61 protein-coding genes and 1 pseudogene (1 of these 62 only partly in view) are annotated in these 57,300 nt (G+C 40.3%); 51 read left to right on the plus strand and 11 right to left on the minus strand.

Annotated features, from left to right (window positions below):
- Positions 1-167: 167 nt before the first annotated feature.
- The 12 genes from H5163_RS13980 to H5163_RS14040 all read left to right on the plus strand — a co-directional run bounded on the left by H5163_RS13980 (position 168) and on the right by H5163_RS14040 (position 7,149).
- Entirely contained in the window at positions 168-800 is a 633-nt protein-coding gene (locus tag H5163_RS13980; RefSeq protein WP_182735395.1) for a hypothetical protein, read from the plus strand.
- Positions 801-945: 145 nt separating this feature from the next.
- Positions 946-1,248 carry a hypothetical protein gene (locus H5163_RS13990; RefSeq protein WP_182735396.1) on the plus strand — a complete coding sequence of 101 codons (303 nt, stop codon included), beginning with the start codon at positions 946-948 and terminating at the stop codon, positions 1,246-1,248.
- 104 nt (positions 1,249-1,352) lie between these two features.
- Positions 1,353-1,601 carry a hypothetical protein gene (locus tag H5163_RS13995; protein ID WP_182735397.1) on the plus strand — a complete coding sequence of 83 codons (249 nt, stop codon included), beginning with the start codon at positions 1,353-1,355 and terminating at the stop codon, positions 1,599-1,601.
- Between the two features lie 98 nt (positions 1,602-1,699).
- Positions 1,700-2,002 carry a hypothetical protein gene (locus H5163_RS14000; protein WP_182735398.1) on the plus strand — a complete coding sequence of 101 codons (303 nt, stop codon included), beginning with the start codon at positions 1,700-1,702 and terminating at the stop codon, positions 2,000-2,002.
- A gap of 106 nt (positions 2,003-2,108) precedes the next feature.
- Complete coding sequence (locus H5163_RS14005; RefSeq protein WP_068381261.1) at positions 2,109-2,348, plus strand: hypothetical protein; 240 nt, start codon at positions 2,109-2,111, stop codon at positions 2,346-2,348.
- A gap of 107 nt (positions 2,349-2,455) precedes the next feature.
- Positions 2,456-4,264, plus strand: a complete 1,809-nt coding sequence (locus tag H5163_RS14010; protein WP_182735399.1) for a DUF4209 domain-containing protein — start codon at positions 2,456-2,458, stop codon at positions 4,262-4,264.
- 95 nt (positions 4,265-4,359) lie between these two features.
- Complete coding sequence (locus H5163_RS14015) at positions 4,360-4,635, plus strand: hypothetical protein (RefSeq protein ID WP_182735400.1); 276 nt, start codon at positions 4,360-4,362, stop codon at positions 4,633-4,635.
- A gap of 117 nt (positions 4,636-4,752) precedes the next feature.
- A complete protein-coding gene (locus H5163_RS14020) occupies positions 4,753-5,232 on the plus strand; it encodes a hypothetical protein (protein ID WP_182735401.1) in 480 nt (159 codons plus the stop codon).
- Between the two features lie 62 nt (positions 5,233-5,294).
- Positions 5,295-5,789 (plus strand): hypothetical protein, encoded by a 495-nt coding sequence (locus tag H5163_RS14025; protein ID WP_182735402.1) that lies wholly within the window; start codon positions 5,295-5,297, stop codon positions 5,787-5,789.
- Positions 5,790-5,865: 76 nt separating this feature from the next.
- A complete protein-coding gene (locus tag H5163_RS14030; protein ID WP_182735403.1) occupies positions 5,866-6,408 on the plus strand; it encodes a hypothetical protein in 543 nt (180 codons plus the stop codon).
- Between the two features lie 121 nt (positions 6,409-6,529).
- Positions 6,530-6,751 carry a hypothetical protein gene (locus tag H5163_RS14035; protein ID WP_041408593.1) on the plus strand — a complete coding sequence of 74 codons (222 nt, stop codon included), beginning with the start codon at positions 6,530-6,532 and terminating at the stop codon, positions 6,749-6,751.
- 86 nt (positions 6,752-6,837) lie between these two features.
- Complete coding sequence (locus H5163_RS14040) at positions 6,838-7,149, plus strand: hypothetical protein (protein WP_145242890.1); 312 nt, start codon at positions 6,838-6,840, stop codon at positions 7,147-7,149.
- A gap of 152 nt (positions 7,150-7,301) precedes the next feature.
- Here H5163_RS14040 and H5163_RS21365 read toward each other — a convergent pair whose 3' ends face one another.
- Complete coding sequence (locus H5163_RS21365; protein WP_259395715.1) at positions 7,302-7,430, minus strand: hypothetical protein; 129 nt, start codon at positions 7,428-7,430, stop codon at positions 7,302-7,304.
- 216 nt (positions 7,431-7,646) lie between these two features.
- On the opposite strand from H5163_RS21365, the gene H5163_RS14045 reads away from it, so the two are divergent.
- The 5 genes from H5163_RS14045 to H5163_RS14065 all read left to right on the plus strand — a co-directional run bounded on the left by H5163_RS14045 (position 7,647) and on the right by H5163_RS14065 (position 12,634).
- The gene (locus tag H5163_RS14045; protein WP_182735404.1) at positions 7,647-8,207 is read left to right on the plus strand and encodes a hypothetical protein; all 561 of its coding nucleotides are present in this window, start codon (positions 7,647-7,649) and stop codon (positions 8,205-8,207) included.
- An 81-nt stretch (positions 8,208-8,288) separates the two neighbouring features.
- Entirely contained in the window at positions 8,289-8,705 is a 417-nt protein-coding gene (locus H5163_RS14050) for a hypothetical protein (protein WP_145241528.1), read from the plus strand.
- 133 nt (positions 8,706-8,838) lie between these two features.
- The gene (locus tag H5163_RS14055; protein ID WP_149982881.1) at positions 8,839-9,219 is read left to right on the plus strand and encodes a hypothetical protein; all 381 of its coding nucleotides are present in this window, start codon (positions 8,839-8,841) and stop codon (positions 9,217-9,219) included.
- Positions 9,179-9,739: a hypothetical protein gene (locus H5163_RS14060; RefSeq protein WP_259399823.1), complete on the plus strand. Its 561-nt coding sequence runs from the start codon at positions 9,179-9,181 to the stop codon at positions 9,737-9,739. Before H5163_RS14055 ends, H5163_RS14060 begins: the two co-directional genes overlap by 41 nt.
- Positions 9,740-10,105: 366 nt before the next feature.
- Positions 10,106-12,634 (plus strand): excinuclease ABC subunit UvrA, encoded by a 2,529-nt coding sequence (locus H5163_RS14065; RefSeq protein ID WP_182735422.1) that lies wholly within the window; start codon positions 10,106-10,108, stop codon positions 12,632-12,634.
- 34 nt (positions 12,635-12,668) lie between these two features.
- Here H5163_RS14065 and H5163_RS14070 read toward each other — a convergent pair whose 3' ends face one another.
- Together H5163_RS14070 and H5163_RS14075 are read right to left on the minus strand one after the other, a co-directional pair.
- Positions 12,669-12,938 (minus strand): transglutaminase family protein, encoded by a 270-nt coding sequence (locus H5163_RS14070; RefSeq protein ID WP_145241534.1) that lies wholly within the window; start codon positions 12,936-12,938, stop codon positions 12,669-12,671.
- A gap of 432 nt (positions 12,939-13,370) precedes the next feature.
- A complete protein-coding gene (locus tag H5163_RS14075; protein ID WP_182735405.1) occupies positions 13,371-14,153 on the minus strand; it encodes a hypothetical protein in 783 nt (260 codons plus the stop codon).
- Between H5163_RS14075 and H5163_RS21370 the strand changes: the two are divergent.
- Positions 14,153-14,555, plus strand: a pseudogene (locus tag H5163_RS21370) (transposase); the annotation flags it as partial. The gene H5163_RS14075 and the pseudogene H5163_RS21370 overlap by 1 nt on opposite strands.
- A gap of 38 nt (positions 14,556-14,593) precedes the next feature.
- Here the strand turns inward: H5163_RS21370 and H5163_RS14080 are convergent.
- Positions 14,594-15,487 carry a LysR family transcriptional regulator gene (locus tag H5163_RS14080; protein WP_145241538.1) on the minus strand — a complete coding sequence of 298 codons (894 nt, stop codon included), beginning with the start codon at positions 15,485-15,487 and terminating at the stop codon, positions 14,594-14,596.
- Between the two features lie 117 nt (positions 15,488-15,604).
- Between H5163_RS14080 and H5163_RS14085 the strand changes: the two genes are divergently transcribed.
- The 3 genes from H5163_RS14085 (at position 15,605) to H5163_RS14095 (ending at position 17,796) form a co-directional block, all read left to right on the plus strand.
- Positions 15,605-16,252 carry a DsbA family protein gene (locus H5163_RS14085; RefSeq protein ID WP_182735406.1) on the plus strand — a complete coding sequence of 216 codons (648 nt, stop codon included), beginning with the start codon at positions 15,605-15,607 and terminating at the stop codon, positions 16,250-16,252.
- Positions 16,253-16,319: 67 nt separating this feature from the next.
- On the plus strand, positions 16,320-17,201 hold the full coding sequence (locus tag H5163_RS14090) for an MBL fold metallo-hydrolase (protein ID WP_182731891.1): 882 nt from the start codon (positions 16,320-16,322) through the stop codon (positions 17,199-17,201).
- Between the two features lie 85 nt (positions 17,202-17,286).
- Positions 17,287-17,796, plus strand: coding sequence for a nuclear transport factor 2 family protein (locus tag H5163_RS14095; protein WP_259399824.1), 510 nt, complete (start codon positions 17,287-17,289; stop codon positions 17,794-17,796).
- A gap of 126 nt (positions 17,797-17,922) precedes the next feature.
- On the opposite strand, the gene bcp is transcribed toward H5163_RS14095, so the two are convergent.
- Both bcp and H5163_RS14105 read right to left on the minus strand, forming a co-directional pair.
- A complete protein-coding gene (bcp, locus tag H5163_RS14100; RefSeq protein WP_145241547.1) occupies positions 17,923-18,399 on the minus strand; it encodes a thioredoxin-dependent thiol peroxidase in 477 nt (158 codons plus the stop codon).
- Positions 18,400-18,409: 10 nt separating this feature from the next.
- Entirely contained in the window at positions 18,410-18,943 is a 534-nt protein-coding gene (locus tag H5163_RS14105; RefSeq protein ID WP_145241549.1) for a glycine cleavage system protein R, read from the minus strand.
- 352 nt (positions 18,944-19,295) lie between these two features.
- Here H5163_RS14105 and bamC point away from each other — a divergent pair, with 352 nt between their 5' ends.
- Positions 19,296-20,357 (plus strand): outer membrane protein assembly factor BamC, encoded by a 1,062-nt coding sequence (gene bamC, locus H5163_RS14110; RefSeq protein ID WP_145241551.1) that lies wholly within the window; start codon positions 19,296-19,298, stop codon positions 20,355-20,357.
- A gap of 67 nt (positions 20,358-20,424) precedes the next feature.
- Positions 20,425-21,843 carry a YjiH family protein gene (locus tag H5163_RS14115; RefSeq protein ID WP_182735407.1) on the plus strand — a complete coding sequence of 473 codons (1,419 nt, stop codon included), beginning with the start codon at positions 20,425-20,427 and terminating at the stop codon, positions 21,841-21,843.
- 59 nt (positions 21,844-21,902) lie between these two features.
- Here H5163_RS14115 and H5163_RS14120 read toward each other — a convergent pair whose 3' ends face one another.
- Positions 21,903-24,272 (minus strand): EAL domain-containing protein, encoded by a 2,370-nt coding sequence (locus H5163_RS14120; protein ID WP_145241554.1) that lies wholly within the window; start codon positions 24,270-24,272, stop codon positions 21,903-21,905.
- Positions 24,273-24,521: 249 nt separating this feature from the next.
- On the opposite strand from H5163_RS14120, the gene pyrC reads away from it, so the two are divergent.
- From pyrC to H5163_RS14165, 9 genes are all read left to right on the plus strand, one after another.
- Positions 24,522-25,574, plus strand: a complete 1,053-nt coding sequence (gene pyrC / locus H5163_RS14125) for a dihydroorotase (RefSeq protein WP_182735408.1) — start codon at positions 24,522-24,524, stop codon at positions 25,572-25,574.
- 322 nt (positions 25,575-25,896) lie between these two features.
- Complete coding sequence (locus tag H5163_RS14130; protein WP_145241558.1) at positions 25,897-26,106, plus strand: cold-shock protein; 210 nt, start codon at positions 25,897-25,899, stop codon at positions 26,104-26,106.
- Positions 26,107-27,167: 1,061 nt separating this feature from the next.
- A complete protein-coding gene (locus H5163_RS14135) occupies positions 27,168-27,938 on the plus strand; it encodes a DUF3450 domain-containing protein (protein ID WP_145241560.1) in 771 nt (256 codons plus the stop codon).
- A 6-nt stretch (positions 27,939-27,944) separates the two neighbouring features.
- Positions 27,945-29,309, plus strand: coding sequence for a MotA/TolQ/ExbB proton channel family protein (locus H5163_RS14140; RefSeq protein ID WP_145241562.1), 1,365 nt, complete (start codon positions 27,945-27,947; stop codon positions 29,307-29,309).
- Positions 29,309-29,833: a MotA/TolQ/ExbB proton channel family protein gene (locus tag H5163_RS14145; RefSeq protein WP_145241564.1), complete on the plus strand. Its 525-nt coding sequence runs from the start codon at positions 29,309-29,311 to the stop codon at positions 29,831-29,833. Before H5163_RS14140 ends, H5163_RS14145 begins: the two co-directional genes overlap by 1 nt.
- A gap of 14 nt (positions 29,834-29,847) precedes the next feature.
- A complete protein-coding gene (locus tag H5163_RS14150; protein ID WP_054205753.1) occupies positions 29,848-30,252 on the plus strand; it encodes a biopolymer transporter ExbD in 405 nt (134 codons plus the stop codon).
- Positions 30,252-30,869: an energy transducer TonB gene (locus H5163_RS14155; RefSeq protein WP_145241566.1), complete on the plus strand. Its 618-nt coding sequence runs from the start codon at positions 30,252-30,254 to the stop codon at positions 30,867-30,869. Before H5163_RS14150 ends, H5163_RS14155 begins: the two co-directional genes overlap by 1 nt.
- Before the next feature lie 11 nt (positions 30,870-30,880).
- Positions 30,881-32,140: a hypothetical protein gene (locus H5163_RS14160; RefSeq protein ID WP_182735409.1), complete on the plus strand. Its 1,260-nt coding sequence runs from the start codon at positions 30,881-30,883 to the stop codon at positions 32,138-32,140.
- 62 nt (positions 32,141-32,202) lie between these two features.
- Positions 32,203-33,255, plus strand: a complete 1,053-nt coding sequence (locus H5163_RS14165; RefSeq protein WP_182735410.1) for a hypothetical protein — start codon at positions 32,203-32,205, stop codon at positions 33,253-33,255.
- 16 nt (positions 33,256-33,271) lie between these two features.
- Here the strand turns inward: H5163_RS14165 and H5163_RS14170 are convergent, their stop codons facing one another.
- Positions 33,272-33,616 (minus strand): TraR/DksA C4-type zinc finger protein, encoded by a 345-nt coding sequence (locus H5163_RS14170; RefSeq protein WP_145241572.1) that lies wholly within the window; start codon positions 33,614-33,616, stop codon positions 33,272-33,274.
- A 71-nt stretch (positions 33,617-33,687) separates the two neighbouring features.
- Positions 33,688-34,644 carry a tRNA-dihydrouridine synthase gene (locus H5163_RS14175; RefSeq protein ID WP_182735411.1) on the minus strand — a complete coding sequence of 319 codons (957 nt, stop codon included), beginning with the start codon at positions 34,642-34,644 and terminating at the stop codon, positions 33,688-33,690.
- Between the two features lie 208 nt (positions 34,645-34,852).
- On the opposite strand from H5163_RS14175, the gene H5163_RS14180 reads away from it, so the two are divergent.
- From H5163_RS14180 to recR, 8 genes are all read left to right on the plus strand, one after another.
- A complete protein-coding gene (locus tag H5163_RS14180) occupies positions 34,853-35,419 on the plus strand; it encodes a hypothetical protein (RefSeq protein WP_145241576.1) in 567 nt (188 codons plus the stop codon).
- A 117-nt stretch (positions 35,420-35,536) separates the two neighbouring features.
- A complete protein-coding gene (locus H5163_RS14185) occupies positions 35,537-36,361 on the plus strand; it encodes a DUF692 domain-containing protein (protein WP_145241663.1) in 825 nt (274 codons plus the stop codon).
- 1 nt (position 36,362) lies between these two features.
- Positions 36,363-37,112 carry a DUF2063 domain-containing protein gene (locus tag H5163_RS14190; RefSeq protein ID WP_182731897.1) on the plus strand — a complete coding sequence of 250 codons (750 nt, stop codon included), beginning with the start codon at positions 36,363-36,365 and terminating at the stop codon, positions 37,110-37,112.
- 73 nt (positions 37,113-37,185) lie between these two features.
- Positions 37,186-37,308 carry a hypothetical protein gene (locus tag H5163_RS21375; RefSeq protein ID WP_257325665.1) on the plus strand — a complete coding sequence of 41 codons (123 nt, stop codon included), beginning with the start codon at positions 37,186-37,188 and terminating at the stop codon, positions 37,306-37,308.
- A 137-nt stretch (positions 37,309-37,445) separates the two neighbouring features.
- Positions 37,446-37,991: an adenine phosphoribosyltransferase gene (gene apt / locus H5163_RS14195; RefSeq protein ID WP_145241580.1), complete on the plus strand. Its 546-nt coding sequence runs from the start codon at positions 37,446-37,448 to the stop codon at positions 37,989-37,991.
- A 3-nt stretch (positions 37,992-37,994) separates the two neighbouring features.
- Positions 37,995-40,361, plus strand: coding sequence for a DNA polymerase III subunit gamma/tau (dnaX, locus tag H5163_RS14200; RefSeq protein WP_182735412.1), 2,367 nt, complete (start codon positions 37,995-37,997; stop codon positions 40,359-40,361).
- Between the two features lie 55 nt (positions 40,362-40,416).
- On the plus strand, positions 40,417-40,743 hold the full coding sequence (locus H5163_RS14205; RefSeq protein WP_145241584.1) for a YbaB/EbfC family nucleoid-associated protein: 327 nt from the start codon (positions 40,417-40,419) through the stop codon (positions 40,741-40,743).
- Between the two features lie 8 nt (positions 40,744-40,751).
- A complete protein-coding gene (gene recR, locus H5163_RS14210) occupies positions 40,752-41,360 on the plus strand; it encodes a recombination mediator RecR (protein WP_145241586.1) in 609 nt (202 codons plus the stop codon).
- Positions 41,361-41,444: 84 nt separating this feature from the next.
- On the opposite strand, the gene H5163_RS14215 is transcribed toward recR, so the two are convergent.
- Entirely contained in the window at positions 41,445-42,062 is a 618-nt protein-coding gene (locus H5163_RS14215) for a LysE family translocator (RefSeq protein WP_145241588.1), read from the minus strand.
- Between the two features lie 294 nt (positions 42,063-42,356).
- Between H5163_RS14215 and H5163_RS14220 the strand changes: the two genes are divergently transcribed.
- The 5 genes from H5163_RS14220 (at position 42,357) to ihfA (ending at position 48,266) form a co-directional block, all read left to right on the plus strand.
- The gene (locus tag H5163_RS14220; protein WP_182735413.1) at positions 42,357-43,412 is read left to right on the plus strand and encodes a DUF2066 domain-containing protein; all 1,056 of its coding nucleotides are present in this window, start codon (positions 42,357-42,359) and stop codon (positions 43,410-43,412) included.
- Complete coding sequence (gene hda / locus H5163_RS14225; protein WP_182731917.1) at positions 43,412-44,122, plus strand: DnaA inactivator Hda; 711 nt, start codon at positions 43,412-43,414, stop codon at positions 44,120-44,122. The genes H5163_RS14220 and hda overlap by 1 nt, the downstream gene beginning before the upstream one ends.
- Positions 44,123-44,586: 464 nt before the next feature.
- Entirely contained in the window at positions 44,587-45,567 is a 981-nt protein-coding gene (pheS, locus tag H5163_RS14230; protein ID WP_145241591.1) for a phenylalanine--tRNA ligase subunit alpha, read from the plus strand.
- 15 nt (positions 45,568-45,582) lie between these two features.
- A complete protein-coding gene (gene pheT, locus H5163_RS14235; RefSeq protein WP_182731901.1) occupies positions 45,583-47,970 on the plus strand; it encodes a phenylalanine--tRNA ligase subunit beta in 2,388 nt (795 codons plus the stop codon).
- Between the two features lie 2 nt (positions 47,971-47,972).
- Positions 47,973-48,266 (plus strand): integration host factor subunit alpha, encoded by a 294-nt coding sequence (gene ihfA, locus H5163_RS14240; protein WP_016707763.1) that lies wholly within the window; start codon positions 47,973-47,975, stop codon positions 48,264-48,266.
- Between the two features lie 58 nt (positions 48,267-48,324).
- Here the strand turns inward: ihfA and H5163_RS14245 are convergent, their stop codons facing one another.
- Entirely contained in the window at positions 48,325-49,125 is an 801-nt protein-coding gene (locus tag H5163_RS14245) for a DUF2989 domain-containing protein (RefSeq protein ID WP_182735414.1), read from the minus strand.
- A 176-nt stretch (positions 49,126-49,301) separates the two neighbouring features.
- Here H5163_RS14245 and H5163_RS14250 point away from each other — a divergent pair, with 176 nt between their 5' ends.
- The 6 genes from H5163_RS14250 to H5163_RS14275 all read left to right on the plus strand — a co-directional run.
- Positions 49,302-50,744 (plus strand): glyceraldehyde-3-phosphate dehydrogenase, encoded by a 1,443-nt coding sequence (locus tag H5163_RS14250; RefSeq protein WP_145241596.1) that lies wholly within the window; start codon positions 49,302-49,304, stop codon positions 50,742-50,744.
- A gap of 208 nt (positions 50,745-50,952) precedes the next feature.
- Positions 50,953-52,083, plus strand: coding sequence for a carboxypeptidase family protein (locus H5163_RS14255; protein WP_182731902.1), 1,131 nt, complete (start codon positions 50,953-50,955; stop codon positions 52,081-52,083).
- Between the two features lie 370 nt (positions 52,084-52,453).
- Positions 52,454-53,959, plus strand: a complete 1,506-nt coding sequence (locus tag H5163_RS14260; RefSeq protein WP_145241599.1) for a sodium:alanine symporter family protein — start codon at positions 52,454-52,456, stop codon at positions 53,957-53,959.
- Positions 53,960-54,140: 181 nt separating this feature from the next.
- Positions 54,141-54,467: a hypothetical protein gene (locus H5163_RS14265; RefSeq protein ID WP_145241601.1), complete on the plus strand. Its 327-nt coding sequence runs from the start codon at positions 54,141-54,143 to the stop codon at positions 54,465-54,467.
- 1 nt (position 54,468) lies between these two features.
- Positions 54,469-54,750 carry a YeaC family protein gene (locus tag H5163_RS14270; protein ID WP_182731903.1) on the plus strand — a complete coding sequence of 94 codons (282 nt, stop codon included), beginning with the start codon at positions 54,469-54,471 and terminating at the stop codon, positions 54,748-54,750.
- A protein-coding gene (locus H5163_RS14275) for a DUF349 domain-containing protein (RefSeq protein ID WP_182735415.1) crosses the window boundary here: on the plus strand, positions 54,740-57,300 show its 5' portion. The gene runs 124 nt beyond the window's last position; 2,561 of the gene's 2,685 nt are visible here — the first part of the coding sequence; the start codon lies at positions 54,740-54,742; the stop codon falls past the right edge of the window. The genes H5163_RS14270 and H5163_RS14275 overlap by 11 nt, the downstream gene beginning before the upstream one ends.

Below are 57,300 nucleotides of genomic sequence, written 5' to 3' on the forward strand. Positions count from 1 at the left end.
GATTATTTCTTGTATTTTACAACAACAAAAAAACAACAAATATAAATCCCTTGATTTACATTTAGATACAGAGTTAGACTGAAAGTATTAAAAAACTCGAAGGATTTTCTGTCTGCAACTTGTGGGTTTAGGTCCTTTGAATAAGCTGTTAGGCATCAGGAGGTAAAATGCAGAAATCTGATCAAGTGACTTTGTATTTTTTGTCTAACTTAGAGAAATTCCGGATCTTTGTCGAGCTATCAGAACGGCATTGGTCTGAAGAATTAATTAAGTACAACGAATCTGATATAGAAAGCAATGAGTCCGTTTGTTGGGATAGGTACAAGTATCGCAATGATTTAGGCGCGCACTTTCAAAAAGTTTTTCCTCAATACCAGAAACAATCATTTTTGCTCATGTTAGTATCGCTTTTTGAAGACTACCTTAACCAGCTGTGCCACAGCTTTCATTTCGAAAAAGGTTTAAATTGTAATTTAAAAGACTATAGCGGTTTAGGTATTGAGCGAGCAAAAAACTATCTGCGTAAAATAGCCAAAATTGAGGTTCCTACTGGCACTGTCTCTTGGAGCAAAGTCGTCGAAGCAAGAGATATAAGGAATATCATTGCTCACAATGCTGGACACTTAGACGAGGATCTGCATAGTAAGCAACTTAAAATTGTTGCCAAAAGTCTAAATTTAAATTCGCATCAATTTGCTAGAGTCCACCTTGAAGTTACACAAGTGTATGTCTTTGAAATTATTGAAGCTATGACTAATGTGGGTAACGAGCTGTGGCGTAACACGACGAAAAATGCCTAACAAACGCTTCAAGAGGGACAGCCAACGCGTGGCATTTTTATTATGCGTTGGTTTTAGTGGTTACGGTGTTATGCGGAAAGTTAGTAGTAGCGTTGGCTGCCCCTTAAGCGGGCGTTATACGTTTCTAGAGTTTGGTGTAAATTAAATGTCTGATGATGCAATACAACTTGCTACTAAGTTACTTGAAAGCGATGAAGATTATCTAGACAATGTCATCGGACTTTGGCGTATTGGCAATAGAAAATATGAACAATGCTGGGACACAGAATTTCACGTTTTTGGTGTAATTGAGTCGGACACGGATCATTTGCCATTGAAACATGTTAGAGCTAATTGCTCTTCTGAGTTTCTTGCTAAATCAGATAAAGAATTAGCTGAAATTATTGAGCACTATAAAGCTGAAGTAGTAAGTGCCTGTAATAAAATAGTTAGCAGTAAAAACGTATAACAAGCTGTTAAACAAGGACAAAAAACAGTTGGTTTTGCTCCTTCGTCGCTAATTTTAACCAACTATTTTTTGCCTGTTAACAGGGCGTTAGGTGTTTATCGAGTATGGCAGGTGCAGTTATACTAATTCTTGCAGGACAATTATTAATCCTTGGATATTCTATGTTTATTGCAGGTGGTAAAGGTACTATTCATAAAATCCACGCTGGTTGTGTTATAGGTTTATCTGCTTCAATACCAGTGACAATGATTGTATTGTTTCCTGCTATTCATGCTCTTTACGTTATACAAATAGGCATAACAGGATTGACGTTTTTTATTCTTTATAAATACTATGGAAGAAAAAACACCTAACAAGTCAATTCAGTAGGACAAAAAACAGTTGGTTTTGCTCCTGCGTCGCTAATTTTAACCAACTATTTTTTGCCTCTGATTGAGGCGTTATGTTGCATATGGATATCGTCGAGAGAGTCAAAAAAATTAGCTTCGGAATAGTCTTATTAGCATTAGTGATAATGTTATTTTTACTTTTCGGAGATGTTGAATATTACGGGCTTTTAAGTGTTTATGTTTTTCTCACTTTATGGAGCTTAGATAAAGTGTATTTGTGGTATTTCAACTTTGATTTTGGCATTGCTAATCAGCTCAAGATTAAAAAAGATGCGCCTAAAGCAATAAGGTTGTTTGGACTAACATTCGTACTTTTCGTCTTATTCATAGCCATTACCGGTTTATTGCAGCAAACTGCAACATAACAAGAAATTAAACAGGGACAAATGATAGTTGGTTTTTGCTCCTGCGTCGCCATTTTAACCAACTATCATTTGCCCATTAAATGGGCGTTAGGAAGCCAGTGAAGTAATGGAGCTACATTTAATCTATACAGAAACCAATGTTGTGTTGTCAAAAAAACATTATGATGATTGGATGCAAATTCAAAAAGAGTACCCTGATTACAAGGCATCATTAGGGCCTTGGAGTTTGGATGAAATGATTGACTTCCTCAATGAGGAATATAGCAATCTTGTTCCAATAGCCGATATACAAGTAAACGAATTTTACGTTGGTGACAACATTACAAAGGAGCTGTCATGGTCGTAAGACAAGGCATTCCTAACAAGCCAAGTCAGCGGGAATTTTACTCGCTGAAAAACACTCATAAAATCCCCTGCTTGGGGCGTTAGCTGTAAGTCATACTCGGAGTTTATATGTCTATTCAAGAAGTTGATGTTACATTGGAAGAGTTACAGTCATTAGATCAAGATGAAATTCTAAGATTATGTAAACGACCCGTGTATTATGAATTGGAATCTGCTTTTGGGAGCATTGAAGGCTCCGAAGCTGCAAAGTTGTTGTCTGCAACTTGCTCTATGCATTTAAAGCCTGAAAATCCGAAAGCTCCTTTTTCACCAAAGTTTATTATGCAAGACCGAAGAGGGCTTATTGCAAATGATTTTTCTAAAGAGTCTTTGAACTCTCTTTCTCAGTTTTGTTCGTTTGTAACAATACCTGAATTAAAGGCTAGATTAGCGGATATTTCTTGGGTTACAAAAGCTGGAAGTGTTGAACATGCACATATGGCAATAGAGTCATATATTGAATCAGCAAAGCATTTATTAGCTGTAGCTGATTCATGGGTTCATCCTGCAGAACGAATTGAACGAGCCTTAAGATTAAGTTGCATGTTTCGTCGGGATTCGCAACGACCTGATTTGTTTGAAAAATTATCAGGCTTTATTTCATCAGAAATAAACAATAAAAAATTAGATGATTCGCCTTTTTATGCTTTACGTTTATTGAAACTATCGCATGAATGCGGTGTAGGTGATGATGACTGGATTCTTAATACAGCGGAAGAAATAGCTCAAACTCGTTTTGAACTAGGCGACACGAGAACAGCGATAAGTGGGTGGGAATGTGCCTTGAACTCGGCAATTTCAACACGAAATAAAATTAAACAGCAAGAAATTTGGAGAGAAATAGCTGCTTGCCACGTTAAAGATTCTGAATTACAAGATGGTGGGTTGATAGCCGCTAACTGCATACTTAGGGCAATCGATGCTTTGTCGAAAGTTCCTAATACGAGACAAGAAAGACTTGAGCTATATGAGACTATGAGAGATCATCAAGTTGAATCCCTGCATCAACTTCATGAGTTTTCAACTCCACCTCAAGACATTAGCGAAATTGTTCATCAATCCAAAATTGAAGTTCAAGGTAAAGATTTTTTCGATATGCTTTTTAGACTCGGTGTTTTGGTTTCAAGACCTACAGATATTAATAGGCTTAAAGAACAAGCTATTGAACAAATGCAAAATAGTTTTGCATGGATGTTTGGCGGAACGCATATAGATCATGAAGGTATCACCGTTGCTACAGTTCCATCTGGAATGGGTCTTGATGATAAACAAGACGGGCCTGCTACTTGGTCCACTATGATGAAAAATATCGGAATTGATCATCAACTTGCAGTACAAGGGCAAATACGACCTGCTCTAGATGAGCTAATGATACAGCATCATGTTTCAGAGTATGCCTTAGAGAGGATTTTAAAAAATAATCCGTTCATACCTTATGGGCATGAACACTTCTATATAAAGGGTATTACATTTGGCCTTGAAGGTGATTTTCTTAGTGCATGTCACATTCTAATTCCACAGGTTGAGAATTCACTTAGGTATGTTGCGCGGACTCAAGGGGAGGAACCAACAACATTACATGGTGACGGTTCTCAAGAAAGAAGTGGCCTTAAATTTCTATTAGATCATCCTGCTATTATTGAAGCTTTAGGGCAAGATATTGTTGGTAATCTACAGGCTATATTAATAGATAAGATATATGGGGATTTGAGAAATCAAATGTCACATGGGTACATGCCAGCAGGCCATTTTTATGGCATTGCGCCTGTCTTTCTTTGGTGGCTAGTTTTACATATTGTAATGTTGCCTTTAGGTAGCCACTGGAAGCAACACTACAAACCAGAAAATACAGCTAACAAGGCACTTAAACGGAACTAAAACAGTGGGTTACATTTCGCTTCGCTACACATTATAACCCACAATTTTAGTCCGCTTAGTGCGGCGTTATATGCCAGTCATAAAAAGGAGTATTTATGCCTAATTGGTTCATCGAATTCTTTTGTGTTTTAGCTTTATCTAAAAAAACACAGTGGGCATTAATACTTGGTGTGGTTTTTCACTTAGCTATTACCTTATTAGGCGAACATATGGTTGCCAACTTTGAGCTTCAAGGTTCAATGAAAGCACTAGAAGAGGTGTTTGCAAATAAATTTCTTCGTAAATATGACAAAATAGCATTGTTGGCTTTAGTTTCGTTTTGGGTATTGGCTATCAATTTTTATGTAAAAGATAAAAATCGGCTTGTCTAAAAGGCATATAACAAGAACTTCAAACGGAACAAAAACAGTTGGTTAGGTTCCGCTTCGCTTCACATTTTAACCAACAATTTTTGTCCGCTTAAGTGGGCGTTATGTTTCAGGAGAGTCATGGCTGCTTGGCAATTTTCAGTAGTATTAATCCCAGCTTCTTGGGCTGAGGAAAATAGCTATAGCTCATCTGCACTTTATGATGAGGAGGGCTACGATACCGAGTGCGCTTGGAAAAGTAGGCAGCCCGCTTCAGAGTTTAAAACTGTGCTGAGTGAGGTTCTTCCTTCATCAAAATCTTGGAGCGCAAAATTACTGACCTGGGGTAATGAGAAAGAGCATGATATTCAAGTTTGGTTCGAGAGCGAAACAATCGATGGTATACACATTCGGTTAGACCTAAATCAGAATCTAAACGAAATCATTATAAAAGTAGTTAAAGCGGCCAAAACTCTCAGCTGTGTTCTGTTCTTTCCGGAGTTTAGGTCAGTCGTTGAGGCTAATGAGTTTGAGCTAAAAAATGGCATTAAAAAGTCTAATGCGGCTAAGTTCGTAACTAACCCGCAAGAGTTTCTAAATGAAATCAGTAAAAAAACATAACAAAAACAGTCAAGGCGACGCCAAGAAACGGCGCGCTTGCTGTTGGCGTTAGGGGCTTTCGCATGGCAAATAGGGAATATATGAGACTATTATTTATTATCGTACTTTCATTCGGCTTGTTCGGGTGCATGAATCCAGCTGCTACTGGACCTTTGTTCACAGGTTTAATGCCAAGTAATCAAGATAAAGCACTGATCTACTTTTACCGGCCACTAGAACATGATGGAGGTACGGTTTGCTTGAAAGTCTTATTAAACGACATCGAAAAAGGATGCCTTGGTACAACAGGGTTTCTCGGATTCCATGCGAAGGCTGGCGAATACCATATTAAAATAAAGCCAGATGCTTTTCCGGTGCACACACTTTTAGAATTCGACGTGGCGATTTCCCCCAATGATAAGCGTCTTTTTAAAATCACTATCGCAAATTCAAGAGACGTCCCAAAAGATAACAGCGCTTCAAGATATACAGCTGGAGGAACTTGGTTTATAAAGGAATTGCCTTTTAGGTTTGCTGAACAAGAACTTTCTAATTTAAATGAGTCAATTGGCCCCTAACAAACCAATTATTCCGACCTCAACTCGCTGCGCTCGTTTCGGCGGCATATTGGGGCGTTAGAGCTACAAGGAAATTATGAGTAAATTTAAACTATTTTTTGTTCTTTTAATTTTAGGGCTTACTGGCTGTGTTAATCCTCATGTTAAACCTAAATTATCAGCTACGGAATTAACTAATGGCGGCATCGCTTATTTTTCAACTGCTTCAATTGAAGAGTGTACTGTACATAGTGTTTATTTGGCTCTTAAAAAAGAATCTGATGAACAAATATTAAATTTAGCTAAATCGCAGTTTTTTGTAACCAATCGATATGTAGAAAAAGACTTCCCAGAATCGAGAGGCTTGTTTCAAATTGTATCATTGCCTGCCGGATCATATGATTTTTGGTTCGAGCAAAGGCATCCAATGTTAGATGTAGATTATGAAGAAGTTTTATCTCCATTTAAAATTGAAAAAGGTGAAGTAAAATATCTCGGTGAAATACGAGTAGATGGTTGTCTCGATATAGCAGTAAACATCGGAGATCAATATGATAGAGATACAAGTAAACTCAGGTCGCTTTATCCTGATATAGGTCAATTAAAACCATCAAAAGAGCTCATAAAACTCAAGGAGTAATGTAGCTCTAACAAGCTGTTAAACAAGGACAAAAAACAGTTGGTTTTTGCTCCTTCGTCGCTTATTTTAACCAACTATTTTATTGCCTGTTAACAGGGCGTTATATGCACTTGGGCTTCTGATGAATCAGTACTCTGTTGTTAAAATTAAGTCTTTGAATAAAAACTTTAAATATAATGAAGGTAGCTTTGGATCAAGATCTCCTCGTGTTGGTGACATTGCAACAATCGTTGAGGTTTACGACAGTGCATTTGATCTGGAGTGTAGTGACGAAAATGGTTTTACTCTCTGGTTAGAGATATTTGAACCAAGTGACGCTGAATTGGAGTTGGTGTGCATATAACAAGTCAATTATGTTCGCCCAACAAGTTGGGCTGGGACGCGCAAACAGCGCGCGGGCCATATTGTAGCGTTATACGAAGACAGGTTATGGATATTTCTGAATATTACAAAAAGGCTCAAAATATAGAGGCAAGAATTGATGGCGGGATTCCGTCCTTGCGTGCTGCGCTTAATTACGATTCAGATAGTGATCACCCATCATCATGGGTTCCAAAAGTACAGGATGCCTTAATTCAGTTTTTCAAAGAACACCCAAAACACGAGTTGGCCGATGAGATATTGGGACTACACAGTCAAGGAGCTATAATGGAGGTTCGGTCTGACTCTAGCCTTCCAATATGGGTTGTCTATATTTGTCTTGCTGTTGGTTTATTTTTGGGGTGGATGATTTGGGCGTAGTATCGTATAACAAACGCAGTCTGTCGGAACGCCTTTTCGTTCCTTCGTCACTACAAGGCGTCCGCAGCTGCGGGCGTTAGGGTTTTCTCAATGTTCAAGCGTATACCGAAACAATGGAGTGAATATCGGCGACGAAATTGGATAGCCTTAGCCTATTTAATATTTGGTCTTCCGCTCAACTTTGCGATTGCCGCAATTCTAAGTAATTTTATAAGTTCGGCAATCGTTGCTGTTTTAGCTTTTTTACTTTGGGTGTTTTTCTTAGGTAGATTTGCTTTCAAAATTACTCGTTTTCCATGTCCTCGCTGTTCCTTACCGTTTATCGCAAATCAAAATGTTTCATTTGTTAAAAAACGATGTTGTAATAACTGCGGGCTTGGGTTGTATGAAAAGCCCTAACAAGTCGTGAAAGCAGGACAAAAAACAGTTGGCTTTTGCTCCTCCGTCGCTTATTTTAGCCAACAATTTTTTGCCTCTTAACGAGGCGTTAGGGATACATGATAAAGATTGCACTCAACGTTACCATTTCACTTTACTTTCTTGTGTGGCTTTTCATATTTTCCACCGGAGGAGGAACCTATTCTGATTCTAATAAGGAAAGTATCGAGCAGAGTATTCGCTATTATCATAGTATTCGTGATGATTTAAACTTAATGGTAAATTACGTAAACGAATTTAAAGCTGATAAAGCTTTATTTCCTAGCGAATCAGAGCTAATTGGTTGGGTAGAAGCAAACCAACAAATTGAGAACTATGTGAAAAATTTTCACATAGAGTTCTTTCTGGGTGATTACCCATCTCATGTAGTAGATGAGCTTGGATTTCCAGATGAAAATTCATATGTTATTTCGTTGTGGACTGGAGATCAGCATTTATACTATGCATCATGGCTAGAATTAAACAGCGCAGATGTCTCAGTGGAAGAATTTGGTATTGCTCGCTCAAATTCAGGTATACACGTTTTATTTTCTTTATTGTTGCTTCTTGTACTTAATCTATATATACGCAAAACAGAGAAAAGTATGCCTAACAAGAGAATAAATAGTGATTCTCTTTAGTTTGTCATTTTTAGTTGCAAACAGCGCAATAAAACTGCCAAACTAGCTCACACATTATTCAGGCGTTTAGTGCTAAAAAATATGAGTGCTATCGAATATACAAATGATGGATTCAGGCTGTCTCTTGAGCCACTAGAGATTGAGGGGCGAACTAGTTCTATTGCATTTTCTATTGAAATAGAACTTAAAACCAAACCGGATGACAACCCTCTTTCCCAAAGCATGAAATTTAACTATCCTCATGTCTGGATTGAAACGGATGAACTTGATCGGTTTGAGAAAGAATTAAGTCAGATTCAAGAAGCAACACTTAGAGATATGAGTGATTATGTCTTATTTGCAGTACGTGGGTCGGATGCATCCACAGAATTAGAAATAAATCCTAGAGATGAGCGCATGTCGTCAAGCGCAGCAAATATCAACTCCATATTGTTGTTGGCTCCACGGGTCAAGAAGGGGCTGGCTAATACATTTAAAGAGTATCCCAAATGGTGGTGAAAGCACTTATCAAAAGGCTGCACCTGACATTTTTTGCTACGCTCAATTGTGTATGTCGCGTAGCTCAATTTTACACAATTGCTCAACGCTAAAACTGCAGGTGAGCTTGGCGTTAGCACTCAAGGATAGAACTGTGAATTTTTTAAGCTTGGATTCCATTATTGATACCTCACTCAACGATGATTTGTATCTACGAGATGGTTCCTGGAAAATTGTTAAAGGCTTAAATTCAGAAACTGAACAATGGTTAGATTTAGCTGCATTTACAAAAGTATTTACTGACACTCCTGAATTTAAAAATGCTGAATCAGTTTGGGCTTTCGAGATTTTCGAGCGGATTTATCATAAGTTAGGAGAACCCAAGCGTTTGAGTGATTCTTTCCAATTCACTATTGAGTCATTTTTTGAATTTCAGAAATCTACAGAAATACTAGAGTTGTATCTTGTCCCTCAAAATTTAACTTGGGTTTTTTATGCCAATAGAGATAATTGGAAATATGCAATTAAGTGCTAACAAAAATATCATGGTGGGAATTTTACTCGCTGAAAAAGCGCTCCTAAAATCCCCATATGTTAAACGTTATGTGCCTAGGTTGAGTATGAGAGTATTTATAGTTGTTTTTGCTGCGATGATATCCAGTTTTGCTCACTCAAACTCTGAGTTAGATGCCGAAAATGAGGGAGAGGCAGTTGGAATAATATATGGCTACATTAAAAAAGTAGATGTTATAAAGTTCATGTGCGAACGGAAAGCACCTGAAAAAGGAGCGCTACTTTCAGAAGCTATTGATAAATGGAAGACTCTAAATAGTTCTGCGGTTGCTAATTTAACTGACGGGCTAGATAGAACTCCAATAGATATGCGTGAACAGCTATTTGAAATGGCAAAGCAAGTTTCAAGAAATAAGATCATTCTATTTAACAAAATGAGTCAGTCCGAAAAAGAAAATACTTGTGCCTCATTAGCTGAACATTTGAATTCTGATTCTTACAAAAATGAGTACCCAATTGCCTATAAGCTCATGAGTGAATAGGTACATAACAAGCTCCTTAAACATCGCGGCCTGCGGCCGCTGGACTCGCAATAAGTTGCTCGCCGTTTAGGCGTGCGTTCAGGCTGTAGAATTACTCTTTTTAGGAACTGGTTCTACACATTTTACTTGATTGTTTTTTAACCTTGAGCCGAGTTGGTTACTGTGATCTGATAGATATTATTCACCCACGGTAAATTGTTATGGCTCTTTCGTTGGGTAAGGAGTCAAGCCTGACTTATCCTGCCAAAATAAATTCATTCCAATCAATTATGCTGAATAATTTTAGCCTTGCTAATTTATCATCAACCTCCATATCTATAAAACCGTAAGGTGGTTTTTTTATGCCAACACGCTACAAAAAAGGAGATAACAATCTTTCGACAAAAAAACAAACCTAGTCATATTGAGCCTGATGAATGTATCCAAGTTAGAGGTGCACGGGTTCACAACTTAAAAAACATCGATGTTGATTTGCCCCGTAATGCCTTGGTGGTTTTTACTGGTATTTCTGGCTCAGGAAAGTCGTCATTGGCCTTTGGCACTTTGTTTGCGGAATCTCAGCGTCGTTACCTAGATTCTGTTTCGCCTTATGCCCGTCGCTTGATTGATCAAGTAGAGGAGCCAGATGTTGATTCAATTGAAGGGTTACCGCCAGCAGTAGCACTGCAACAGCAGCGAGGAACTCCATCGGTGCGTTCATCTGTTGGTAGTGTTACCACGATTTCTAATGGCTTGCGCATGCTTTATTCCCGTGCAGGGCAATATCCAACAGGTCAAAATATACTTTACGCTGACGCCTTCTCGCCAAATACCCCAGAGGGCGCTTGTGAGCGATGCCATGGTATAGGTCGTGTATTTGAAGTGACAGAGAAGTCGTTGGTACCAGATGACAGCAAGACCATTAGGGAACGCGCTATCGCGGCATGGCCGCCAGCATGGCAAGGGCAAAACTTATTGCGTATTTTGATTGCATTGGGCTATGAAGTTGATACTCCCTGGAAAAAATTGCCGCAAAAAACGCGGGATTGGATCTTGTTTACCGATGAAACCCCTGAAGTGCCGGTTTATCGAGACTACAATATTAGCCAAATACGAGAGGCAATTGATAAAGGGGAAAAGCCCAATTACATGGGGACCTATACAAGCGCCAAGCGTTTTATTTTGCAGTCGTTTGCTACTACGCAAAGCCCGCGTACCAAAAAGCGGATGTCGCAGTTTATGCAGATTTCTCAATGCCCCGAATGTCAGGGAAAAAAACTCAAACAAGCGTCACTGTCGGTTAAATTTGCTGGACTTGATATTGGTGAATTGTCGCAATTGACGCTGACTGAGTTGGCGTTGCGGTTAAAGGATACTGCTAATAGCAAGCCCGACGATAACACCGCTAATCGAGAAAAAGCCATCGTCGCACAGCGTATTGCCAGCGATATTCTTACTCGTGTTGAAGCGCTTACTCGACTTGGTTTGGGTTATTTGTCGCTTGAACGTGGTACGCCCACGTTATCTCCGGGCGAACTACAGCGCCTGCGCCTTGCAACGCAGATCCGCTCTCAATTATTTGGTGTCGTTTACGTATTAGACGAACCCTCAGCCGGTCTGCATCCCGCTGATACTCAAGCATTGCTAGGTGCCTTAGATGAATTAATCGCAGCGGGTAATTCAGTATTTGTGGTAGAGCATGATGTTAGCGTTATTCGCCATGCAGATTGGATTGTTGATGTAGGTCCCAATGCTGGAACCCATGGCGGAGAAATTATTTACAGTGGTCCGCTTGAGGGCTTGCGCGAGGTAACCGAGTCTCACACTGGTCGATTTGTGTTTAGTAAAGATGACAGTGCAGCACATAGACCAAGACAGCCGAATGCTTGGCTCAAATTAGTTCAGGTTAAGCGAAACAACCTGAAGAATATCGACATTGAGTTTCCGCTAGGGCTTATGACTAGCGTTACCGGTGTATCGGGTTCAGGAAAATCGAGTTTAGTCAGTCAGGCGCTGGTGGAGCTTGTGTCTGATGCCCTTGGTCAGCAAAATACCGTCGAGGCACCCAATGATGAGACTGATTTACTTGAGGAAGAATTAGAAATCGCCACCAGCGGTAAAATTGTTGATGGTATACAGCACATCCGACGTTTAGTGACCGTGGATCAGAAAGCTATTGGCCGCACACCACGCTCAAACCTTGCCACTTACACCGGTTTGTTTGATCATGTACGTAAGCTATTCGCCGCCACACCCAAAGCAAAAGCGAGGCGCTATAACGCAGGGCGTTTTTCGTTTAATGTAGCTAAGGGGCGTTGTTCGAATTGTGAAGGTGTAGGATTTGTGAGTGTCGAATTGTTGTTTTTGCCTAGTGTTTATTCGCCTTGTCAGGTATGCCAAGGGCAGCGTTACAATGATGAAACGCTCGATATTACTTATCGAGATAAAAATATCGCTGAAGTGCTTGATTTAAGCGTCGAAACTGCTCGTGAATTTTTTATGGATGAGCCTTTAATAGCGCGCGCTTTGGATGCCTTGTTGCAAGTGGGGCTCGGCTACTTAAGGCTTGGTCAGCCTGCAACCGAATTATCGGGCGGTGAAGCGCAACGGATAAAATTAGCTACTGAGTTGCAACGAGCGCAACGCGGTGACACTTTATATATTCTCGATGAACCCACTAATGGCCTTCATCCCGCAGATGTCGCTATGTTGATGTTGCAATTAAATGGTCTGGTAGACGCAGGTAACACCGTAATCATGGTTGAACACGATATGCAGGTCGCGAGCCGTAGTGACTGGGTCATTGATATTGGTCCTGGTGCGGGCGATGAAGGTGGGAATATTGTTGCTCAAGGACCACCGGCCAATGTCGCTAAGTCAAAGGCCAGCCAAACAGCACCCTTTTTGTCGCCTTAGCATTAGCCTGACTTTAGGTTATCGACGTTTTTCTTTACTTAAGTTGGTGATTAATTGCGATGTTGCGCTGCCCCGTATACCACCATAAATAGGCATGGTGTTTTCGGGGGGCGCTGGACGCGACAGCAAAGTGGGTATTATCAGTCAAAATACCATGGTTGGGGTTAAAACCTAACCAACCTGTACCAGGTAAAAAACCTCTGCCAAGCGTGCAGTTCATCGAAGGGGTTTCCATATCAAAATAGAAATAGCCGCTGACAAAACGCACGGCAATGCCAAAATGGCGCAGCAGATTAATTTGCATCTAAGACAATTCACTACAAGATCCTTTGTTAATTTTAAAGGTTTCATTAGCGGGTAATGGTGGGCTATCTTCGCGATATTCAATACTAAAATCTTGGTGTATCTAGGTGATATAGAGCTTGAACGTCTCACTAAAAATCAGTGATATCTACTCATTTAAAAACGTTGTGTGAGTGATGATATAAAAAGGGATGATTTTTAATCTAAAAGAGCAAGCTTGGTAACACAGTTTTGGTTGCTCAATAAAAGTGGCTGTCTAGTTTGATTTTTATGTTTTCTAAAAGAGTTGACTGAGACTATAACAACTAAAAGATAACCCACACTTACTATACAAAAAAGCTTCTGTACTAGTACAAAAGCTTTTCTTATTAAGATAAATTGAATCGAACTAAGCTGAAAATTCGATAAAGGTTTATCAAGCAAGCTTTAATCATTATGGGGTGAGCTGGTCACAGACTTCAAATGTGTGCTCAACAACATCATTTGAGTTAGCACGTAAATCTAATTGCCATTCTTCCTTACTATCATAATCTCCTTTTTCGGTGTTTTTTATCCAAGTAACAGGATAATCATCTGTATCAACACGATATAAAAAAGGTGCGAATAGTGAAAACTCACTGGTTTTGCCAATGGTAATTGTTTGAGAGCTATAGACGCGCTGATCTAATTCTCCCCCTTCTAACGTGAAATCTAATGCGTTAAATCTAAGCTCAAGCTCAGTAGGGCCACTATATCCTCCACAAGCAGTTATACCAATACGGACATTCTGCTTAATAAATGCTGTTTTTGTTCCTAAGTCAATAATAAAGTGGTTGGCAGTTACCTGCTGATCTGTCACAACGTTAGCAGACATAAATGGAGAGCTAAAACCCATAATGCTAAATTTCTTCTCTGCTCCTACGCCTATTACTGTTTGATAATAGCCATTATCATCCGTAGAGAAATATAAACTGTCTGTTATTGCTTCACTTGAAAAGAGAGCGACATTAGCGAGGCCTCGCCTTAAAGAATCAACCAAACGACCGCTAACAGTGCCAAGCCAGCTAACATCATGCATAGAAACAGCAATTAAAATCTGCTTTACAACCGTATTACCTGCATAGTCCGTTACACTAACCGAAGCAGTATAAGTACCAAAGGTTAGTGGCGTAAATGAGGTTATCGCTTCAGTGGTATTCGCTAGAGTTGAATTACTAAGTCTTGGTTTACTCAACAATAAGCAAGACAATAAGCAAGACACTCAGCCTAAAATTTGGTCATTGTATTTCCCTGTGTGTACGCCGTACTGTTTTATGCGGTGAAGACCGTTTTACAGGTCAGTCCTACGAGCACCGCAGAGGCTGGGTAGAAGATAAACTACTCAAATTGGCTAAGTAAGGTAGTTGCATTGATGTGTGTGCGTATGCAGTGATGAGTAATCACACGCATTTAGCACTTAAGTTGATGATAAAAAGCAAATAGACTTAATGACAAAGCTATAATTCTACGCTGGCATAAGCTGTGTAAAGCTACGTTATTGACGAAAAAGTATTTGCAAGATGTAAAATTGAGTAAAACAGAGCTCACCTTTTTGAATCAAACGATTGAGCAATACCACGAGCGTTTAAGTAGCATTAGCTGATTTATGCGCTTATTAATTTTAAGTTATTTATATTTTTAAGTGTCTGTTTTTTCAAAATGCGCAATTAGGCGCTCGAGTAACTTTCTAATCGCGATAGATTGATGTTTGCGAGAACGGTATATGGCGTAAATACCTAAGGACGCTGGCTCATAGTTGGGGAGCACATGAACCAGCTTTTTATCATTGATCAACTGTTGTACGGCATGTTTAGGTTGCAAAGAGATACCGCGTCCTTTGAGTGCTGATTGAAGTAAGAGCATTGATTCATTCGCACTGAAGTTGCCGGCGACTGAAGTAACAACCGCGAGTTCTTCTTTGCTGAAATGCCACAAACTTTTTCCAAAATTAGAATAAATTAAGCAATTATGTTTGGCCAAATCATCAGGGTAAACAGGGTAACCAAAACGATTTAGGTAATCTTCGGTGGCGCATAACACTGAGCGGCAACGACCCAGCGGGCGTGCAATGATATTGGGGTCTAAGTCGTTGGTAATACGTATTGCTAGATCGATTCTATCTTCAACTAAATTAGTTACTTGGTTACTGATATGAATATCTATATGTACTTTGGGATACTCATCTAAAAACTGATCAATTACTGCTGGCAATAAATTAGCGGCGACAAATTGAGAGCAAGAAATACGGATCGACCCTTCAGGTTGTGCGACATGATCTTGCTCTAAAGGGATAGACACTTGTTTGGCTAAATCTAATAACGACAGACAATTTACAAAAGCTTTTTCACCTGCGGCGGTGAGCGTGAGTTTACGCGTAGAGCGATGTAATAACTGACTATTCGCCCAACTTTCCATTTCGCTTAAGTACCTAGTTACCATCGAGCGCGACATATCTAACGAATGCGCTGCGCTGACCATACTACCTTGCTCGACAATTCTAACAAAGACTTGAGCTGCGGTGATCCTGTCCATTTTATTTCCTATATGTTCGATATATGCAATTAACTATTGCCTGTTGTGATGTTTATTGCAACATATTTGCAATTTATACTTGTTTCATAAATTTAATACTGCTGACAGGAAAATAAAATGAAGACCTTGCATTTCATTATGGATCCGCAGTGTGGTTGGTGTTATGCCGTCGCACCGCTGATTGATGAACTCACTCAATTAACAACAATAGATATTAAGCTGCATGGCGGCGGCTTATTTTCAGGGGCTAATAAACGTCAGTTATCAGCTGATTTTCATCAGCAAATAATCGCCATGGATAACAGGATCACGAGTTTAACGGGGCAAGTATTTAGTCCAACTTATTATGAAACGTTATTAGATGATAAGCAGCGAATTTTAGATTCAGATACGCCGATCACGGCGCTATTAGCTGGTGGATCTTTAGGTCTTAATACTGTTGCCATGCTGCATAGAATGCAAGTTGATCAATTTGTACTTGGCCGTTCTCAGTCTGATATAGCTAATTTAGCTAACATAGCCACTCAACTTGGTGCTAGCTCTAGGGCTTTTTTAAATGCGTTTGACCTTTTTAGTGGCGAAAAAACGCAGCAGCAAATAATTAAAGCGCGGCAGATGTTGAATTTAGTTGGCGGTAGTGGGTTTCCAACACTTGCGTTTGAGCATAGCGATGGCGCATTTACTAAATTAGACCACTCGCGTTATTACGGTCAGCCACAGCAGTGGTTAGCTTATGTAAAACAATTAATTAATACGATTGATTAACCAATAATTTTACACGTTTAAAAACACCCAATTTACTCGCTAAATGAGCGACATTTTAGAGGCTACTATGACATTTTTATCTAAATTAATTCAGGCAAGCACGCTTGCTACAATGATGGCAGTATCTGCCAATGCGGTTAGTGCAACACTTGAAACCAGTGTGTTTAATCCACAACAAAAAAGCACGTTCCCAGTTAGTTCGGTGTTGATCAGCGGTCCAACCGAAGCGGTTTTAGTTGATGCGCAATTTCAGCGTAATGACGCACAATCAGTGGTTGAGTTGATTAAAAAATCAGGTAAAAAATTAACCACTATTTACATTAGTCATGGTGATCCTGACTATTATTTTGGCTTAGACGTGATCACCGAGGCCTATCCTGATGCTAAGGTATTATCAACTGCTAAAACCCGAGATTATATTAAAGCGTCAATGGCGCCTAAAAAGGCTTATTGGGGGCCAATTCTTAAAGAAAACGCACCGCAAAAACTAGTTTTGCCAGAAGTATTGCAAGGCGACACCTTATTGGTTGATGGTGAAAAAGTGAATATTGTTGGTCTTGACGGTCATGATCCAAAACATACTTTTGTATGGATCCCTTCGACTAAAACTATGTTGGGTGGTGTTGTGGTATTTAACAACATGCATGTTTTTTTAGCAGATACGCAAACACCTGAATCACGTCAAAGTTGGTATAAAACCCTTGATGTTATTAAGCAGCTGCATCCTAAAACTGTGATCTCTGGTCATATGTTAGGTGATAAGCCATTGACTATTGAAGCGGTGCACTTTACTCGCAAATACATTCAAGACTTTGAAGCTGCAGCCAAGTCTTCAGCTAATTCAAGTGAATTGATGAGTAAAATGAAAGCAAGCTATCCAAATATTGGCGGCGATAGCGTATTGGCGTTAAGTGCCAAAGTTATTATGGGCGAGATGCCTTGGGGCTAATTACTACAGCTTAAATTTATTTAGGGCTTTTCAAGCTGCTTGCAGTTTGAAAGGTCTGTTCAACTCTTTGTACAGGCTTCATTTCATGGGGGAAATTCAGCGAGTAATCACGATAGTAATGGCTTTGGCTATGCTTCAAGCATGCAGTACCACTGCCAAAATATCGTCATTAGAATATTACAATAGTTTTAATCTGGAGACTAAATCGATGACCAATCTTGATATTGTAAAAAGTACTTATGAAGGTAAGACCTCAGAAGAAAACGGTAAAAACCTCAAGCGTTATATAACAAACGAAACACAATGGACGGAAGCCGCTGGTTTTCCATATGCCGGAACCTACCAAGGCTTTGATGAAATTGAAAAAAATGTATTTGTACGGTTAGGCAGTGAATGGAATGGTTATAATTTTGCGGTAGAAGACTATGTTGCTGCTGGCGACAAGGTGTTTGCTTATGGTAGCTATAGCGGAACCAATAAAGCCACAGGCAAATTTTTTAAGGCCAGAGTCGCCCATTTATGGATACTCAAAGAGGGTAAGATCATCAGTTTTGAACAATTTGTTGATAGTAAAACCGTTAGCGATGTCATGTAAAAAAGTAGTTTTTTAATAACAACTATAAGTATGTTGTAGGTGCGCTTTTATTTCGTACTCTCGTGCATAAAAAAAGCGTTGCCAATAGGCAACGCTTAAGTTCAACTCTGTAGCACCTAGCACCGATTATTTAGTCAAATAATCCAGCACCACTTGATGATGGTCTTTGGTTTTAAATTTATCGAAAAAGTGCTTTATTGTTCCGTCTTGGCCGATCAAGAAGCTTAAACGGTGAATACCGTCGTACTCTTTACCCATAAACTTTTTGTAGCCCCATACGCCGAATGCTTCTGCAATCGCGTGATCTTCGTCTGAAAGTAGGTCAAAGTTTAATTCTTTTTTGGTTTCAAAGTTCTTTAATTTTTTTACCGGATCAGGGCTGATACCAACCACGCGGGTATTTAGCTGTGCTAACACGGCTTTTTCATCACGTAAGTTTTCAGCTTGCACGGTGCAACCAGGTGTTGATGCTTTTGGATAAAAGTACACTAATACTTGCTGCTCTTTTAATAGCTCTGCAAGGACGATTGTTTCGTCATCTTGATTTTGTAGGCTAAAAGCGGGTGCTTTGTCACCGGCTTGTAATGGATTAATTGTGTTCATGCTTTGCTCCTTAGCGAATGCGTCGAAATATGTAATCTACGTTTAGAGTACGCGACAGATCTTCAAATTGGACTTTAAACGTATCAATGTCAACCTCAACAGGAATGTTAAACTCCAGTTCACAGCGCATTTTTGTATCTTTTTCTTCGTCATAGGTGTCTGACTTTAAAGAACAAATACTAATGTGGTTGTCGGCAAAAAAGCGGGTAACTTTACTTAACGTGCCTGGTGTATCGATACCTGTATATTCGAGGGTGTAGCCGGCACAAAATTCACTTTGAGTATGACTGGCTGTCCGCTTCATCATAGTGAGTAAGCCCAGCTCCATGCCTTTGAGGGGCAGGGTGTGTTCAATGCGGCTGATTGCCGACATATCACCTGATAACAGCATAATAAATGTAAATTCATTGCCTAAGATGGCAATGCGACTATCAATAATATTACAGTGACAGTCACTGACTAATTGGGTTAATTCACTGACAATACCAGGGCGATCATCGCCAATAGCAGTTAAAACGATCTGATGATTTGAAAAAGCAGTCATGAATTCAAGTACCTAGGTTATATTATTAATAACAATCAGAGTAAGCTGAGCCGGCAATTACCACCACACGGCGGCGAAGTTTAACACAAAACAATCGCTAAACTACAGGCCGAGATAATTAAGCTGTTATTAAAGCACGGTGTTTCTTGTTTTTAGTGGCATGGGAAAGTACCATAGTTAAAATTTTGCATATAGACTGGCTTACATTTACGTTTAGCCGTGCCCTAAAGTAACGGGGTTTGCATAAAAACAAGATACGTAAAGTTAATATTGGCTTTACACTGAACCAAATCGGCATAACCCACTCATATATTTGTTAAAACAATTAAGGGTATGCTAAGGAGAATTATCTGTGCAGTATTGGATCCCAAAAGCGCTTGCTGTAAGCGTATTGGTTAGCTTGTCAGGATGTGGTGTGTTCACTGACGAAGCGCATCAAAAACGTAATTACCGTGCCAGTGAGCCGGTACAAGTGCCAGGACAATTGGCTCAGCCAGCTTTAGACCCCATTTATAAAATGGATGTGGCAGAATATAATAATGATCCGGATTCAACAAACTATCGTCCCCCAGCACAAGTATTAACTGTGGCAAAAGGCAGTTGGGTTGAAGAAGGTGATAAACAAGCACGCGTTTATTTTGATAAAAACGATGGTATTGCAAATTTAGATGAGTTTATTTGGGATTCAGTACACGCTGTGTTAACTGAGCATCAAACAAAGGCAATCAAACAAGATAAGTCATTAGGTTCGATTGAAACTGACTGGTATGCGATTATCAAACCCGAGGAAGGTTGGTTGTGGAATAGCGATACCGCTGTATCTGAGCAACGTTTTATTTTTACTATTGAAGAGAAGTCACATCAGCGTACTGCTTCGTTAAGCGCTAAGCTAGCGGAATACAATAGTAAAGATGTGCCATTGACGCCAATTTTGCAACAGCAACTAGAAGTGCGTGCACTAAATCAAGTTGTGGCTGAATTTGATTATCGTTATCGTCAACTTGAAGTTGAAATTCGCAAACAACAAGGCATTATTTCGTTGGAAATGGGCTTTGACAATAAAGGTAATGCGGCGCTGGTAACGGAACAGGATTACTCATTAATATTTGATCGTTTCTCAGGGTTCCTTGAGCGCTTGTCGTTTACGATTGTTGAAATTGACCAAGATCGTGGTTTGATCACAGCTGATTACAACAAACCTGAATCAAGTGTTTGGGATTCAATTTGGGGTGAAGAGCTTGCTGAATTACCGATTGAAAATGGCCAATATCAAATTTTAGTCAGTCGCACCAAAGAAGGTGGTACTAGCTTAACGTGGATGGACGATGAAGGCACAACGTTAGAGCCTGGTACGATGAATGACTTACAACAAGCGTTAGAAAGTGCTTTGCGTCAACGCGGTATTAAAATTTAATAATAAATAATAATAACACCACAAAAAGAGCTTTTGCTCTTTTTGTGGTTTTTACAGGTTGAAAACAATGTCTAATCTAACTTCCTCTCACCCGCAGTTTGACTCTAAGATATGGTTTAATTTTTTAGTTCCGTCTCTGATTGGGGTTCTCTTATTCATGACTCCAGTGCCAATGGACGGGGCAATGACTATTCCTATCGCTGTTATGGCAAAAGCGGTGCAAGCTCATATTACATCGTATGCCGATACGTTGATTACATTAATTATTTGTACTACAGGTGTTTTATCATTGATATTCAAGGTTTTTAAGCCTGCGGTATTAATGAAATCTACTATTTTAAAGCATCTTTTTGATGTGCATTGGCTTTGGCTAGTGATCCGTTTATTTGGTATGGCGTTTATTATCTTAACGGTTTTAAGCATTAATAATCCGGATTTTAAATCGACATTACCAGAGTTTTTAATTCCGCTTTTCGATGGTATTACATCAGGAAGTACCGGTGGCTTAGTGCTAAAAGATTTATTACCAGTGCTATTTTCGGTGTTTATTTTAGCGGGCTTATTACTGCCTTTATTGTTAAATTTTGGTTTGCTGGAGCTAGTAGGCACGTTATTAACTAGAGTAATGCGCCCGTTATTTGGCGTGCCAGGACGAAGTGCTGTTGATTGTGCAACCTCTTGGTTAGGCGATGGCAGTGTGGGTATTTTAATGACCGCGCGCCAATATGAAGAAAAGCATTACACTCAGCGTGAAGCTGCGATTATCGGTACTACATTCTCTGCGGTATCAATTACGTTTTGTTTGGTGGTATTAGGCCAAGTAGGACTAGAAAAATTATTTGCCCCATTTTATTTAACGGTTTGTTTAGCGGGAGTTGTTGCTGCGCTGATCGTGCCACGCATACCGCCATTGAGCTTTAAGAAAGATATATATATTGATGGTAGTCAGCCTGATCAGCACAAAGAGCGCGTGCCGCATGGCAAAAATGTGTTTAAACATGCCCTACATGTCGCGCTGCACAAAGCTAAAAACTCACCGGGCTTTGCAGGTACAATGAAAGAAGGCATTCACAACGCATTGGATATGGTGTTTGCAGTATTACCTGTAGTGATGGCTGTGGGCACATTCGCATTAATTATTGCTGAATATACGCCGATATTTGCTTATTTAGGTAAACCGTTCATCCCATTTTTAGAGTTATTACAAATACCAGAAGCAGAAGCTGCCGCGCAAACGATCATGGTTGGCTTTGCGGATATGTTTATTCCATCAATCTTAGCTGCTGGCACGATTGAAAGTGATGTTACTCGCTTTATTATTGCGGCAATGAGTGTAACCCAGTTAATTTACATGTCAGAAGTGGGCGCGCTTTTATTGGGTAGTAAAATCCCGGTAAATATATTTGAATTGTTTGTAATATTTATTCTCAGAACCTTGATCACGTTACCCGTTATTGCTCTGATGGCACATTGGTTGGTTGGCTGATTCTGCCTGTTTTTTATTTGCAAGAAGCCCTGATTAATCAGGGCTTTTTTATGGTTGTTTTAAAGTGGTTTATCAATCAATAAAATTGCTTGAGCGGCGGGCAGGGGTTTGGCTTTTAAGAAGCCTTGGCCAAAATCACATTGAGTTTTTTGCAATATGGCGAGTTGCTCTTGCGTTTCAATTCCTTCGGCTACAACATCTAACTTAAGTGATGATGCCAATGACAAAATGGCATCAACTAATGGCGTGGCGGTGTCTTTAAGACGGTCAATAAAGCTCTTATCAATTTTTAGCACATGAATTGGCAGTTGGTGTAAGTAACCCAAAGAAGAGTATCCGGTGCCAAAATCATCTAAACATAACTTTACTTTTAATGGCGCTAACCCTTCAATTATCTTGGTTGCTAATTCTAAGTTTTCGATCAAACCTGATTCGGTGATCTCTAAACATAAGGAGCCTAATGCTAGCTCATATTTATTATAAATAGCATGAATTTGCGAGATAAAGTCTACACTTGCAAAGTGTCGTGAGGAAACATTCACCGTCACACGCAAGAAACGTTTACCTTGTTGTTGCCACGCAGCTATTTGTTTTCCTGCCAGATCTAATAAATGCAGGTCGAGATTAATTATTTGCCCAGTGTTTTCTGCTATTGAAATAAAATCATTAGGTGAAACAAAGCCTTTGCGTGGGTGGTGCCAACGAACGAGCGCTTCAAAACCTACAACGTTACATTGCTGTATAGCAAAGATCGGCTGATAATATAACTCAAATTCATGATGCTCAATGCCATGTTGTAGATCATTTTCTATATCTGCGTGACTTTTAAGCTTTTTACGCATGGTGTTATTAAAAAACCTGACTTGGCCACGGCCTGTTGATTTAGCTTCGTACATTGCAGCATCTGCATGCTGTAATAACTGATAGGCTTTATCATTTTCGTTTTCGCAAAATGCAACGCCAATACTAGTAGAAGCTTGCAGTAAATGGCCATCAATATTAAGTGGTTTAGCGAGTACTTTTTTAATCCGCTTTAATGCATCATTAACTTGGTTTTTATGAGTGATGTTTTCCATAAAAATAGCAAACTCGTCACCACCGAGTCGTGCGAATGTATCGGTATTTCGAATTGTGCCTTTAATTAACTTACAAATGGCGATTAAAAAGTGATCGCCCACTTCATGCCCTAAAGAATCATTGATGCTTTTGAAGCGGTCGAAATCTAGATACAGCAACGCATGATATCGCCCTTTGGGTGTTCGAGTTAGCCGTAAGATGCCGTGCTTAATGCGGTCAATCAGTAAAGAGCGATTAGCAAGCCCAGTTAATTCATCATGCAAAGCGCGATGTTCAAGTGCTTGGCGAGATAGTTGTCTGTCGATAGCCATACTAATTTGGCGGCTGACATACGTCAGTAGAGCGCGGTCATGATCATTATAATGGTGAGTTTTATCGTAACTTTGTACTACGATCACACCACTTATATGTTCGCTTACTTTAAATGGAACACCAAGCCAAGATTCTGACTGGCGGCCTACCATTTTAAAATGGCCATCATTTATATGTTGTTGATATTCTTTTTTATTTAATAGTAATGGCTGTTCGGAATTTAAAAGGTAATAGGATGCGGTATGTTTTAGTTGCTCTTTTGATATTTTTTTATGAGCATTTGAACGTACTCCTTCCTCGACAATGTAAACAATATCGAGGATATCGATATTTTTGTTGTATAGCCCTACCAAAAAGTTATCAGCGCGTAGCAAGTTGGTCATAATGCCATGCAATGCTTCTAAAAAAGTATCTAAGTCATTGGCTTGATAGGTTAAATTTGCTATTTGTAAGAGCGTTCCTTCTAGCTTTTGTGCAGCATTTAATTTACTCACCGTTTGTTGCAAGTTCTCAACAGTATTGACCTGATTTATTTTGGCACTGAGTAAATGCGCAACGGTGGTTAAAATTTCAAGATGGGCATCACTAAAGTAGTTACGCACCGGGTGCTCGCAGTCTATAACTCCTAAAACCTGCTGCTTATAAACTAATGGTACGCATAGTTCAGACATTGCAGGGCGTACATCTGCGATATAACGGCTATCAGTACTGACATCACCAATGATAACAGCGCGACTTGTAGAAGCAACATAACCAGTAATGCCTTGATTAAATGCGATAGTTTTTCGTTCTACGGCATAGTTACTATCTGCAGGTGACACTCCCATTGATGCGACTTCATGTAAGGTTGTAGCACTTTCATCGGCAATATAAATAACACAATCGACAAAGCCTAACCGCTTAACTACTTCAGTGGTCACGTAGTCGAATAATTCATCGAGTTTATCTAACTGTAATAAGCTTGAAGAAAACTGATTAATAATACTCAGTTGCTCGGTTTTTGCATCAAGCGCTGAAGATAAGTCTACTTTATTCTGCATATGCCACGCGTGAATATACCGTTTTGTGTCATTGATATACTTATAGATTAACGGAATGTTAACGTTTAGACAAAGAATAAATAAAATTAACGAGGTATGTTTGTAAAGGTAAACGCACGCCAAACGATTGATGAACCAGTGTTTTCATTCTATCTGTTGATAAAAAGCATCAGGAAAAACCGCAATAAAATCTTTACTCAGATAGGGCATATGCATATGATCAACTAAATTCAGCCGAGGAAACAAGTAATGACAAAGCAAGCCTTCGACACTCAGTCAACGTTAACTATCACTCGTCCAGATGACTGGCATGTTCATTTACGTGATGGGGATCAACTAAAAGATACAGTGCGTGATATTAGCCGCTATATGGGACGCGCTATTATTATGCCAAACTTAGTTCCTCCGGCAACCTGTACTGAAACTGCTTTAGCGTATCGCGACCGTATTATGGCGGCCGGGCCACAAGGAAATTTTGAGCCATTAATGGTGCTTTATCTAACAGATAATACGAGCGCGGATGAGATTAAAAAAGCACATGCAACTGGTAAAATTGTTGCTGCTAAAGTGTATCCAGCAGGTGCGACAACAAATTCTGATTCTGGTGTAACATCAATTAAAAAGATTTACCCAGCATTAAAAGCCATGCAAGAAGTCGGTATGTTATTGCTGATCCATGGTGAAGTGACAGATTCATCGATTGATATATTTGATCGTGAAAAAGTATTCTTAGAAACTATTTTAGTGGATGTTGTACAAGACTTCCCAGATTTAAAAATTGTGCTTGAACACATCACCACTAAAGATGCCGTTGATTTTGTAAATAATGCCTCTGATAATGTGGCTGCAACCATTACTGCACATCATTTATTGTATAACCGTAATCATATGTTAGCGGGAGGGATCCGCCCACATTACTACTGTTTACCAATATTAAAGCGTAATACACACCAACAAGCACTTATTAGTGCTGCGACCAGTGGCAGTGGTAAGTTTTTCTTAGGTACAGATTCGGCGCCGCATTATAAAGATAAAAAAGAAGCCGCATGTGGATGTGCCGGTGCATACACCGCTCATGCTGCACTTGAGTTATACGCTGAAGCATTTGAGGAGGCCGGAGCGCTTGATAAGCTTGAAGGCTTTGCAAGTCATTTTGGTCCAGACTTTTATGGTTTAGCACGTAATGCAGATACTGTTACCCTTATAAAGCAACCATGGACAGTGCCAGCAAGTTACCCATTAGGAAATGATCACGTGGTGCCAATTAAAGCCGAAAGTACAATTGATTGGCTGATCAAATAACCATAGAGTAAGTAAAGCACAGCTGAGAAAGGTGTGCTTTTTGTATTAAAATTAATCACTTGAACAGTTTTATTGAGTTGATGTTAAAAGCATTAAAATAATTCTGAATTAATAGAGCTAAAACAATTATATTGTGTTAACCTTAACTTGCTTTGAGTTTTTGCGTATTGAATTTTTTGGTTAATGTGCGGCGTGTAAGGTTTCCGGTTAATGGTTATTACTTCTTCCTGTACTTTATCCCAGCGATTTATTGGGCATTCACTCAGGGAGGATATAGCCAATCTGGCTGAATTTTAATTATTGACTTACAGGAAAATTTGGTATGTCAAACACGGTTACTGGTAAAGTTAAGTTCTTCAACGAAGCTAAAGGTTTCGGTTTTATTGAACAAGAAAATGGTCCTGACGTATTCGTACATTTCAGCGCTATTACAGGCTCAGGTTTTCGCACTCTAAGCGAAGGCCAACAAGTGTCTTTCGGCATCAAGCAAGGCCAAAAAGGCCCTGAAGCTGAGAACGTAGAATTAGCATAATTTTTATTATGTGAACCTAGGTTCAACTTGGTGAAACAGGACTCTGTTTCACCATAATTTCCCCCTCATCAAATTCTTTTTTAAAATAAACTTTCTACCGCTACTTTTTAAACTCAATAAATATACACTAAATTCTGAATGCTATTTCACTAGACCAAATGCTGCTCAATACAAGCGGTGTACATCCTTGCGTCCCTCAATAAACTTTTTATACCAACTGTATACAGTTAGTCAGCTACTCAACACCAATAACGATGATGTTTTTAATTAATACCAATCGACTTAAATATTCAACCATTCTAGCGAGCTAAATAAAGCGCTAACTGCGTTATAATTTTTTCAAGTAGAACAACTGCATGTCAAAAGTTACGCCTTGTTATCACTGTATTTATATGTCGCTATAAATGGTCAGTAACTTAACACGATTGGTATAAATTAGTATTTAATTAGATAATGCTATTTTACCTCTGATTGTTCATAGACAAGTTTGGCACGGTTAGTAATCGGTATAAAAGAAATTGGGTATATAGCGTTATTATTTCGAATATATTGGTAACATTTACAGTGCGCCTTTAAGTCTTGTAGATAAAAAACAAATATAACTTCTGTTTGTAAAATTGCGGCTACGTTTTCTTTTAAAGGTCGGGTGCTTGTTTTTTGTACGAAACACCTAGGTTATTGCTGCATAAAAAGGCTTTTTTACTGAATGATTACGCTTATTCGAAATTATTATGAACTTTTTTTAACCCTGCTTGATTACACATAAAATGTTACATTAATGTTTTCTCTTTCATTAAGGGAGGTAAAACTGTTGTTAGTAAGCGGCTTTCATCCTATATGAAAATCCACCTCTGTTACATTTATGTTAATCCTTTGTTTTTTGTGTTTTAGTTTGCAATGATTGAATTAATTTATTTATGGTTAATTCCAAACATCAAGTTGACAGCGTGCATTGCATTTAGCATTATTGGAGGGTTGATATCTATTAAAAGATATCAGGGTTGTCTCCTTCGGGAGGTAATTAAATTATAAAAGTAACATTACTTAATTGGTTGGGAACTATGTCTGTTAAAATCAGAAAGAGTCTTGTAGCAACTGCGTTGGTTGGCGCTTTTGCATTCGCAAGCAGCAATGTGATTGCAGATCCTTTGAATGACGTGCAAAAAGCAGGTCTACAAATTCAAACGGCTGCGGTTAAGTCTCAAACTAAAATTGACAATGTATATGGTCAAACTCAAGAGCTATTAGCTGAGTACCGTAGCGTTGTTGATGAATCTGAGCTATTAAAAGTATACAACGATCACGTTGCCCGTTTGGTCGCTGACCAAAACGCGTCAATTGAATCGTTTGACCGTCAAATCGCTACGATCGACAACACAAAACAAAACGTTGTGCCTTTGATGTATCGCATGATCGATACGCTCGAGCAATTCATCAAAGCGGACGTTCCGTTTAACAGTGACAATCGTTTGGCGCGTGTTGAAAGATTACGTGAAACAATGGTTTCTTCTTCTGTTACTACTTCAGAGAAGTTCCGTCAAGTGTTAGAAGCGTACACTATCGAAGCTGCATATAGCTCTTTAGTAGCTGCTTCACAAGGTACTTTAGAAGTTGATGGCAAGAGCATTAACGTTGATTTCGGCCAACTTGGTCGTATCACTTACGTTGCTCAATCGTTTGACTTAAAGCACGCATGGGTATGGGATAACAATACTAAACAGTGGAAAGAATTAGGTGATGAATACCTAAAACCTGTTAAAGAAGTTATTCGTATGGCGCGTAAGCAAGCGACATTAGAACTTGTTAAACTACCAATCTTTGGCGCGGAGTAATCAATAATGAAGAAACTATTTAAAGGTTTTGCTGTTGCAGCAGTACTATCTGTTTCTGCAGGTACCGCGCTTAATGCACATGCAAATACCACTGCTTTAGATAAAATTCTTGAGCAAGTAAAGCAAGAGCGTATATCTGAAGGCAAAATCAATAAGCAACGTGAGCAAGAATTCTTATCAGATCGTGCTGATAAGCAAGCGTTACTTAATAAAGCAAAAAGCCAATTAGCTGCTGAAAAAGCTCGTGGCGATCGTTTAACTAAAGAATATGCACAAAACGAAAATACTTTAGCTGAGAAAGAGGCTGCTCTTCAAAGCGCACAAGGTACGTTGGGTGAAATGTTTGGTGTTGTACGTCGTGCTGCGCAAGATGCAATTGGTTCAATCGAAGCATCACTTGTTTCTGCTGAAAAACCTGGCCGTGCTGAAATCTTACGTTCATTAGCTGCTGCTAAAGAACTACCAACAGTTCGTGAACTTGAAGAGCTTTGGATTTCACTACAAACTGAAATGACTGAGTCAGCTAAAGTTTCAACATTCGAAACTGAAGTTGCAGGTCTTGACGGTAACGCGACAGTTAAGAAAGTAACACGTATCGGTAACTTCAACTTAGTAACAGACGATGGCTACTTAATCTATTCGCCTGAAACTAAATCAATTCAGCCTTTAGGTAAACAGCCTGATGGTTACATCCTTGCTGGTATTAAAGACTTAGAAAATACGTCTTCTGATAACTATGCTGGTGTATACGTGGATCCGACTCGTGGTGCTATCTTACGTATCAATACACAAAAAGCGACACTTGATGAATACTTCCACCAAGGTGGCGTAGTTGGTTACATCATTACTGCGTTATTAGGTTTAGGTATCTTAATCACACTAGTACGCTTTATTGACCTTACACTTACTCGTAGTAAGATTAATAGCCAGCTTAAAAACGTGTCTACACCGAATACAAATAACCCACTGGGTCGTATTCTTAAAGTGTATCATGACAATAAATCGCAAGATGTTGAAAACCTTGAGCTTAAACTTGATGAAGCGATTCTTCGTGAAACGCCACGCATTGAAGCTGGTATCAATATCATTAAAATCCTTGCTGCAATCGCCCCGTTACTTGGTCTACTAGGTACGGTAATCGGTATGATCTTAACGTTCCAAACAATCACATTGTTCGGTACAGGTGATCCGAAGATCATGGCAGGTAACATCTCTCTAGCACTTGTAACTACTGCGCTAGGTCTAATTGCTGCACTACCACTTATTCTTCTTCACGCTGTTGTTGCGGGTCGTAGTAAGTCGGTATTACACATCCTTGATGAGCAAAGCGCAGGTATTATTGCTACTCACGCGGAGAAGGAGAAAGCCTAATGCTAGTCCTGATGGAGATCTGGGAATCTATCAGGGATTTTGTTGGCACAGGCGGCCAGGTTTTATACGTGGTCGCGATAGCACTCTTTCTTATGTGGGTTTTAATGATTGAGCGCTATTGGTTCTTACTTGCAGAATTTCCTCGTTTATCGTCGGAAATTGTAGCAAAGTGGGATGCCCGCCAAGACACTACGTCTTGGTACGCACACAGAATCCGTGAAGCATGGATTTCTGAAGCGTCTGAAAAATTAGATCAGCGTATGTTGTTGATTAAAACATTAGTAGCTGTTTGTCCTTTAATTGGCTTACTTGGTACAGTAACAGGCATGATCGCGGTTTTTGAAACCATGGCAAGCCAAGGTACAGGTAATGCACGTTTAATGGCATCAGGTATTTCAATGGCAACAATCCCAACAATGGCTGGAATGGTTGCGGCATTATCTGGAGTATTCTTTAGCTCACGCCTTGAGGCAAGAGCGAGAATGGTGAAAGCCAAGCTTGTTGATAGTATGCCTCATCACTAGAGAGAGAATTAAATATGGCACGTAAACAACGTTTTCGTGAAGAAGAAGATGCAACGGTAGATATGACACCGATGCTTGACATCGTATTTATCATGCTTATTTTCTTTATCGTAACTACATCGTTCGTTAAAGAGGCTGGTATCGAGGTCAATAAACCAAAAGCGGCCCAAGCTACGAAGCAAAAAAATGCTAACATTTTTATTGCAATTCGTGACAACGGCGAAATCTGGATTGATAAACAGCAAGTTGATGTTGAACGTGTTTCAGCAAAAATTGAAAGTTTATTAGCAGAACAACCTACTGAAGTTGTAATTTTGCAAGCTGACAAAGATGCAAAACACGGCGTAGTGGTTAAAGTTATGGACCAGATCAAAGCGACGGGCGACAACCTGAGAATTTCAATAGCTGGAGATCAGTAATGATTCGTTTTCTGTTTTCACTGATTGCAGGTGGGGCAGTTACTTTCGGCTTGTTCTACTTCATGGCCTTCCTCATCTCTGGTGGGGCTGACCGTAATACGGAACAAAAAGAGCAGATCATAGTCGAAATTATGACGAATCCGCCTGAATCTAAGGTGCAGGAACGGAAGCGAGTACCGCCTCCGCCGCCTCCACCGCCAAAGCAGCCGCCTAAACCGCAGCCGCCACAGCCGGAAAACAACAACCCAAATCCAGGTGCTATGTCATTTAACATGCCAAGCATTAATGTGGGAAGTTCGGCAGGTGGTCTAAGTGGTCCAGGGGCATTCGGACGAGACGGTGATGCGACACCAATCGTTCGTATTGAACCAAAATATCCAACACAAGCAGCACGTGATGGCAAAGAAGGTTGGGTACAACTTTCATTCTCAATCGATGAATTGGGTGGGGTTACTGATGTTGAAGTAATCGACGCAGACCCTAAACGTATTTTCGATAGAGAAGCTAAACGCGCCTTGAGCAAGTGGAAATACCGTCCTAAAATTATTGACGGTAAGCCACAAAAGCAAGTTGGCTTACAAGTTCAGCTAGACTTTAAAATTAACCAAGGCAATTAAGGAGGCAAGTAATGAGAAATTTATCTAAAGTAACAGCACTTGCGGTACTTATGTCTTTCTCGGGTGCAGTATTTACTGCACCGGTTCTAGCAGCGCCAGATCCCGCGAAAATTGAAGCGCGGAAGAAAGCAAAAACTAGAATCATGGGTGAGCGCACTGGTAAAAAAGTTATAAAAGCGTTTGACTTATATAACGAAGAAAAGCTAGACGAAGCAATTGCTTTACTTAAAGAAATTGATGCATCAGATGATTTCGATAAAGCAACAGTTAATCGCTATTTAGGTAGCATGTATGCACAGAAAGAGCAGTACAAGACTGCGATTAGTTACTTACAATTAGCTGTTGCCCCTGATGTTTTGAACTTTGCCGATCAAGAACAAAGTTTAAAAACATTAGGCGATATGTATGCTGGTACTGAGCAGTATGAAAAAGCCAAAAATGCTTATGTTGCATGGATGGACTTTACTGGTGAAGAAGATGCAACGGTTTATACTCGTATAGCCCAAGCTAATTACCAGTTACAAAAGTTCAAAGATGTTTTTGCACCTGCAGATAAAGCAATTAAACTTCAAAAAGAGCCTAACAAAGGCCCTTACCAATTAAAATTAGGTTCTTATTTTGAACTTAAAGACTATAAAAATATGGTTAAAATTGGTGAAGAAATTGTTCGTATTTGGCCAGATGATAAAAAAGCATGGGTAAGTTTAGGTAAATACTACCTTCAGACGGAAGACTACAAAACTGGTCTTGCGACGATGGAAGTAGCTTACAAAAACGGTTATTTTGAAACTGAAGTTGATTATAAAGTTTTGTCTAACTTCTATTCATTGAATGAGATCCCTTATAAAGCCGCTAAGGTTTTAGAGAAGTCTATCGATGATAAGATTGTGAAGCGTAATAAACAAAATATCAGTGCAGTGGCAAGTAACTACCATCGCTCAAAAGATATTGCAAAAGCAGCTAAGTACTATGAAGAAGCGGCAAAATTTGATGACGATGCTGAGCTTTATCGCAAAGCAGGTTCATTACTTTTACAATCGCAAAATTATAGTGCTGCCGTTGTTCGTCTGAACAAGGCGCTTGAATTTGGTTCTGATAAGAAAGGAACTATTTATTCAGATTTAGCGGAAGCTTATTACTATCAAGAAAAGTATAAGCAAGCTTATGCTGCAATTACTAAAGCAATGGATGACCCTCGCACGCGTAAGTTTGCGAAAGGTTGGTCTGTATTTATTAAAGATAAAGCCGCTCGCAACGGTGTTAAGATTTAACTTTAATTCGCTATAGCAATTTATAAAAAGCCCCTATGGGGCTTTTTTTATTGGATTAACTCATGATAAAACACCTAATATGGATATGCTTCTTAGCGCTTTTCTTGAGCGCATGTGGTGATACGAATAATCAGTATCAAAGTAAAGAGCAAGCTCAGCAAGCGTTGCAAACACTAAATCAATTTTTAAGACCAACAGGTGAAATTAAACCAGTTAACAAGCAACAGTTTCCATTCAGTGATGCGTATTTAAAAGAGCGCCACAGCATATATCAAGCAATGCAAACCCTTGAATTAACTCCTGTCGCTCAGCGCACATTGGATTACCTCATTATTGCAGAGCGTTTTCCGCAGCGTTACTTTACGTGGCCGGTGTATATTCCTGTGCTCGATAACATGCTTGCCTATAACCAGCAACACGATATTACTGCAAACATAAACAACTGGCTTAGTTTTACCCAGCAGCAGTTAATACTTGCTAAAGAGAGCAAACTTAGACTCAACTCAATCGAGCTTAATGCCTTACAAGCGCAGGTAACTAAAAATCTTGCTCGCGTTGATCTTCCAGAAAATCTTAAACACACTCTAACTGAATTTAATGATTATTTAGCGCTCTATGCACCCCGAGGTAGTGTTGGTTTACATGGCATATCAAATGGTGGGTCTTGGTATCAAAGTAAGTTAAATTACTTCTCAGGCGTCACTAAAGCACCAATAAATTGGCTAGTAGCAGTACAATCTCAGTTGAAGGAAATGCAGCAAGAAGCATATTCTATCCATGTAGCAGTTGATCATCGCTATTCCGTGCTTGCACAGCGTTTTGCATTGTCTAATAAAAAGCTTGTTGGCTTTGATTGGGCACAAGATTATCAGAGTCTGATAGGTTATGCTGGGCAAGCTGCAACAGGACTAAGTAATGAAGAGCGTACTTTTTGGTTAGCTATGATGGAAACCGATCTTGGCATACATTACCATGCTTGGACTGTCCAACAAGCGAAAGTTAATTTGCTTAAACGGCTGAAAATGACGCCACAACAAGTCGATTATTTAGTGGCTGATATCATTTTTTATCCGGCGCAAAGTTTTGCGTTTGCAACACTTTTAACAACTTCGTAAGTCCGCTTGCTGATTTTTATAGCCTTGGCTCGCAGTTGCCACAGCGCTGCGCTGTTGGATCGGCATTCAGCCGTTGCGAGTCAATTTTTTCTTCACAGTCACAGCAATAACCATATTGGCCGATATCGATTTGGCAGACCGCCGCTTCAAGTTGTTCTAAGCGTACTATGATATCTTTATATTCAGTGCCAAGTTGCTTTTGCGTAAGCTCTAACCATTGTTCAGGGTTATTTTTGTGCAAGGTTTCAGCTAGCGAGTGATGCGATTTGTTACTTGAGCTTGATAGTGTCGTAAGCAAGCACTGCCTTACTTGCTCTAACTCTGTATTAAGTCTTAGAAGGTGATGTTGAGCATTGATCATTGTCATTGTCCTCGTTGAGCAATGCTGCAGTATTCATTAATTTAAAAAAGCCGACTATGATGTGTGTCAAATTAAGGTGCGATAGCATATTTTTTCAAAACACCTGCAACATCTTCTTTTGTTTTAAGGCGCCTGATCTCATCGAATAAAGTATCGGCCTGGCTATATTGGCGCTTTAAATAGCCTAGCCACTGTTTAGTACGAGAAGCAAAATACTTTTCATCTTTCGCTGGGTCATGATGTATGGCTGAATGGATCAGATGATAGAGAATATGCTCCCACTGCAGGCCATCATAGTGCTCATCATTAAAGTGTGCTTTTATTTTACGTGCTAAATCAGGATGCGATAATGCACCGCGACCAAGCATTAAGTCTGTGCAACCACTACGTTGCTGGCAAAGTAGTGCATCTTTTACTTGCCAAATTTCACCATTTGCGACCACGGCGATGTTTTTATCTTTGATCAGTGGTGGAATCTTCTCCCAGTAAGCGGGCGGGTTATAACCGTCTCGCTTTGTACGGGCATGTATGGCAATACTATTGGCACCGGCACTGACAACGGCATCAACAATTTCTTGACTGTTACTGTCATCATCAAAACCTAAACGAATTTTAGCGCTTACTTGATGCTCGCTTGGCACGGCATCACGGACTGCTTTAATGATTTCATACATGTGTTCAGGATCTTTTAGTAGTACGGCGCCGCCTTTACTGCGATTGACTGTTTTAGCAGGGCAACCAAAATTAAGATCAACGCCGTGAGAGCCAAGCTCTATTACCTTGATTGCGTTTTCAGCCAATGCGTGTGCAACTTGGCCAAGTAATTGGATACGCACAGGAGTGCCTGAACGAGTGAAACCGTTATTATTTAGCTCTGGGCAATAGCGATGAAATACTTTATCAGGCAGGCAGGCATCAATAACACGAACAAATTCAGTGACGCATAAATCAAAACCGCCAATTTCGGTGAGTAGTTGACGCATTTTAAAATCGACAACCCCTTCCATAGGCGCTAAAACTAATTTCATGATAGGGGCACTTTGACTTTACATAAGGAGGCGTATTTTACCTGTAACATTGATAAATGCCAATTTTACTCCCATAGTTAACTCCAGTTTTGTACTCCTTTGTAGCGTTATCATCAATAATAAATAAAAATATGTGATTAAATGAAATATTATTTTTGTAGCAAGGTCTACTTAGTACAACCTTTGTATGTTTAGAGAGAGTCATAAAATGAATACACTTAAAAAAAATTCAATCGCGTTAACATTAGGCGCGGTAGTAGTAGGTAGCACAAGTTTTATTTCTGCAGATGTTCAAGCGAATCCGTTTGAATTTCAACAAATGGTAACGGGCTACCAAGTCGACGCGACAGAAGGAAAATGTGGCGAAGGTAAATGCGGTGGAGATGCTAAAACTAAAGACGACAAAGCTAAAAAAGAAGGTAAGTGCGGCGAAGGCAAATGTGGTGGCGATGCCAAACACGACAAAGCTAAAAAAGAAGGCAAGTGCGGCGAAGGCAAATGCGGTGGCGATGCTAAACATGACAAAGCTAAAAAAGAAGGCAAGTGCGGCGAAGGCAAATGCGGTGGCGATGCTAAACATGACAAAGCTAAAAAAGAAGGAAAGTGCGGCGAAGGCAAATGCGGCGGCGATGCTAAACACGATAAAGCAAAAAAAGAAGGTAAGTGCGGCGAAGGAAAATGTGGCGGCGACGCTAAACACGATAAAGCTAACAAAGAAGGTAAGTGCGGCGGCGATGCTAAAGCTAAAAAAGAAGGCAAATGCGGTAGCCATTAATTAGATAAGTTAAGTAACCTGCACTTTAGCTAAGTAGTATGTTTATAAAAGGGCCGCATTGTGGCCCTTTTAAATGAAGGAGTTGATATGACTGTATCTAGTAACAGTGAATTTGGCATGGTAGGGCTTGGGCTGCGTAGAGAAATGCTCGATGAATTGCTGATGCAGATACCAAAGCAAATTGATTTTATGGAAGTGGCGCCTGAGAACTGGTTAAAACTCGGTGGTCGCTTTGCTAAGCAGTTTAAGTCACTGACCGATACAAATAATTTTGTTTGTCATGGCTTGTCATTATCCATCGGCTCTCCTGAACCGTTAGATATTGAATTTGTTAAAGCATTAAAAGTCTTTTTCAAAGCACATAATGTTAAGCTTTTTAGTGAGCACCTTAGTTATTGTTCCGGCAGCGGCCACATGTATGATCTGATGCCGATCCCATTTACTGAAGCTGCGATTGCCCATGTTGTTGGGCGGATAAAACAGGTGCAAGATATTCTCGAGCAGCAAATAGCTATCGAAAATGTGTCTTATTATGCCGCACCTGGTCAGCAAATGAGCGAGTTAGAATTTACCACTGAAATATTACAGCAAGCTGATTGTAAGTTATTACTCGATGTAAATAATATTTATGTGAATTCGATAAATCATGGTTATGATGCAGAACATTTTCTAGCTAGCTTGCCATCGCAACGTATAGCGTATGGTCATGTCGCAGGGCATTTCAATGAGGCGGATGATTTACTTATTGATACTCACGGCGCTGACGTGATTGACCCTGTTTGGCAATTACTTGATCGTGCTTATCAACATCATGGAGTGTTTGCGACTTTATTGGAACGTGATTTTAATATTCCAGCTATCGCTGAGCTTACCAAAGAGCTGGATATAATTCATCAACTACAAGCCAAGCACGCAATAATACAGCGTAAAGAAAGTGCCTGATATGAATTTTATTGAAACCCAACAAGCGTTTATGGCGCATATTCGAGCGCCAGATACACAACCAAAGCCCGATGACATTGAAGAGCGTCGTATGGCGATCTACCGTGATTTATTTTTCAATAATATCAATGGCTTTATTTCCTCAGCATTTCCGGTTCTGAAAACACTCTACAGCGATAACAATTGGTTAAGATTAGTTCGCCAATTTTTTGCTGAACACGATTGTCAATCACCTTATTTTTTGGATATTGCTAGTGAGTTTATTGCGTATTTAAGTAGTGATTACCAATTGCAAGAAATTGATCCCCCCTTTATGCTTGAACTTGCTCATTATGAATGGATTGAGCTTGATGTCTCGGTTGCGCATGCGGATCCAACTGATTGCATCATTAATGCACCGCTGAGTAATGTGCCTCTTTATATGAGTAGTTGCGCGCGAAATTTAAGTTATCAGTTTGCTGTACAGCATATCAGTGTTGATTTTCAACCACAGCAGCCTAGTGAACAGCCTCATTATTTTGTGGTGTATCGCGATACCGATGACGAAGTACAATTTCTTGCTACCAATGCAATGACCGCATTATTACTGGCAATTATAGACACAACACCGAGTATCAAATTAGCTTCGTTGGTGGAGCAAGTTGCTTTACAAGCGCCGCAATTTACTACAGAACAGCTTGTTCAAGGTGCTACAGTAACATTACATGCAATGGCGGAACGTGGCGTTATCGTGACAAAAAATCACCCTTAAAGTCTTTATTGATTATTTTACATCGTCTATTATGTGCGCCTTAATTCGTCGCGCTTAATAAAAGGTAGTACCTATGTCAGAAGATAAAGATTTTAAAGATCCGTTTAATGCAATGTATTTTCTTGCGTTCTTAGCTGTGTTTGCAGGAATCGGCTGTTTAAATGCAATCCTAGGCTGGATCACCACAGTCTCTTAATTTAGCACTGCTAAATTATAATAAGGCTGTATATAATACAGTCTTATTACTTAATTATTTAACTTCTTACCGACAACTCATTTTTGTGATGTTATAATTGTCTGCTTTGTAATATTACAGATAAAACAGTTTAAATTATGACTCAAGTAACTCCATCTATCATTAAAGATAGCATAACTACTATTGCAGATTACCCTAAAGCAGGCATTATGTTCCGTGATGTAACTACGCTAATGGCTAATCCCGCTGCATTTCAAGCAACAATTAATGCATTTATTTCAGCTTATAAAGATCAAGGTTTTACCAAGATTATAGGTACTGAATCACGTGGTTTTATCTTCGGTGCGCCGCTTTCATATGCATTAGGTATTCCTTTTATTCCAGTGCGTAAACCGGGCAAACTGCCACGTGCAGTGATCTCTCAAGATTACCAGCTAGAATATGGTGAAGATGTATTAGAGCTGCATATAGATGCCATTGTCCCAGGTGACAAAGTGCTTTTAGTCGATGACTTATTAGCAACCGGCGGTACCATTGAAGCGACCGCTAAATTAGTCAATAAGCTGGGTGGTCATGCGACAGATGCAGCATTTGTAGTCTCTTTACCAGAACTTGGTGGCGAGCAACGCATTGCAAAAATGGGGATTAAAATCCTAAAATTGGTTGAATTCGAAGGCGAATAATTAATGAGTTATCAAGTCCTAGCGAGAAAATGGCGTCCACAGACCTTTCATGAATTGGTCGGTCAGTCCCATGTGAAACAAGCGCTTATTAATGCTTTAACACAAAACAGACTGCATCACGCTTATTTGTTCACTGGGACTCGCGGGGTGGGTAAAACCACCATCGCACGTATTTTTGCAAAAAGCTTAAATTGTGATGAAGGCATTTCGGCGCAACCGTGTGGCAAGTGTAGCAGCTGTATAGATATCGAAACTGGTCGTTATATTGACTTACTTGAAATAGATGCAGCATCGCGCACTAAAGTTGAAGATACCCGTGAGATATTGGATAACGTGCAGTACGCGCCAACTCGCGGTCGCTACAAAGTGTACCTGATCGATGAAGTACACATGCTTTCAAAGCATAGTTTCAATGCATTATTAAAAACCTTGGAAGAGCCGCCTGAGCACGTTAAGTTTTTATTAGCGACGACGGATCCACAGAAACTGCCTGTCACCATTTTATCGCGTTGTTTGCAGTTTAATCTTAATGCGTTATCGCAACCTGAAATACTCCAACAACTTGAATATGTGTTAGGCGAAGAAAAATTAAGTTTTGAAACTCAAGCCCTGCAAATTATCGCCAAAGCGGCTGATGGCAGTATGCGTGATGCGTTGAGTTTAACTGATCAAGCGATTGCTCAAACGAATGGTGATATTAAGCATCAAGCGGTGCAAGCAATGCTAGGGTTGATGGACAACCATTATAGCCAGCACTTGCTGGTTGCATTATTAGCCCAAGACGGCCATGCATTGATGGCGCAAATCGAGCAAGTTGCCACCCAAAACCCAAATTATATTGCTTTGTTAGATGATCTAATTGGCCTTACACATTTAGCACAATTAACCCAATTAGTGCCCGATGCCGCCAAGTTAGATGAATATAATCGCGAGTTTATTAATGAAGTAGCAAAGAGCTGCGATTCACAACAAATCCAAATTTATTATCAATTACTGCTTAATGGCAAAAAAGACTTACAATGGGCGCCAGAGCCTCGTTTAGGTTTTGAAATGGTTATGCTGCGCTTACTGGCATTTCAACCAGTTGATAGCCAAATGCTTGCAAGTACTGCGGCGCAGGCTCCAGCGGCCGATAACAACCGGTCTCGCTCAGCAGCATTGAGAGATATTCTCAATAAAAATAAGCCTGCAACACCACAGCCTGTTGATAACCAAGTATCATTGCCTCAAGCTGCACCGCTACAAACGACCGTGAGTGCGCCTGAACAAGCCGTTGCAACAACTGAACACTCTGTAACCAGTGAGCAAATTGCACCTGTCGATACGCAGCCAACTGTGACCACAGCACCACATACAAATTCGGGAATTATGCACGAAGCCGCGCATGGTAATGAGCATGATTCAGATGCTGAGCTTGAGCAACAATTAGTATCCCAATATGATGAGGTAATGAATAACGCAGTGGAGCAGGGCTTTCATAGTGGCTTTGAGCATGCGCCAGAACAATCTTTACCTGAGCATCAATATAGCGCAGAGCAAACCGCTCCAGCACAAAATAACAGCTCATTCTCTGACTATTCAGATACCACAGATATTAGCCAAAAAGAAGCACAAGCGCAGTCCGCAATTGCACGTATTTTACGAGATAGAAATATTTCTGGTGCAGGTACGCTCTCTGGTGGTAAAACATCTGTGGCGCCATCAACGAATAAACCAGCTGCGGTTGAGCGCGGTACTGCGGTAAAAAAGTCACAGCCCCAGATAACGGGGGCAAGTAGTCAGCCTGAGACTGATGGTTACACGCCGAATATCGCCCCAAATAAGCGTGTGAAACCTGACTTTAAAGAAAAACATCAGACTATTACTGAGAATTTAGCACCGGAATTGCTAGAGCAAATTAATCCACAAAAAGTAGTTGCTGCACCTGAGCCTGAAATAAATATTCAAATACCGGATGATTTTCAAAGCCCGATCAGCGATATTCGTTTTGCACATCAACAAGATGAGTGGGCATACTTAATTAAGCGGATGGGACTTGGCGGGCGGATGCGTCAATTTGCTTTGCATTCAATTTATTCAAAGCAACAACAACAGCTGCACTTAGAAGTGGATGAATCGCAAAAACATCTCGATACCCCTATGTTAAGACAAAAGCTTAGTGCGGCGCTGGCCAGTATTTACGGGTATAATGTTGAGCTGACAATCAATTTTGCCCCTGGGGTGATAGATTCGCCTTACTTAATTCAGCAAAAGATTGATGCAGGGCGCCATCAGCAAGCAATTGATGTGATCAACGGTGATGAAAATATCGTACAGTTACAGCAGCTATTTTCTGCAATTATCGATGAAAACAGTATTCAGGCATTGTAATTCACTGCAATAGCCCTTATCTTCATGGCAATTAGAAATAGAAAGAGAGAAAGTTATGTTTAAAGGTGGAATGGGTAACATGATGAAGCAAGCGCAGCAAATGCAAGAGCGCATGCAAAAAGCCCAAGACGAAATTGCTAGCTTAGAAGTGGTTGGTGAAGCAGGTGCTGGTTTAGTTAAAGTAACCATGCTTGGAAACCATAATGTTCGACGTGTTGAACTTGATGAAAGTTTAATGGAAGACGAAAAAGATCTTATTGAAGACTTACTTGCCGCTGCGTGTAATGACGCAGTTCGCCGTGTAGCAGAAGAAACACAAGAGCGCATGGGTAAAGTAACTGGCGGTATGCAATTACCACCAGGTATGAAAATGCCATTTTAAGATAAAATATGCAGCTTTCAGAGAGTTTAAACCAGCTAATTGAAGCATTGCGCTGTCAGCCGGGCATAGGCCCAAAGTCAGCGCAGCGCATCGCGTTCCATTTGCTTGAGCGTGACCGTAAGGGGGGCACTCAGCTTGGTAATGCACTTACCAAAGCGATGACTGCTATTGGACACTGTCAATCGTGTCGTACTTTTGCAGAGCAGCCGCAGTGTGAAATCTGTTTAAGCCCCAAACGTCAAGATAGCGGAATTTTATGTGTGGTTGAATCACCTACCGATGTGTTGGCGATTGAACAAACTGGCCAGTATAAAGGTTTGTACTTTGTATTGATGGGACATTTATCACCTATCGATGGTATTGGTCCAAATGAAATTGGCCTTGATATTCTTGAAAGTAAGTTGCAACAAGGTGGGATAAACGAGGTTATATTAGCGACCAACCCTACAGTTGAAGGGGAAACTACAGCGCATTATATTGCCCAGCTTTGTCACCGTTATAAAGTTGATGCATCGCGGATAGCCCATGGTATTCCGGTCGGTGGCGAACTTGATTTGCTCGATGGCATGACATTAATGCATGCATTTAGTGGCCGACGAGTGGTTAGTCAAAATTAGCTTTGCAGTTAAGTAAATAAATTCTTTGAAAGCGAAAAGCCTGCATTTGCAGGCTTTTTTATAGTCGCTCTAAAATAAAGCGACTCAGCTAAGCGCTAACCATACTCCAACGCCAACCATCAAACTGCCAGCGATGCGGTTCATCCACTTGATATTGTCACCTTGGTTTAAAAACAGCCGTAAACTTTTACCGCCAGTGGCATAGAGCATCATGCAAGTGAACTCGCTGAGCATAATGATGGCGACTAACATACTCAATTGTGGCGCAATCGCGTAGTCAATATTTATAAACGGCGGTAGCAGGGAAATCATAAACGCCCAGCCTTTAGGGTTGGCAATCGCGGTGATAAACCCTTGTGAGAATAGCGCTTGGCGAGATACTTTTAATTTACTGTCTGCGCCTAATTTGATGGTTGCTTTTGCTCGCCACATTGCAACCCCAATATAGACTAAATAACCTGCACCGAGCCATTTTAATACGCTAAAAAGTGTCGGGTAGTTGAGCATGATACTTGCCACCCCTGCGACTGCTGCAACAGCCACAATAGCAACGCCAAGTAATTCGCCAATCATCATCCACATAGTTCTGCGCACGCCAATACTCATTCCTAAGGTCATGGCTAAAGTCATACACATCCCAGGTGTAATAGAGACAAAAAAGAAGGTGGGTATAAATACCCCCAGGACTGCGAAGTCGAGCATGTAAGCATCCGTTAGTTGCTGTAATAGAATGCGCAATGGTAATTGTTTTTGAAAGGGTTAGAAACCAATTTGGGATGGTTAAGCACAATTAAGAGATTGTTAGCACTGGCGATAAAGCATAAACTGATTACTAATACGCAAGCTAATTTAGATCTTTGAGGAGCATGTAGCAGGAAGCTTGTATGCACTGATCACAAGCACTTATTTGTAAGTGGGTTTTAACAAATATATTTTTGCTTTGTTGGGTGCTTTGAATTAGGATCAAAACAGTTTAAAACCAAGAACTAATGCCCTGTGTCTAGATTATTTATTGCTATTATCATCATTTTCCTAAGTTTTACTGCGACTGCGGTTGAAGTTACTGATCTATATCAGGACGTATTAAAAGTATCTGACAAATCTCGCGATGCTCGACTCAGCGCCAGCCGAGAGGCGTTGCTCAATGTACTGGTTAAGGTTAGTGGCGATCCGAATGCGGATCAAAATCCAATCGCTCAGCAACGTAGTAAAGATATATCAGATTACATGCTCAAATTTGAATACGACGAAAAAGCCAATGGTCAACTTAATCTCGTGGTTAAATTTGAAGCAAATAAAATTAATGCACTCGTCAAAGAGCTTAATTTACCATTGTGGGGTACGCGTCGCCCGCTGGTGGCTATTTGGCTTGCCATTGAAGATAACTGGCGTCGTGAACTTGTTACCCAAGAAAGTTATCCGCAGCTAGAGCAACTAATTTATAGCACCGCAGCGCGACGTGGCTTGCCAGTCGTGGTGCCGTTGCTTGATTTACAAGACCGTGCATTAGTGGGAATACCTGAGGTGTGGGGTAATTTCTCCTCGCCAGTCGAACAGGCATCAAGCCGTTATAGTGCAGAACGCAGTATTACCGCGCGTTTATACAAACAACCTGACAGCGAGATTTGGTTGTTGGATTGGCGCTTTACTAATGATGAGCTGTTTGAAGCAAATAGAGTAAGCGGTGATAAACAACAAGCCATAGCCTTAATGATCGACAGCTTAGCAGCTGGCTTGGCCAATGAATATGCGGTTGATCCGAATTCTACAACGCAGCTTGCCCAAGCGGTATTTAAATTAAAAGGCACCACTAACTTTGTCGATATTGAGTTGGCTAAACGTCAGCTTCAGAGCTTAAGCGTAGTTACCCAAGTGACAATTCGTTCTCGTACTGCTGATGTAGTTAGTTTTGCGATCAATCACACTGGTAGTATGCATGATTTACAAAAAGCCTTAGAGCTCGACCGTGCTTTTCAACCATTTGTTGATCCTCGTGCATTTTATCCCGTAGTAGCGCAAGACGATTTAGAATATCAATGGGTTGGTTTGTAATGCAGACAATTGAGCCGGTGCAAATGGCATTACCGGTAACGTTGCCGGATGATGAAACCTTTGCATCTTATTTTGGTGGTGAAAATTCACTGGAAGTGAGTCATTTAAAAAATGCTTTTAAAAGTTTAGCAACCACTTTTCAATATACATATTTATGTGGTTTAGGAGATTCGGGTAAATCACATTTACTGTATGCAACCTGTATTCATGCCCAAGAGCATGGCTTATCGACTATGCTGCTATCAATGCGCGAAGTGATTGATTTTGGCCCTATGGTGCTCGATGGCTTAGACGCGCTTGATGTGTTGTGTATTGATGATGTGCACTTAGTAGCTGGTAACGATGCGTGGGAAAAAGCGTTGTTTAATTTTTTTAACCGTTTTAACGAACCGGGTAAATGCTTAGTAGTGACAGCGGATCTGTTACCAGACATGCTTAACATTAACTTGCCGGATCTTGAGTCACGATTAAAATGGGGTACGACATTTCAAATCCGTTCTATGAGTGATGATGATAAAGCCGAAGCCTTAGTAAAGCGCGCCAATATGCGCGGTTTAGAGCTCAGTGATGAATGTGCGCGCTTTTTATTAACGCGTTTGAGTCGTGATATGCGAGCGTTACTTGATGTGCTTGATAAACTTGACCATGCCTCGATGGCTGCACAACGTAAATTGACAATTCCTTTCATAAAATCCACTCTAAAACTCTAGGGTCTGTTGGCCTTTCCGGATTAATATTTGTTCAAACTAGGGGCAATTTAATCGCGGCGCGAGGTTTATAACCTAGTGGGCTAAGTAAAAGCCGAGCAAAGCTTCCGCGTCCTGCTCACGCCCCTTACTTACATCCATGTAAGTAACAAAGAGTTAATTGCCCCTAGGCAGAACCCTTCGGGCAGCGCCTGTTTGGCATTGATGCTGCGTTATCGCCTATTTATGGGGAATAACCACACCACATAGGCTCTGCCTTGCCTAAATACCAAACAGACTGCTGCAAATTTAACCTTGAAAGATCAACAGACCCTAGTTTTCTCTACAAAATCGTCTAACTTCCCATTTTGCTTAACCAGAATGGGAAAGAATTCAATAAGATTGGTATAAGGTCTGGAATCTAGCCATTGCTTTCAGTTATCATTAGCTATTACTTAAATCACCTTCTGTGACAGATCAGGTATCGAATGAACTTAGAAAATATATTAGCGCAAGCACTTGAGGCGGTCGCCAGTGCCAGTGAAATCGCGCAGCTTGAAGATATCAGGGTTAACTACCTTGGTAAAAAAGGCGAAATCACGAATCTATTAAAAACCCTTGGTAAAATTGCCCCTGAAGAACGCAAAGAAGCAGGCCAAGTAATTAACCAAGCTAAGCAAGATGTACAAGTTGCGATTAACGACAAGCGCGAATTACTAGCAAGCAAGGCCCTTGAAGAGAAATTAGCCGCTGAAACAATCGATGTAACATTGCCCGGTCGTGTTATGCCAACAGGTGGTTTACACCCAGTGACGCGTACCATTGAGCGGATTGAGAGCTTTTTTGGCGAATTAGGTTTTGCGGTTAAATCTGGCCCAGAAGTAGAAGATGATTTTCATAACTTCGACGCGCTAAATATTCCTGAGCATCACCCAGCGCGTGCTGATCACGATACTTTTTACTTTAATCCAAAACTGGTGTTGCGTACGCAAACCAGTGGTGTGCAAATTCGCACCATGGAAGCTGAGCAACCGCCGCTGCGTATTATTTCTCCAGGGCGTGTATACCGTAACGATTACGACCAAACACATACGCCGATGTTCCATCAGGTTGAAGGGTTGATGGTTGATACTGATGTAAGCTTTACTGAGCTTAAAGGTATTTTGCACGATTTCTTGCGTAACTTTTTTGAAGAAGATATGGAAATTCGTTTCCGTCCTTCATTTTTCCCATTTACAGAGCCTTCAGCGGAAGTTGATGTGATGGGTAAAGACGGAAAATGGTTAGAAGTATTAGGTTGCGGAATGGTGCACCCTAACGTGCTTAAATCAGTGGGAATTGATCCAGAAAAATACACTGGTTTTGCCTTTGGTATGGGTGTAGAGCGTTTAACCATGCTGCGTTATGGTGTAAATGACTTACGTGCGTTTTTCGAAAACGATTTGAAATTCCTTAATCAGTTCCGTTAAGAGTGAAGAAATAACATGAAATTTAGTGAAAAGTGGTTAAGAGAGTGGGTTAATCCTGCAATTGACACGCAGGCTCTTTCGGAACAGTTATCGATGGCCGGCCTTGAGGTAGATGGCGTAGAGCCCGCTGCGGCAGAATTCTCTGGCGTTGTTGTCGGTGAAGTAGTTGAATGTGGTCAGCATCCTGATGCAGATAAACTACGTGTAACTAAAATCAATGTCGGTGGCGATGAGCTATTAGATATTGTATGTGGTGCGCCAAATTGCCGTTTAGGTATCAAAGTTGCAGTAGCTATGGTTGGCGCTGTATTACCGGGCGATTTTAAAATTAAAAAAGCCAAACTACGTGGTCAACCGTCTCACGGCATGCTGTGTGCATTCGTGGAGTTGGGTATTAGCGAAGAAGGCGACGGTATCATGGAGTTGCCACTTGATGCACCTGTTGGCACAGACTTACGTGAATACTTAAGCCTTGATGACAACATTATTGATGTTGATTTAACCCCGAATCGTGGTGACTGTTTAGGTATTAAAGGCATCGCTCGTGAAGTGGGCGTACTTAACAGTATTGATGTTAAAGCCCTAGAAATACCAGCGGTTGCAGCAACTATTGATGATAAAGTATCAATTGAACTAGTAAACGATGAAGCCTGCCCTCGTTATTTAGGGCGTGTGATCAAAGGCATCAACCTTGACGCCACAACACCACTTTGGATGGTTGAGAAGCTTCGTCGTAGTGGCGTGCGCGCAATTGACCCTGTGGTTGATGTAACTAACTATGTGTTACTTGAACTTGGCCATCCAATGCATGCTTTTGATTTAAATGCGATTGAAGGCGGTATCAAAGTACGTAGCGCCCATGCTGGTGAAGAGCTGGTATTACTAGATGGTAATACTGCTAAGTTGAATGAATCTACCTTAGTAATAGCCGACCATAACAAAGCGCTGGCGATTGCCGGTATCTTTGGCGGTGAGCAATCAGGCGTTACCGAGCAAACAACGGATATTCTATTAGAAAGTGCGTTTTTTAATCCAGTTGCTATCGCAGGGCAAGCTCGTAGCTATGGTTTACACACAGATGCATCGCATCGTTATGAACGCGGTGTGGATTTTGCGCTGCAACATGATGCAATAGAACGTGCAACAGCGTTGTTACTTGAGATTGTAGGCGGTCAAGCAGGCCCTGTAGTTGAAGCTGTTGCAAAAGATAAGCTTCCTAAGGTCACTGAAGTGCGTCTTCGTCGTGCGCGTTTAGACCGTGTTATTGGTCATCATATTGAAGATGCGAAAGTAACCGACATTTTAACCCGTTTAGGGCTTGATGTGAAAATTGTCGATGGTGTGTGGAGTGCAGATGTACCAAGCTACCGTTTTGATATTCGTATCGAAGAAGATCTAATTGAAGAAGTTGCTCGCGTATATGGTTACAACAGTATTCCAAACGTAGCACCGACTGCTAAATTAAAAATGACCACTCATAACGAAGCCAATATTGCAGTGAGCAAATTTCGCAATACGCTAGTGACTCGTGGTTATCAAGAAGCGATCACATACAGCTTTGTTGACCCTAAAGCACAAGCTATTTTACACCCAGACAGTGACGCGCTGGTTTTGCCACATCCAATTTCGATTGAAATGTCGGCAATGCGTGTGAGCCTTATGCCAGGTTTACTGGCATCAGTAATGTATAATCAAAACCGCCAGCAGCCACGTATTCGTTTATTTGAGCATGGCCTTAAATTTCTACGTGATGAAAACGCAGAGAATGGCGTAAACCAAGTTGCAGTTATTGGTGGGGCTATTACTGGTCTGGCACATGGTGAACATTGGGTTGAAGAAAAGCGCACCGTTGATTTTTATGATTTAAAAGGTGACGTTGAAGCATTACTTTCATTAACCAATGATATAACGCGTTTTGAAATCAAAGCAGAGCAATCAGATGGCTTACATCCGGGCCAATCTGCGGTGATTTATGTTGAAGGTAAAAAGGTCGGTTTCTTTGGTGCTATTCATCCTCAAGTACAAAAATCGTTAGATATCAATAATGCGACTTATGTGTTTGAAATTGAAATGTCAGCCATTGAAAAAAGAAATTTACCAGAGGCTGTAGGGGTTTCGAAGTTCCCTTCAAACCGCCGCGACATCGCTATTTTAGTGGAAGATCAGGTGAAATCTGGCGACATTTTATCAGTGATAGAAAAAGTTGGCGGAAATCAATTGGTTGACCTAAACTTATTCGATGTGTATAAGGGCAAAGGTATTGAGCCAAATTATAAGAGTTTGGCGATTGCTCTAACACTGCAAGCGGTTGATAGAACACTCGAAGAGAAAGATATCAATCTAGTAGTTGATAACGTGGTGGCCGCACTGGCCGAACAGTTTAATGCATCGTTGAGGGACTAGATATGGCGCTTACTAAAGCCGACATAGCTGAACACCTATTTGAAAAATTGGGGATCAATAAAAAGGATGCCAAAGATTTAGTTGAAGCGTTTTTTGAAGAAATCCGCTCAGCGCTTGAAAAAGGCGAGCAGGTTAAGCTCTCTGGATTTGGTAACTTTGATCTTCGTGACAAGAAAGAAAGGCCTGGCCGTAATCCGAAAACTGGGGAAGATATCCCTATTTCGGCACGACGCGTCGTCACCTTTCGACCTGGTCAAAAGCTCAAAACTCGTGTTGAAGTTGGTACGAGCAAATAAATTAAAAAAGGCAGCGTCAGCTGCCTTTTTCTTTTCTATAAACTAAGTTTGAACACGATTAAAAATCCCGTGGTGAAACAAACTGCCCAGCTTGAATACTGTCGTAGGTTTGCTGTGCGAGGGTATCTAATCCGCTGAGACTTTTTCCTGTTGCTGTGAGTTGCTGCTCAATCGGGAATATTTCAACATTGGTTATCCCAGAAAGCTGTGCAATTTTTGCAAAAGTATAGGCATGCTTATATTTTTCCTGTTTATAAAATAAACTGATCAATGAGGTGTAAATCTCGGGGTTTGGAGTTTGTTCAGCTTTGTTTAGCTCTAACGTTTTATACAGTAAGTCTATGGTCTTATCTTCATCAAACTTAATATAATAACTGGCTAAGAAAAACTGGATTTCAGCGTCCTCAGTGACACTAGGATCCTTTTCAAGCGCAAGTAATTTAGTCAGGGCTGATTGGTCATTATTGCGAGACCAATGATAATACAACAACCCAGGGTGGTTAGTATTTTTGGTATCTTGAAATAACCGCGTCATTTCCTTGATACTGGTTAAATGTGCTTCAACGCGGGAGGTGGTTTTTTCTTTTAATTTGATATGTTCAATTTTTGCCGCCAGCGATACGCATTGATCGTATTTTTCAAAACCTTTTAATAATAAATATTTGTTATTATCAGTCGGTTGTTTGTATTCATGGTAACGCGCCATGATCACATCAGCACGTTGGGCTTTACAGTGACTATCTTTATTTAAATCATTACATAAACCTGGGGTTTCTTTACACACCTGTGCAAGTGTCAACGGTTCTTCACACCCAGTTAATGCCAACAAACTCAGTAAAACACTTGCTCTTAGTAACATCCCTTAACCTCACCTTAATAATTACCTTGTTATTCTAGCGTAATGAATTGCTCTCTAACAGTGGAGAATAAAGTTAGTTTAAATTAGAATAGCGAAGCCCACTGAGGCGTGTTGCTCTCAAAACTCAATACGTCTTATGGCTATCCGTTCAAAAATTGTTTAATTAGGTAAATAAAATGACCTCATCTCACGAGTTAGAATACACAAATAGTTGGCAAGAACGCCAAGATTACGCAGAAAGCATGCAACCTATCATTGGAAAGCTTTATCGTAATCGTGGTATTGAAATCGCGGTATATGGCCGTCCTCTCGTCAATGCCAGTACAATTGATATCATCAAATCTCACAAAACAGTGGCGCAGTTTGAAGGCACTAAACTTCGTTTACGTGAAAGCTTTCCGTTTTTAGAAGCTATTAGCAAAATGGATTTAAACTCTGCACGTATCGATATTGGTAAACTGGCTTATGGTTATTTATTTAACGATGTTGCAAATGGTCGTTCTATCGAAGAGTATTTAAACGACGAGTTAGCTGAAATTGTAAACTCACAAGCCAAAGAGCCACGCGATGTGGTGTTATATGGTTTTGGTCGTATCGGTCGTTTACTAGCGCGTTTGTTAATTGAAAAATCAGGTCCTTATGCGGATTTACGCTTACGTGCAATCGTTGTTCGTGGTGGTAAAGACGGCGACCTTGAAAAGCGTGCTAGCCTATTACGTCGTGATTCAATTCATGGTCCTTTTAATGGTTCAATCACCATTGATAAAGAACGTAATGCAATAAAAGCCAATGGTAGCTACATTCAGGTGATCTATGCTAACTCTCCAGATGAAATTGACTACACAGCATATGGTATTGAAAACGCATTGATCGTTGATAATACGGGGATCTGGAAAGACGAAGCTGGCCTTGGCTTACATTTAAAATCAAAAGGCGCTGCAAAAGTACTATTAACAGCACCGGCGAAAGGCAATATCAAAAACATCGTATATGGTGTTAATAACCACGATATCAAACCGGAAGATAAAATTGTTTGTGCAGCAAGCTGTACTACCAACGCAATCACACCAACATTAAAAGCACTTAATGATAAGTTTGGTATTAACAATGGTCACGTTGAAACAGTTCACTCGTACACTAATGACCAAAATTTGATTGATAACTACCACAAAGCAGATCGTCGTGGCCGTGCCGCAGCACTTAATATGGTGATCACTGAGACTGGCGCAGCTAAAGCCGTTTCAAAAGCATTACCAGAACTTGAAGGCAAATTAACGGGTAACGCAATCCGTGTACCTACACCGAATGTGTCTCTGGCTATTTTGAACTTAAACCTTGCGACCAGCACCACGGTTGAGGAGTTAAACTCGTTCTTACGCCATGCTGCTCTGCATTCAGAGTTACGCGACCAAATTGATTACACGGCCTCTACTGAGATTGTGTCTACCGATTTAGTCGGCAGTCGTTATGCGGGTGTGGTTGATTCAACCGCCACTATCGTTGATGACAACCGTATTGTACTTTATGTTTGGTATGATAATGAGTTTGGTTACAGCTGCCAAGTTGTGCGTTGTATGCGCGATATGGCCGAGGTTTCATTCCCAAGCTTGCCACGTTAATTGGTAATAGCTTAAAAATCTTTACAAAAAGCCAGCATTCGCTGGCTTTTTTAGTCATGAATGTTTTTTCAAAACCCAAGCCATGTGGTAGGCTGTCTCCAGTTTGCTACATTTTAATAACAATGCGCCCATTATAGTGGGCGTTATTTAATTTCTAACTAACAAGCGATAAGTTAGCGATTAATTTTTCATATATAGGTTTAATAAAATGAAAATCACCAGTAATTTTGACAGTGGCAATATCAAGGTCATTGCCGCGACCGATCCACTTAATATTCAGCTTGAGATCAATAAAGATCATTTATCTGATTTTTTTCAGTGGTTCCATTTCCGTTTAGAAACAACACCTTTTCAAAGCCATAAATTACATATCAATAACCTTGAAAATTCAGCTTACCCTGACGGCTGGGAAGGTTATCAGGCTGTTGCATCGTATGATCGCCAAACCTGGTTTCGTGTTCCTTCAAACTATGCTGATGGCACGTTATCATTTGAGATTGAGCCAGAATGTGGCTGTGTTTATTTTGCTTACTTTGCACCATATAGCTACGAGCGTCACTTAGATCTAATCACATGGGCACAAAGCCAAGAAGCCTGTCAGCTTGAAACCTTAGGTGAAACACTTGATGGCCGTGATATGAGCGTACTGCGTATTGGTGGCGAAAGTGATGAAAATAAGAAAACAATTTGGATAACAGCCCGTCAACATCCAGGCGAAACGATGGCCGAATGGTTTGTTGAAGGTGTATTACATAAGTTATTAGATGATGAAGATCCACATGCAGCAGCATTGTTATCAAAAGCGGTATTTTATATTGTACCCAATATGAATCCTGATGGTAGTGCTCGTGGGCATTTACGTACTAACGCAAAAGGAGTTAACTTAAATCGTGAATGGCAAACTCCAAGCATGGAAAATAGCCCTGAAGTATATTTAGTGCTAAATAAAATGCGTGAGACCGGTGTTGATATGCACCTTGATATTCACGGAGATGAAGCGATTCCATATAACTTTGTAGCCGGTAGTGAAGGTATCCCAAGCTATGATGCGCGCTTAAAAGACTTAGAAGACAGTTTTAAAGCGGCATTGCACATAGTGACTCCTGAGTTTCAAGATATCCACGGTTACCCGAAAGATGAGCCAGGTCAAGCCAATCTAACGGTGGGGTCATCAGCTGTTGCAGAAGAATTTAAAGCGCTTGCTTACACGGTTGAAATGCCATTTAAAGATAACGATGGTTTACCAGATCCTGATTATGGCTGGTCAGATCGCCGTTCATATCAATTTGGCCAAGACACCTTGGCTGCGATTGTTAACGTAGTAGATAAATTAAGATAACGTGTTTGTTACTAAGGGCATCATTCATATCGATGCCCTTAGTTTTTTTAATCGCGATGAATGGCATTAGCGACGCTAATAAAGCGATGATATTTGCTTAATGTGTTACTTAAATCTTTTCCAAGCTCTGTTCGAGCCGTATCTTTAAGTTACCTACATAAAACCATGTAGGGTTAATTAAATTTTAAAAGTAGTTATTTTGAAAATTAAGTGTTAACAAACTTAGAACGTTTAAGTTAATATTCAAAAAGTTGCAGGGGAGGTAGTAATGTTGTTACCTTATTTCCCATAGCCATATGTCGCGCATTCTGATTAGCTACAGCAGAGTATCGTAACTAGAAAATAATAAATATAACTATAGAGGATATCCATGGAAGCTTTTGTAAGCGCTGTTAATGATGTTGTTTGGAGTAACGCACTCATCTATTTATGCCTAGGCGCAGGCTTGTTCTATTCTGTATTAACCCGATTTGCTCAAGTTAGACATTTTAAAGAAATGTGCAAATTACTATTTAGCCCTAACACCTCAGATAAAGGGATCTCATCTTTTCAAGCATTGGCTGTGTCGTTATCTGGACGAGTAGGGGTTGGTAATATAGCCGGTGTAGCGGCAGCTATTGGTTTTGGTGGCCCAGGTGCTATTTTTTGGATGTGGGTTGTGGCTTTTTTAGGAGCAAGTACAGCGTACGCCGAATCAACATTAGGGCAAATTTATAAAACAGAAGAAGATGGCCAATATCGCGGCGGCCCAGCATATTATTTTGATCGCTGTTTAGAACAAAAATGGCTGGCGATTTTATTTGCCGTGTCGGCAATTATTGCATGTGGTGTTTTTCTGCCGGGCGTGCAAGCCAATGCTGTTGGCAACGCGTTTACCCAAGTGTTTGGTGATGGCACTATGGTCTCAACGAGTTTTGGTGAAGTCGGTAGCTTTAAATTGGTTGCTTTGGCAATTATTCTTATTGTTTTAGCGTTTATTATCTTCGGTGGTATTAAGCGTATTGCTAACTTTACTCAAATTGTGGTGCCATTTATGGCGTTAGGCTACATAGTATTAGCTTTAATCGTGGTATTTTTAAATATCGATAAAGTACCTGATATCTTCTCTTTAATCATAACAGATGCGTTTACCGCACAGGCCGGTTTTGGTGCCGCTATTGGTTGGGGTGTAAAACGTGGTATTTATTCTAACGAAGCTGGTCAAGGTACCGGACCGCATGCAGCTGCAGCGGCCGAAGTTGATCACCCAGCCCAACAAGGTTTAGTGCAAGCTTTTTCTGTTTATGTTGATACTATTTTTGTTTGTACTGCGACAGCATTAATGATTTTAATTACCCAGCAATACAATGTAGTGGGTGAATTACCAGCAGGGCAATTTATTGTACAAAACGTTGATGCTGCAACTGAAGTTGGTTCAGCTGCTTTCACGCAAATGGCTTTATTCAGCGTGTTTGGTGGTTTTGGTGAAGCATTTGTTGGTATTGCATTGTTCTTCTTCGCTTTTACTACAATACTTGCTTATTACTATATTGCTGAAACCAATATTGCATATTTAAATCGTTATTTTAAAGGCACTATTCCGCTTGTGATGGTGAAATTTGTGATTATGTTTATGGTGTCATATGGCATGGTAAACAGCTCTGGTTATATCTGGAGTATTGGTGACATTGGTGTGGGTTTAATGGCTTGGATAAATATATTGGGCATTTTATCAATATTCTTTGTGGCTAGACCTGCGCTATTATGTTTGCGCGATTACGAAGATCAGAAGAAAAAAGGTGGGGATATCACATTTGACCCTGTTAAGTTAGGGATCAAAAACGCTACTTTTTGGGAAAAGCGTCTCGCAAAACAATCAAAAGACTCTCAGTTATAGGATTGAGTGGCGTAATCAGACATGTTTTGGTTATTGTAAAAATTAGATACTCGTTGTTTTTCGGATCTCAGCTATTGGCTGCAATTGAAAAAAGACAACGACAAATAAAACACGTACAATAAAGGGCGCCGCAAGGCGCCTTTTTTATGCGTAGATTTTTATGCGAAGTATGGAGAAAGATATGGCAATTGTTCGTTGTCCTAGTTGTAATAAGTCAATATCCGATAAACACCAACAGTGCCCTCACTGTGAGAATAATGTAGCGCAGCTTGATGATGAACAACGTCAACAGCTAGCGCGCGAAAAACGCATTCAAAAACAACAAATGTTTATGAATCATTCTTTTTTTGCTCTACTGATATTTTTAGGTGGTTTCTTTAGTTTATACTTTTTACATCCAGAACCTGAAACTCCATCGTGGTACGCATGCACCGCAGCCATTGCAATCGGTTGTATTTGGTATTTAATAAACCGCGTTATTTTAGTGACTTTAAAAAAGAAAAAATGACATGAACATCGATAATCTCGTAAAAACAATTACCCCAGAATTATTCGAACGCCTTCAGTATGGTGCAGCAACAGGTAAGTGGCCTGATGGCACGGTACTCAGTGACGAGCAAAAGCAGCAGACAGTGCAATTAGTTATGCTTTACCAAGCAAAAGTAGCGCAAACAAATGAGCAATTCACCATAGGTTCTAATGGTGAAATGGTGCAAAAAACCAAAGCACAATTGCAAAAAGAATTTACCGCAGACAACGAAATAGCAAGGTTTAGTGAAAATGATCTTTAAACACCTTTTTACCCCGAAGTGGAAGCACCCAAAGCAACAAGTACGTTTAGAGGCAATTGAAAAGCTAGATGTAGAGCGTGATGCGACGATTTTAAATGCATTAGCTCTGGAAGATAGTTCAGCAGAGATCCGTAAAAAAGCGCTTAATAAAGTCAATGATTTAGTGTTGTGGTGGCAGGCGTATAAACAAGATCAAAGTTTAAAAGAATTAGCAGAACAGCATATATCAAATGCCGTACTGAGTGATGAAAGTAACTTATCTAGCCAAATTAAAAACGAATACATAGAGCGTTTTGCTCCAGTAAAAACACTTGAAAAACTTGCATTTGCAGAAAAAGAACTACAAGTAAGAGTGAAGCTATTAAAACGCTTGGCTAATCCTAAGTTAGTTGAAAAGGCGTTTAAAGAAGGTTCAAGCGAACTACAAGTAAACCTTGTTGAGCAAGTGATCACCCATCAATTAGTGAAAAACTTAGTTAAGCATGCACATGATGAGGCAAAAGTAGCCCTTGAGACGCATATAGAAAATGAGCGTTTAGCAATTGAAATGCCATTAAAAGTACAAAATGATACTCGTGTTATCTTGGCAAAACTTAATGCATTACGTGAAAAGCAAGACTATGCGCTTGTTACTCAACAATATGGCGAACTTACTCAGCAATGGCAGGCACTTGATCTAACCTGGTTAAATCCAGAACAACGCGAGACGGTTGCAAATAAATACATCGTACTAACCGAAAAATTAAATGAGTTAGTTAGTCAATTACAAGCTGTGCATGAGCAACAACAACAACGGTTAGCTCAGCAGCAACGACAATTATTGGCGTTGGCAAATTTAGAAGCGTTAAGTGATGAAATTGAAAATGCGCTACAAGTTGGCTTAGAAACACCAGAGCAAATACAACAAGATTGGTTGGAAGCTAAAGTTGCACAAGCACAGGAAACACTGACACAAAGCGAACTGCAAGACGGCGGGCAAAAAAACCAAGTGACTGGCAGATTAACAAGTTTGTTTAAGCAAGTAGCTAAATTACCAGAGCTTAGTGAAGCGATCAGGGTTTTTAAAACTTCATTAAAAGAATTGAGCAGTATCAACACTGACGATATTGACCAAGCAAATTATGATGAGGCTAATCGCCAATTTAAGCAGACGTATAAAGCGGCGAATGCATCTCTAGCTCAGTTACCTAAGCCTTTACAAGGGCCTTTTAAAGCACAATTAAATGAGCAACAACAACGCTGGGATAAAGCTGTTGCACCTATTAGTGATAAATTAACGAAAAATCAGCAACAAGCTACTCGCAAAGGACGCGATGTTCAGCGCCTTATTGAACAAGGCCGTTTTAATGTTGCATTTGGTGTGTTTAAAGGCTTTATTGAGCTGTATGAAACGTTAACTCCAGTTAGTCAGCAAAGTCTTGAAAAAGTCAAAGCAGATCTTGAGCAGCAGTTAGAAAATGCTCGTGATTGGCAAAAGTATGCGTCTGCCCCTAAGCGTGAAGAGCTACTAACTGAAATTACCAGTTTGCTCAATCAACCTTGCACAGATCCCAAGGCGCGTGCAAACGAAGTGAAAACATTACGTCGTCGTTGGAATGAGCTTGGGCGTTTAGATACCGAGCAAGAGCAGGCGCAAGGTAAAGAGTTTGATGACAAGATAGAGCTATTATTTGTACCATGTCGTGAACATTTTGCGCAACTAGAACAACAGCGCGAAACGACGAAACTTGAACGCGAAGCGATTATCACTCAGATGAAATCATTGGCTGATACTGATACGACGAGTGATGAGTTTGATTGGAAAGAGTTTGAAAGCCAATACAATCGTATCAATAAAGTATGGCGTAATGCTGGTAATGTAGAGCCAAAAGTATACCGTGCTTTGCAAACACAATATAAAGCGCAGCAACAGCAAGTATTCAATGCGTTGAATGCGTTTCATAAAAGCAACGCGGCAGCAAAAAATGCACTAGTTGAACAAGCACAGCAATTATCAGTAAGTGAAGACTTAGCTGATGCTTGTCAGCAGCTCAAAGAGCTGCAACAGCAGTGGCAGGGAATAGGCTTTGCGGGTGTAAAAGCTGAAAATGCATTATGGCAAAAATTCCGTCAATGCAACGATGTGACATTTGCTAAACGCAGTGAAGAGTTTGCTCAGCATAAGCAGCAACAAGCCGCCGACAACGCAGTTATCGCAGCACAACTGAGTGAACTTGAAGACGCATTACCAGCGGTTAATCAAAAAGCACAATTACTTGATTTACGCACTAAGCTAATTGCGCTTGAAGGGAGCAAAGAACTAAATAACCGCATGCAAAAGCTATTAGCTAACATTGATGGTAAATTAGCCGTGCTGACAGAGCAAGCAGCACAGGCTGATTTTAGCGCTTTATTTAGTGCGCTTGAAAACCAGCAAGCAATCCCTGCACAATGGCAAGGGGGTGCTGATACGCATTTAACCATTACACAACTGATGCTAAGAATGGAAATTCTAGCTAATGTTGCCAGTCCTGAGGGAGCACCGCGTATGGCTGAGCAGGTTGCAATGCT

The sequence above is a fragment of the Pseudoalteromonas sp. SG44-8 genome, assembly GCF_014164125.1.
GTDB lineage: Bacteria > Pseudomonadota > Gammaproteobacteria > Enterobacterales > Alteromonadaceae > Pseudoalteromonas > Pseudoalteromonas rhizosphaerae.

What these genes read in the sequence shown, in the direction of transcription:
- H5163_RS13980 (WP_182735395.1), top strand. Translation starts at nt 168, where the DNA reads ATGCAGAAATCTGATCAAGTGACTTTGTATTTTTTGTCTAACTTAGAG.
- H5163_RS13990 (WP_182735396.1), top strand. Translation starts at nt 946, where the DNA reads ATGTCTGATGATGCAATACAACTTGCTACTAAGTTACTTGAAAGCGAT.
- H5163_RS13995 (WP_182735397.1), top strand. Translation starts at nt 1,353, where the DNA reads ATGGCAGGTGCAGTTATACTAATTCTTGCAGGACAATTATTAATCCTT.
- H5163_RS14000 (WP_182735398.1), top strand. Translation starts at nt 1,700, where the DNA reads ATGGATATCGTCGAGAGAGTCAAAAAAATTAGCTTCGGAATAGTCTTA.
- H5163_RS14005 (WP_068381261.1), top strand. Translation starts at nt 2,109, where the DNA reads ATGGAGCTACATTTAATCTATACAGAAACCAATGTTGTGTTGTCAAAA.
- H5163_RS14010 (WP_182735399.1), top strand. Translation starts at nt 2,456, where the DNA reads ATGTCTATTCAAGAAGTTGATGTTACATTGGAAGAGTTACAGTCATTA.
- H5163_RS14015 (WP_182735400.1), top strand. Translation starts at nt 4,360, where the DNA reads ATGCCTAATTGGTTCATCGAATTCTTTTGTGTTTTAGCTTTATCTAAA.
- H5163_RS14020 (WP_182735401.1), top strand. Translation starts at nt 4,753, where the DNA reads ATGGCTGCTTGGCAATTTTCAGTAGTATTAATCCCAGCTTCTTGGGCT.
- H5163_RS14025 (WP_182735402.1), top strand. Translation starts at nt 5,295, where the DNA reads ATGGCAAATAGGGAATATATGAGACTATTATTTATTATCGTACTTTCA.
- H5163_RS14030 (WP_182735403.1), top strand. Translation starts at nt 5,866, where the DNA reads ATGAGTAAATTTAAACTATTTTTTGTTCTTTTAATTTTAGGGCTTACT.
- H5163_RS14035 (WP_041408593.1), top strand. Translation starts at nt 6,530, where the DNA reads ATGAATCAGTACTCTGTTGTTAAAATTAAGTCTTTGAATAAAAACTTT.
- H5163_RS14040 (WP_145242890.1), top strand. Translation starts at nt 6,838, where the DNA reads ATGGATATTTCTGAATATTACAAAAAGGCTCAAAATATAGAGGCAAGA.
- H5163_RS14045 (WP_182735404.1), top strand. Translation starts at nt 7,647, where the DNA reads ATGATAAAGATTGCACTCAACGTTACCATTTCACTTTACTTTCTTGTG.
- H5163_RS14050 (WP_145241528.1), top strand. Translation starts at nt 8,289, where the DNA reads ATGAGTGCTATCGAATATACAAATGATGGATTCAGGCTGTCTCTTGAG.
- H5163_RS14060 (WP_259399823.1), top strand. Translation starts at nt 9,179, where the DNA reads ATGCCAATAGAGATAATTGGAAATATGCAATTAAGTGCTAACAAAAAT.
- H5163_RS14070 (WP_145241534.1), bottom strand. Translation starts at nt 12,938, where the DNA reads ATGCAAATTAATCTGCTGCGCCATTTTGGCATTGCCGTGCGTTTTGTC.
- H5163_RS14080 (WP_145241538.1), bottom strand. Translation starts at nt 15,487, where the DNA reads ATGGACAGGATCACCGCAGCTCAAGTCTTTGTTAGAATTGTCGAGCAA.
- H5163_RS14085 (WP_182735406.1), top strand. Translation starts at nt 15,605, where the DNA reads ATGAAGACCTTGCATTTCATTATGGATCCGCAGTGTGGTTGGTGTTAT.
- H5163_RS14090 (WP_182731891.1), top strand. Translation starts at nt 16,320, where the DNA reads ATGACATTTTTATCTAAATTAATTCAGGCAAGCACGCTTGCTACAATG.
- H5163_RS14095 (WP_259399824.1), top strand. Translation starts at nt 17,287, where the DNA reads ATGGGGGAAATTCAGCGAGTAATCACGATAGTAATGGCTTTGGCTATG.
- bcp (WP_145241547.1), bottom strand. Translation starts at nt 18,399, where the DNA reads ATGAACACAATTAATCCATTACAAGCCGGTGACAAAGCACCCGCTTTT.
- H5163_RS14105 (WP_145241549.1), bottom strand. Translation starts at nt 18,943, where the DNA reads ATGACTGCTTTTTCAAATCATCAGATCGTTTTAACTGCTATTGGCGAT.
- H5163_RS14115 (WP_182735407.1), top strand. Translation starts at nt 20,425, where the DNA reads ATGTCTAATCTAACTTCCTCTCACCCGCAGTTTGACTCTAAGATATGG.
- H5163_RS14120 (WP_145241554.1), bottom strand. Translation starts at nt 24,272, where the DNA reads ATGCAGAATAAAGTAGACTTATCTTCAGCGCTTGATGCAAAAACCGAG.
- pyrC (WP_182735408.1), top strand. Translation starts at nt 24,522, where the DNA reads ATGACAAAGCAAGCCTTCGACACTCAGTCAACGTTAACTATCACTCGT.
- H5163_RS14130 (WP_145241558.1), top strand. Translation starts at nt 25,897, where the DNA reads ATGTCAAACACGGTTACTGGTAAAGTTAAGTTCTTCAACGAAGCTAAA.
- H5163_RS14135 (WP_145241560.1), top strand. Translation starts at nt 27,168, where the DNA reads ATGTCTGTTAAAATCAGAAAGAGTCTTGTAGCAACTGCGTTGGTTGGC.
- H5163_RS14140 (WP_145241562.1), top strand. Translation starts at nt 27,945, where the DNA reads ATGAAGAAACTATTTAAAGGTTTTGCTGTTGCAGCAGTACTATCTGTT.
- H5163_RS14145 (WP_145241564.1), top strand. Translation starts at nt 29,309, where the DNA reads ATGCTAGTCCTGATGGAGATCTGGGAATCTATCAGGGATTTTGTTGGC.
- H5163_RS14150 (WP_054205753.1), top strand. Translation starts at nt 29,848, where the DNA reads ATGGCACGTAAACAACGTTTTCGTGAAGAAGAAGATGCAACGGTAGAT.
- H5163_RS14155 (WP_145241566.1), top strand. Translation starts at nt 30,252, where the DNA reads ATGATTCGTTTTCTGTTTTCACTGATTGCAGGTGGGGCAGTTACTTTC.
- H5163_RS14160 (WP_182735409.1), top strand. Translation starts at nt 30,881, where the DNA reads ATGAGAAATTTATCTAAAGTAACAGCACTTGCGGTACTTATGTCTTTC.
- H5163_RS14165 (WP_182735410.1), top strand. Translation starts at nt 32,203, where the DNA reads ATGATAAAACACCTAATATGGATATGCTTCTTAGCGCTTTTCTTGAGC.
- H5163_RS14170 (WP_145241572.1), bottom strand. Translation starts at nt 33,616, where the DNA reads ATGATCAATGCTCAACATCACCTTCTAAGACTTAATACAGAGTTAGAG.
- H5163_RS14175 (WP_182735411.1), bottom strand. Translation starts at nt 34,644, where the DNA reads ATGAAATTAGTTTTAGCGCCTATGGAAGGGGTTGTCGATTTTAAAATG.
- H5163_RS14180 (WP_145241576.1), top strand. Translation starts at nt 34,853, where the DNA reads ATGAATACACTTAAAAAAAATTCAATCGCGTTAACATTAGGCGCGGTA.
- H5163_RS14185 (WP_145241663.1), top strand. Translation starts at nt 35,537, where the DNA reads ATGGTAGGGCTTGGGCTGCGTAGAGAAATGCTCGATGAATTGCTGATG.
- H5163_RS14190 (WP_182731897.1), top strand. Translation starts at nt 36,363, where the DNA reads ATGAATTTTATTGAAACCCAACAAGCGTTTATGGCGCATATTCGAGCG.
- H5163_RS21375 (WP_257325665.1), top strand. Translation starts at nt 37,186, where the DNA reads ATGTCAGAAGATAAAGATTTTAAAGATCCGTTTAATGCAATGTATTTT.
- apt (WP_145241580.1), top strand. Translation starts at nt 37,446, where the DNA reads ATGACTCAAGTAACTCCATCTATCATTAAAGATAGCATAACTACTATT.
- dnaX (WP_182735412.1), top strand. Translation starts at nt 37,995, where the DNA reads ATGAGTTATCAAGTCCTAGCGAGAAAATGGCGTCCACAGACCTTTCAT.
- H5163_RS14205 (WP_145241584.1), top strand. Translation starts at nt 40,417, where the DNA reads ATGTTTAAAGGTGGAATGGGTAACATGATGAAGCAAGCGCAGCAAATG.
- recR (WP_145241586.1), top strand. Translation starts at nt 40,752, where the DNA reads ATGCAGCTTTCAGAGAGTTTAAACCAGCTAATTGAAGCATTGCGCTGT.
- H5163_RS14215 (WP_145241588.1), bottom strand. Translation starts at nt 42,062, where the DNA reads ATGCTCGACTTCGCAGTCCTGGGGGTATTTATACCCACCTTCTTTTTT.
- hda (WP_182731917.1), top strand. Translation starts at nt 43,412, where the DNA reads ATGCAGACAATTGAGCCGGTGCAAATGGCATTACCGGTAACGTTGCCG.
- pheS (WP_145241591.1), top strand. Translation starts at nt 44,587, where the DNA reads ATGAACTTAGAAAATATATTAGCGCAAGCACTTGAGGCGGTCGCCAGT.
- pheT (WP_182731901.1), top strand. Translation starts at nt 45,583, where the DNA reads ATGAAATTTAGTGAAAAGTGGTTAAGAGAGTGGGTTAATCCTGCAATT.
- ihfA (WP_016707763.1), top strand. Translation starts at nt 47,973, where the DNA reads ATGGCGCTTACTAAAGCCGACATAGCTGAACACCTATTTGAAAAATTG.
- H5163_RS14245 (WP_182735414.1), bottom strand. Translation starts at nt 49,125, where the DNA reads ATGTTACTAAGAGCAAGTGTTTTACTGAGTTTGTTGGCATTAACTGGG.
- H5163_RS14250 (WP_145241596.1), top strand. Translation starts at nt 49,302, where the DNA reads ATGACCTCATCTCACGAGTTAGAATACACAAATAGTTGGCAAGAACGC.
- H5163_RS14255 (WP_182731902.1), top strand. Translation starts at nt 50,953, where the DNA reads ATGAAAATCACCAGTAATTTTGACAGTGGCAATATCAAGGTCATTGCC.
- H5163_RS14260 (WP_145241599.1), top strand. Translation starts at nt 52,454, where the DNA reads ATGGAAGCTTTTGTAAGCGCTGTTAATGATGTTGTTTGGAGTAACGCA.
- H5163_RS14265 (WP_145241601.1), top strand. Translation starts at nt 54,141, where the DNA reads ATGGCAATTGTTCGTTGTCCTAGTTGTAATAAGTCAATATCCGATAAA.
- H5163_RS14270 (WP_182731903.1), top strand. Translation starts at nt 54,469, where the DNA reads ATGAACATCGATAATCTCGTAAAAACAATTACCCCAGAATTATTCGAA.